At 59.4% G+C, this 56,677-nt stretch carries 54 protein-coding genes and 4 tRNA genes (2 of these 58 only partly in view); 27 read left to right on the forward strand and 31 right to left on the reverse strand.

Annotated elements, in window-relative coordinates; translation table 11 throughout:
- On the forward strand, nt 1-577 hold the final stretch of the coding sequence (locus tag EC915_RS12010; protein ID WP_133750757.1) for an HlyD family type I secretion periplasmic adaptor subunit. It extends 728 nt beyond the left edge of the window; the window shows 577 of its 1,305 coding nt (coding positions 729-1,305); the start codon falls outside the window, past its left edge; it ends in the stop codon at nt 575-577.
- Nucleotides 578-590: 13 nt separating this feature from the next.
- Nucleotides 591-1,937 carry a TolC family outer membrane protein gene (locus EC915_RS12015; protein WP_256658718.1) on the forward strand — a complete coding sequence of 449 codons (1,347 nt, stop codon included), beginning with the start codon at nt 591-593 and terminating at the stop codon, nt 1,935-1,937.
- Between the two features lie 266 nt (nt 1,938-2,203).
- Here EC915_RS12015 and EC915_RS12020 read toward each other — a convergent pair.
- From EC915_RS12020 to rluD, 7 genes are all read right to left on the reverse strand, one after another.
- Nucleotides 2,204-2,280 (reverse strand) — tRNA-Pro (locus tag EC915_RS12020).
- A 99-nt stretch (nt 2,281-2,379) separates the two neighbouring features.
- Nucleotides 2,380-2,455 (reverse strand) — tRNA-Lys (locus EC915_RS12025).
- A gap of 5 nt (nt 2,456-2,460) precedes the next feature.
- Nucleotides 2,461-2,537, reverse strand: a tRNA-Pro gene (locus tag EC915_RS12030).
- Nucleotides 2,538-2,557: 20 nt separating this feature from the next.
- Nucleotides 2,558-2,633: transfer RNA gene (locus EC915_RS12035), tRNA-Asn, on the reverse strand.
- 268 nt (nt 2,634-2,901) lie between these two features.
- Complete coding sequence (gene clpB / locus EC915_RS12040; protein ID WP_133750759.1) at nt 2,902-5,466, reverse strand: ATP-dependent chaperone ClpB; 2,565 nt, start codon at nt 5,464-5,466, stop codon at nt 2,902-2,904.
- A 286-nt stretch (nt 5,467-5,752) separates the two neighbouring features.
- Nucleotides 5,753-6,481: a peptidoglycan editing factor PgeF gene (gene pgeF, locus EC915_RS12050; protein ID WP_133751103.1), complete on the reverse strand. Its 729-nt coding sequence runs from the start codon at nt 6,479-6,481 to the stop codon at nt 5,753-5,755.
- Nucleotides 6,482-6,489: 8 nt separating this feature from the next.
- Entirely contained in the window at nt 6,490-7,452 is a 963-nt protein-coding gene (rluD, locus tag EC915_RS12055; protein ID WP_133750760.1) for a 23S rRNA pseudouridine(1911/1915/1917) synthase RluD, read from the reverse strand.
- A 151-nt stretch (nt 7,453-7,603) separates the two neighbouring features.
- Here rluD and EC915_RS12060 point away from each other — a divergent pair, with 151 nt between their 5' ends.
- The 4 genes from EC915_RS12060 to EC915_RS12075 all read left to right on the forward strand — a co-directional run bounded on the left by EC915_RS12060 (nt 7,604) and on the right by EC915_RS12075 (nt 11,933).
- Entirely contained in the window at nt 7,604-8,623 is a 1,020-nt protein-coding gene (locus EC915_RS12060) for an outer membrane protein assembly factor BamD (protein WP_133750761.1), read from the forward strand.
- 145 nt (nt 8,624-8,768) lie between these two features.
- A complete protein-coding gene (locus EC915_RS12065) occupies nt 8,769-9,008 on the forward strand; it encodes a PP0621 family protein (RefSeq protein WP_133750762.1) in 240 nt (79 codons plus the stop codon).
- Nucleotides 8,998-10,590, forward strand: coding sequence for a PAS domain-containing sensor histidine kinase (locus tag EC915_RS12070; protein ID WP_133750763.1), 1,593 nt, complete (start codon nt 8,998-9,000; stop codon nt 10,588-10,590). The genes EC915_RS12065 and EC915_RS12070 overlap by 11 nt, the downstream gene beginning before the upstream one ends.
- A gap of 2 nt (nt 10,591-10,592) precedes the next feature.
- Nucleotides 10,593-11,933, forward strand: coding sequence for a sigma-54 dependent transcriptional regulator (locus EC915_RS12075; RefSeq protein ID WP_133750764.1), 1,341 nt, complete (start codon nt 10,593-10,595; stop codon nt 11,931-11,933).
- 198 nt (nt 11,934-12,131) lie between these two features.
- Here EC915_RS12075 and thiO read toward each other — a convergent pair whose 3' ends face one another.
- Nucleotides 12,132-13,238 (reverse strand): glycine oxidase ThiO, encoded by a 1,107-nt coding sequence (gene thiO, locus EC915_RS12080; protein WP_133750765.1) that lies wholly within the window; start codon nt 13,236-13,238, stop codon nt 12,132-12,134.
- A gap of 189 nt (nt 13,239-13,427) precedes the next feature.
- Here thiO and EC915_RS12085 point away from each other — a divergent pair, with 189 nt between their 5' ends.
- From EC915_RS12085 to EC915_RS12110, 6 genes are read left to right on the forward strand one after another with little or no spacing between them, the layout of a single operon-like run.
- Nucleotides 13,428-13,961 (forward strand): GspH/FimT family pseudopilin, encoded by a 534-nt coding sequence (locus EC915_RS12085; RefSeq protein WP_166650974.1) that lies wholly within the window; start codon nt 13,428-13,430, stop codon nt 13,959-13,961.
- A complete protein-coding gene (pilV, locus tag EC915_RS12090; protein WP_133750767.1) occupies nt 13,961-14,530 on the forward strand; it encodes a type IV pilus modification protein PilV in 570 nt (189 codons plus the stop codon). Before EC915_RS12085 ends, pilV (EC915_RS12090) begins: the two co-directional genes overlap by 1 nt.
- The gene (locus EC915_RS12095; RefSeq protein ID WP_133750768.1) at nt 14,527-15,315 is read left to right on the forward strand and encodes a PilW family protein; all 789 of its coding nucleotides are present in this window, start codon (nt 14,527-14,529) and stop codon (nt 15,313-15,315) included. The genes pilV (EC915_RS12090) and EC915_RS12095 overlap by 4 nt, the downstream gene beginning before the upstream one ends.
- Complete coding sequence (locus EC915_RS12100) at nt 15,312-15,881, forward strand: PilX N-terminal domain-containing pilus assembly protein (protein ID WP_133750769.1); 570 nt, start codon at nt 15,312-15,314, stop codon at nt 15,879-15,881. Before EC915_RS12095 ends, EC915_RS12100 begins: the two co-directional genes overlap by 4 nt.
- On the forward strand, nt 15,881-20,413 hold the full coding sequence (locus EC915_RS12105) for a pilus assembly protein (protein WP_133750770.1): 4,533 nt from the start codon (nt 15,881-15,883) through the stop codon (nt 20,411-20,413). The genes EC915_RS12100 and EC915_RS12105 overlap by 1 nt, the downstream gene beginning before the upstream one ends.
- Entirely contained in the window at nt 20,410-20,859 is a 450-nt protein-coding gene (locus EC915_RS12110) for a type IV pilin protein (protein WP_305955397.1), read from the forward strand. Before EC915_RS12105 ends, EC915_RS12110 begins: the two co-directional genes overlap by 4 nt.
- Before the next feature lie 7 nt (nt 20,860-20,866).
- Here the strand turns inward: EC915_RS12110 and EC915_RS12115 are convergent, their stop codons facing one another.
- From EC915_RS12115 to pilV (EC915_RS12130), 4 genes are read right to left on the reverse strand one after another with little or no spacing between them, the layout of a single operon-like run.
- On the reverse strand, nt 20,867-21,283 hold the full coding sequence (locus tag EC915_RS12115) for a type IV pilin protein (RefSeq protein WP_133750771.1): 417 nt from the start codon (nt 21,281-21,283) through the stop codon (nt 20,867-20,869).
- A gap of 11 nt (nt 21,284-21,294) precedes the next feature.
- Nucleotides 21,295-21,783 (reverse strand): PilX N-terminal domain-containing pilus assembly protein, encoded by a 489-nt coding sequence (locus EC915_RS12120; RefSeq protein ID WP_133750772.1) that lies wholly within the window; start codon nt 21,781-21,783, stop codon nt 21,295-21,297.
- Between the two features lie 10 nt (nt 21,784-21,793).
- On the reverse strand, nt 21,794-22,498 hold the full coding sequence (locus EC915_RS12125; RefSeq protein ID WP_133750773.1) for a PilW family protein: 705 nt from the start codon (nt 22,496-22,498) through the stop codon (nt 21,794-21,796).
- Nucleotides 22,495-22,950: a type IV pilus modification protein PilV gene (gene pilV / locus EC915_RS12130; RefSeq protein WP_256658719.1), complete on the reverse strand. Its 456-nt coding sequence runs from the start codon at nt 22,948-22,950 to the stop codon at nt 22,495-22,497. The genes EC915_RS12125 and pilV (EC915_RS12130) overlap by 4 nt, the downstream gene beginning before the upstream one ends.
- A gap of 168 nt (nt 22,951-23,118) precedes the next feature.
- Between pilV (EC915_RS12130) and EC915_RS12135 the strand changes: the two genes are divergently transcribed.
- Complete coding sequence (locus EC915_RS12135; protein ID WP_133750775.1) at nt 23,119-23,622, forward strand: GspH/FimT family protein; 504 nt, start codon at nt 23,119-23,121, stop codon at nt 23,620-23,622.
- Nucleotides 23,623-23,642: 20 nt separating this feature from the next.
- Here EC915_RS12135 and ispH read toward each other — a convergent pair whose 3' ends face one another.
- The 6 genes from ispH to murJ all read right to left on the reverse strand — a co-directional run bounded on the left by ispH (nt 23,643) and on the right by murJ (nt 31,069).
- Nucleotides 23,643-24,590 (reverse strand): 4-hydroxy-3-methylbut-2-enyl diphosphate reductase, encoded by a 948-nt coding sequence (ispH, locus tag EC915_RS12140; protein ID WP_133750776.1) that lies wholly within the window; start codon nt 24,588-24,590, stop codon nt 23,643-23,645.
- A gap of 82 nt (nt 24,591-24,672) precedes the next feature.
- Nucleotides 24,673-25,125 (reverse strand): peptidylprolyl isomerase, encoded by a 453-nt coding sequence (locus EC915_RS12145; RefSeq protein ID WP_133750777.1) that lies wholly within the window; start codon nt 25,123-25,125, stop codon nt 24,673-24,675.
- The gene (gene lspA / locus EC915_RS12150; protein ID WP_133750778.1) at nt 25,118-25,633 is read right to left on the reverse strand and encodes a signal peptidase II; all 516 of its coding nucleotides are present in this window, start codon (nt 25,631-25,633) and stop codon (nt 25,118-25,120) included. Before lspA ends, EC915_RS12145 begins: the two co-directional genes overlap by 8 nt.
- Nucleotides 25,626-28,457 carry an isoleucine--tRNA ligase gene (ileS, locus tag EC915_RS12155; RefSeq protein WP_133750779.1) on the reverse strand — a complete coding sequence of 944 codons (2,832 nt, stop codon included), beginning with the start codon at nt 28,455-28,457 and terminating at the stop codon, nt 25,626-25,628. The genes lspA and ileS overlap by 8 nt, the downstream gene beginning before the upstream one ends.
- A 13-nt stretch (nt 28,458-28,470) precedes the next feature.
- The gene (ribF, locus tag EC915_RS12160) at nt 28,471-29,406 is read right to left on the reverse strand and encodes a bifunctional riboflavin kinase/FAD synthetase (RefSeq protein ID WP_133750780.1); all 936 of its coding nucleotides are present in this window, start codon (nt 29,404-29,406) and stop codon (nt 28,471-28,473) included.
- Between the two features lie 118 nt (nt 29,407-29,524).
- Entirely contained in the window at nt 29,525-31,069 is a 1,545-nt protein-coding gene (gene murJ, locus EC915_RS12165; RefSeq protein ID WP_133750781.1) for a murein biosynthesis integral membrane protein MurJ, read from the reverse strand.
- 248 nt (nt 31,070-31,317) lie between these two features.
- Here murJ and rpsT point away from each other — a divergent pair, with 248 nt between their 5' ends.
- Nucleotides 31,318-31,596, forward strand: coding sequence for a 30S ribosomal protein S20 (gene rpsT / locus EC915_RS12170; protein WP_110946958.1), 279 nt, complete (start codon nt 31,318-31,320; stop codon nt 31,594-31,596).
- 239 nt (nt 31,597-31,835) lie between these two features.
- On the opposite strand, the gene EC915_RS12175 is transcribed toward rpsT, so the two are convergent.
- From EC915_RS12175 to rplU, 5 genes are all read right to left on the reverse strand, one after another.
- Nucleotides 31,836-32,312 (reverse strand): CreA family protein, encoded by a 477-nt coding sequence (locus tag EC915_RS12175; protein ID WP_133750782.1) that lies wholly within the window; start codon nt 32,310-32,312, stop codon nt 31,836-31,838.
- 29 nt (nt 32,313-32,341) lie between these two features.
- Nucleotides 32,342-33,460: a glutamate 5-kinase gene (gene proB, locus EC915_RS12180; RefSeq protein WP_133750783.1), complete on the reverse strand. Its 1,119-nt coding sequence runs from the start codon at nt 33,458-33,460 to the stop codon at nt 32,342-32,344.
- 84 nt (nt 33,461-33,544) lie between these two features.
- Nucleotides 33,545-34,768 (reverse strand): Obg family GTPase CgtA, encoded by a 1,224-nt coding sequence (cgtA, locus tag EC915_RS12185; protein WP_133750784.1) that lies wholly within the window; start codon nt 34,766-34,768, stop codon nt 33,545-33,547.
- A 252-nt stretch (nt 34,769-35,020) separates the two neighbouring features.
- Nucleotides 35,021-35,293, reverse strand: a complete 273-nt coding sequence (gene rpmA / locus EC915_RS12190; RefSeq protein WP_133750785.1) for a 50S ribosomal protein L27 — start codon at nt 35,291-35,293, stop codon at nt 35,021-35,023.
- A gap of 35 nt (nt 35,294-35,328) precedes the next feature.
- A complete protein-coding gene (gene rplU / locus EC915_RS12195; RefSeq protein ID WP_003230856.1) occupies nt 35,329-35,643 on the reverse strand; it encodes a 50S ribosomal protein L21 in 315 nt (104 codons plus the stop codon).
- Nucleotides 35,644-35,884: 241 nt separating this feature from the next.
- On the opposite strand from rplU, the gene EC915_RS12200 reads away from it, so the two are divergent.
- Nucleotides 35,885-36,853, forward strand: a complete 969-nt coding sequence (locus tag EC915_RS12200; RefSeq protein WP_133750786.1) for a polyprenyl synthetase family protein — start codon at nt 35,885-35,887, stop codon at nt 36,851-36,853.
- A gap of 192 nt (nt 36,854-37,045) precedes the next feature.
- On the forward strand, nt 37,046-37,288 hold the full coding sequence (locus EC915_RS12205) for a hypothetical protein (protein WP_133750787.1): 243 nt from the start codon (nt 37,046-37,048) through the stop codon (nt 37,286-37,288).
- Nucleotides 37,289-37,390: 102 nt separating this feature from the next.
- On the opposite strand, the gene EC915_RS12210 is transcribed toward EC915_RS12205, so the two are convergent.
- From EC915_RS12210 to EC915_RS12225, 4 genes are all read right to left on the reverse strand, one after another.
- Nucleotides 37,391-38,008, reverse strand: coding sequence for an FKBP-type peptidyl-prolyl cis-trans isomerase (locus EC915_RS12210; protein WP_133750788.1), 618 nt, complete (start codon nt 38,006-38,008; stop codon nt 37,391-37,393).
- Nucleotides 38,009-38,189: 181 nt separating this feature from the next.
- Nucleotides 38,190-38,678 carry a TIGR00645 family protein gene (locus EC915_RS12215; RefSeq protein ID WP_133750789.1) on the reverse strand — a complete coding sequence of 163 codons (489 nt, stop codon included), beginning with the start codon at nt 38,676-38,678 and terminating at the stop codon, nt 38,190-38,192.
- Between the two features lie 181 nt (nt 38,679-38,859).
- Complete coding sequence (locus EC915_RS12220; protein ID WP_133750790.1) at nt 38,860-39,192, reverse strand: hypothetical protein; 333 nt, start codon at nt 39,190-39,192, stop codon at nt 38,860-38,862.
- Between the two features lie 185 nt (nt 39,193-39,377).
- Entirely contained in the window at nt 39,378-41,810 is a 2,433-nt protein-coding gene (locus EC915_RS12225) for a Lon protease family protein (protein WP_133750791.1), read from the reverse strand.
- 280 nt (nt 41,811-42,090) lie between these two features.
- Between EC915_RS12225 and EC915_RS12230 the strand changes: the two genes are divergently transcribed.
- Both EC915_RS12230 and EC915_RS12235 read left to right on the forward strand, forming a co-directional pair.
- Complete coding sequence (locus tag EC915_RS12230) at nt 42,091-42,579, forward strand: DUF3015 domain-containing protein (protein ID WP_133750792.1); 489 nt, start codon at nt 42,091-42,093, stop codon at nt 42,577-42,579.
- 91 nt (nt 42,580-42,670) lie between these two features.
- Entirely contained in the window at nt 42,671-44,530 is a 1,860-nt protein-coding gene (locus tag EC915_RS12235) for a DUF4105 domain-containing protein (protein WP_133750793.1), read from the forward strand.
- 164 nt (nt 44,531-44,694) lie between these two features.
- On the opposite strand, the gene EC915_RS12240 is transcribed toward EC915_RS12235, so the two are convergent.
- The gene (locus EC915_RS12240; RefSeq protein ID WP_133750794.1) at nt 44,695-44,892 is read right to left on the reverse strand and encodes a heavy-metal-associated domain-containing protein; all 198 of its coding nucleotides are present in this window, start codon (nt 44,890-44,892) and stop codon (nt 44,695-44,697) included.
- Between the two features lie 169 nt (nt 44,893-45,061).
- On the opposite strand from EC915_RS12240, the gene EC915_RS12245 reads away from it, so the two are divergent.
- The 3 genes from EC915_RS12245 (at nt 45,062) to cueR (ending at nt 48,333) form a co-directional block, all read left to right on the forward strand.
- Complete coding sequence (locus EC915_RS12245; RefSeq protein WP_133750795.1) at nt 45,062-45,442, forward strand: hypothetical protein; 381 nt, start codon at nt 45,062-45,064, stop codon at nt 45,440-45,442.
- 309 nt (nt 45,443-45,751) lie between these two features.
- Complete coding sequence (locus tag EC915_RS12250; RefSeq protein ID WP_133750796.1) at nt 45,752-47,950, forward strand: cation-translocating P-type ATPase; 2,199 nt, start codon at nt 45,752-45,754, stop codon at nt 47,948-47,950.
- Nucleotides 47,947-48,333, forward strand: coding sequence for a Cu(I)-responsive transcriptional regulator (cueR, locus tag EC915_RS12255; RefSeq protein ID WP_133750797.1), 387 nt, complete (start codon nt 47,947-47,949; stop codon nt 48,331-48,333). Before EC915_RS12250 ends, cueR begins: the two co-directional genes overlap by 4 nt.
- Nucleotides 48,334-48,506: 173 nt before the next feature.
- Here the strand turns inward: cueR and EC915_RS12260 are convergent, their stop codons facing one another.
- From EC915_RS12260 to EC915_RS12270, 3 genes are all read right to left on the reverse strand, one after another.
- On the reverse strand, nt 48,507-49,400 hold the full coding sequence (locus tag EC915_RS12260) for a PA4780 family RIO1-like protein kinase (RefSeq protein ID WP_133750798.1): 894 nt from the start codon (nt 49,398-49,400) through the stop codon (nt 48,507-48,509).
- 297 nt (nt 49,401-49,697) lie between these two features.
- The gene (locus tag EC915_RS12265) at nt 49,698-50,501 is read right to left on the reverse strand and encodes a helix-turn-helix transcriptional regulator (protein WP_133750799.1); all 804 of its coding nucleotides are present in this window, start codon (nt 50,499-50,501) and stop codon (nt 49,698-49,700) included.
- A 544-nt stretch (nt 50,502-51,045) separates the two neighbouring features.
- Nucleotides 51,046-52,323 (reverse strand): acetyl-CoA C-acetyltransferase, encoded by a 1,278-nt coding sequence (locus tag EC915_RS12270; RefSeq protein ID WP_133750800.1) that lies wholly within the window; start codon nt 52,321-52,323, stop codon nt 51,046-51,048.
- Between the two features lie 118 nt (nt 52,324-52,441).
- On the opposite strand from EC915_RS12270, the gene EC915_RS12275 reads away from it, so the two are divergent.
- The 6 genes from EC915_RS12275 to EC915_RS12300 form a co-directional block, all read left to right on the forward strand.
- Nucleotides 52,442-53,797, forward strand: a complete 1,356-nt coding sequence (locus EC915_RS12275) for a 3-oxoacyl-ACP reductase (RefSeq protein ID WP_133750801.1) — start codon at nt 52,442-52,444, stop codon at nt 53,795-53,797.
- Nucleotides 53,798-53,850: 53 nt separating this feature from the next.
- Nucleotides 53,851-54,708, forward strand: a complete 858-nt coding sequence (locus EC915_RS12280) for a MaoC family dehydratase (protein ID WP_133750802.1) — start codon at nt 53,851-53,853, stop codon at nt 54,706-54,708.
- A 77-nt stretch (nt 54,709-54,785) separates the two neighbouring features.
- Nucleotides 54,786-55,091 (forward strand): nucleotide pyrophosphohydrolase, encoded by a 306-nt coding sequence (locus EC915_RS12285; RefSeq protein ID WP_133750803.1) that lies wholly within the window; start codon nt 54,786-54,788, stop codon nt 55,089-55,091.
- Nucleotides 55,088-55,837, forward strand: a complete 750-nt coding sequence (locus tag EC915_RS12290) for a methyltransferase domain-containing protein (protein WP_133750804.1) — start codon at nt 55,088-55,090, stop codon at nt 55,835-55,837. Before EC915_RS12285 ends, EC915_RS12290 begins: the two co-directional genes overlap by 4 nt.
- 20 nt (nt 55,838-55,857) lie before the next feature.
- Complete coding sequence (locus tag EC915_RS12295) at nt 55,858-56,487, forward strand: DUF4136 domain-containing protein (RefSeq protein WP_133750805.1); 630 nt, start codon at nt 55,858-55,860, stop codon at nt 56,485-56,487.
- Nucleotides 56,488-56,518: 31 nt separating this feature from the next.
- Nucleotides 56,519-56,677: the 5' portion of a DUF4136 domain-containing protein gene (locus EC915_RS12300; protein ID WP_133750806.1), read on the forward strand. Its footprint extends 402 nt past the window's final position; the window shows 159 of its 561 coding nt (coding positions 1-159); it begins with the start codon at nt 56,519-56,521; its stop codon lies off the right edge, out of view.

Genomic DNA, 56,677 nt, shown 5'->3' on the forward strand with positions numbered 1-56,677 from the left:
GAGCCTGCAGCAAGGCGTCGAGGAGTATCAAAAGGAGGTGCGCGGACAACTGGCCGATGCCGAGCTGAAAAGCATCACGCTGAGCCAGCAATTGGCCTCGGCACAATTCAGCCTGACCCACAGCGAAATCAACGCACCGGCCGATGGCATCGCCGTGAACCTCTCGGTGCACACCGAAGGCGCGGTGGTGCATGCCGGTGAGTCACTGCTGGAAATCGTGCCCCAGGGCGAGGGCCTTGAAATCGAAGGTCACCTGCCGGTGCACATGGTCGACAAGGTCGCCGAACAGCTGCCTGTGGATGTGCTCTTCACCGCGTTCAATCAGAGCCGTACGCCACGTGTGAACGCCACGGTGAGCCTGATTTCCGCCGACCAGTTGCTCGACGAGCGCAGTGGCCAGCCGTATTACATCGTGCGCAGCAGCGTCACCGACCAGGCGCTGGCCAAGCTCAAGGGCCTGGTGATCAAGCCGGGCATGCCGGCGCAGATGTTCGTCCGCACGGGCGAGCGCTCTCTTCTCAATTACCTGTTCAAGCCTTTGATGGACCGCGCAGGAATGGCACTGACCGAGGAATAGGATGTTTCGGTACATGAAAATCTGGCTGGCAGCGCTGCTATGGATCAGCGCCAATATGCAGGCCCAGGCAATGGGTTTATTTGATGTTTATGAGCAAGCCTTGCGTAACGACCCGGTGTTCCTTGGCGCCATGAAGGAGCGCGACGCCGGGCTGGAAAATCGCAATATCGGCCGTGCCGGGCTGTTGCCTCACGTGGCCTGGAACTATAACAAGGGCCGCAACGACTCCAGGGCCACGTACAAAAGCGACGAGCGTCCCAACTCCCGCGAGGACCGTCACTACAACAGTTTCGGTTCGACGTTGAGCGTGCAGCAGCCCATTATCGACTACGAAGCCTACGCCAACTACCGCAAGGGTGTGGCGCAGGCCTTGTTTGCCGACCAGGCCTTTCGAGCTAAAAGTCAGGAATTGCTGGTGCGGGTGTTGTCCGCTTACAGCCAGGCGCTGTTCAGTCGCGACCAGATCGAAATTGCCGAGGCAAAGAAGAAAGCGTTCGAGCGGCAGTTCGATCAAAACCGGCAAATGTTCGATCGGGGCGAAGGCACCAATACCGACATCCTGGAAGCAGAATCACGTTACGAACTGGCCGGTGCCGAGGAAATCGAAGCGCAGAATGAACAAGACGCTGCGTTGAGTGAGTTAGGGGCCTTGATCGGCGTACCTGAGGTGCGAATCGACGACCTGGCGCCCCTGCGTACCCCGTTCGGTTTTCTGGCCCTGACGCCAACCACTTATGAGGCGTGGAATGCCATCGCCTTGAGTGAAAACGCCGACCTCGCCTCGCAGCGCCAATTGCTGGAAGTCGCGCACCAAGAGGTGAAACGCAACGTGGCCGGGCATCTGCCCAAGCTCAACGCCTACGCCACTGTACGCAGCATGGAATCCGACAGCGGCAATACCTACAACCAGCGTTACGACACCAACACCATTGGCCTGGAAATCAGCCTGCCGCTGTACGCCGGCGGTGGCGTCAGCGCCTCCAGCCGTCAAGCCAGCCGTAGCCTGGAGCAAGCGGAGTATGACCTTGAGGGCAAAACCCGTGAGACGCTGATCCAGTTGCGTCGCCAATTCAACGCCTGCGCCACGGGCATACAGAAAATCCGCGCTTATGACAAGGCATTGGCGTCAGCGCAGGCATTAGTGGTGTCCACGCAATACAGCATCAAGGGTGGAGAGCGGGTCAACCTGGACGAACTGAATGCGCAACAACAGCTTTACAGCACTCGTCAGGACCTGGCCAAGACTCGATATGAATACTTGATGGCCTGGATCAAGTTGCATTACTACGCAGGTACCTTGACTGGAGAGCAACTGGCGCGGGTCGATGAGGCATTTGGCGCGGGCCGGCCGTACCGCTAAACATCAGTGGCCGTAGTGGGAACGCCCCATCCAGGACGCGATGCAAATGATTCCAGCAGCGGTCGTGGTGGGGCACACACTCGAAGAGACGGCTATGCGCGGTGGAAGCAATCTTGGGGGCGTCGCGTGGGTAGCCCACTGAACAAGGTGGGAACAGGCACGAATTGTCGGCACGCTACCCGCCGCCGCCCCTCGATTCTGTGTTTCGATAGACGAAAAAATGCCCAGACTCAAAGACAACGTCTTCGATCCAGGCATATTCAAAATGGTCGGGGTAAGGGGATTCGAACTCCTGACATCCTGCTCCCAAAGCAGGCGCGCTACCGGACTGCGCTATACCCCGTTTTGAAACTAAAGGCACCTCAACCAGCTGCCTGCGACCTGATGCGAATGGCAACAAGTCTTTAAGATTCGGCTCCAAGGTTGCCCTTGAAGCCAAAAATGGTGGGTCGTGTGGGATTCGAACCTACGACCAATTGGTTAAAAGCCAACTGCTCTACCAACTGAGCTAACGACCCAAAAATGGTCGGGGTAAGGGGATTCGAACTCCTGACATCCTGCTCCCAAAGCAGGCGCGCTACCGGACTGCGCTATACCCCGACGGTATTACCTTCTGAAACTGGCTCCGTGACCAGGACTCGAACCTGGGACCCAATGATTAACAGTCATTTGCTCTACCGACTGAGCTATCACGGAACTGAATGACTTCACAATTTCAGCCTCTTTGACCTGTCTGCATCGCTGCGTTCACGTCTCTGAGGCGCGCTATTCTACATTCCCAGAAATAGCTGTCAACCCTCTAAATTGCTTTTAAGACAATGATTTGCAACTTTTTTTCGAGATAGTGTCCAGACCCCGAAAATCCGGTGCTCGACAGACAATCCCCGGTCTCACAAAAAAGGGCGCTCAGCCTGGAGCGCCCTTCTCTTGCTTTTATATTGCTTCTATATAAAGAAGCACTGGGTCAGGCGAAGGTGATTTCGTCGTTCTCTACAGTGCCCTTGATGCTGGTGCCGGGCATGAAGCCGCCGGACAGAATCAGCTGAGCCAATGGGTTCTCGATCCAGCGCTGGATCGCACGCTTTAGCGGACGCGCGCCATAGACCGGGTCGTAGCCAACGGCAATCAGTTTATCCATAGCCTCAGGCGTCAGCTCAAGGCTCAGGTCACGCTCGGCCAGACGTTGGCGCAGACGGCCCAGCTGGATCTGCGTGATACCGGCAATCTGCTCCCGTGCCAGCGGCTCGAAGATCACCACCTCGTCCACCCGGTTGATGAACTCAGGACGGAAGTGCGTGCTTACTGCATCCATCACCGCTGCACGCTGCGCTTCGCGATCACCCACCAGTTCCTGAATACGGGCAGACCCCAGGTTAGAAGTCATGACGATCACCGTGTTGCGAAAATCCACGGTACGCCCATGGCTGTCGGTCAGTCGGCCGTCTTCGAGCACCTGCAGCAGGATGTTGAAAACGTCCGGATGCGCTTTTTCCACCTCATCCAGCAGGATCACCGAGTACGGCTTACGCCGCACGGCTTCGGTCAGGTAACCGCCCTCTTCGTAGCCAACGTAGCCAGGGGGCGCACCAATCAGGCGAGCGACGGAATGTTTTTCCATGAACTCGGACATGTCGATGCGCACCATGGCCTCTTCGGTATCGAACAGGAACTCGGCCAGCGCCTTGCACAGTTCGGTCTTGCCCACACCGGTGGGGCCGAGAAACATGAACGAACCGCTCGGCCGATTCGGGTCGGACAACCCGGCGCGCGAACGACGTACCGCATTGGCTACAGCCACGACCGCTTCGTTCTGCCCGATCACGCGCTGATGTAACAGGCTTTCCATTTTCAGCAGCTTGTCGCGCTCGCCTTCGAGCATCTTCGACACCGGAATACCGGTCCACTTCGACACGACCTCGGCAATCTCTTCCTCGGTCACTTTGCTGCGCAGCAACTGGTTTTCCGGTTTGCCGTGCTGATCGACCATCTGCAAGCTGCGCTCCAGATCGGGAATGACTCCGTACTGCAATTCAGCCATGCGATTGAGGTCACCGCGACGACGGGCGGCCTCCAGTTCCTGACGTGATTGCTCGATCTTCTGCTGAATCTGCGCGGAACCGGTCACTTCGGCTTTTTCAGAGGTCCAGATTTCTTCAAGATCGGCGTATTCACGCTCCAGGCGCTGGATCTCTTCCTGAAGTTTGTCCAGACGTTTGATCGCAGCCTCGTCGTCCTCTTTCTTCAGCGCCTGGGCTTCGACCTTCAACTGAATCAGACGGCGCTCAAGACGATCAAGCACTTCGGGCTTGGAATCGATTTCCATGCGGATACGGCTGGCTGCTTCGTCGATCAGATCGATGGCCTTGTCCGGCAGTTGACGGTCGGTGATGTAACGATGGCTGAGTTTGGCTGCGGCTATGATTGCGCCGTCAGTGATCGCCACCTTGTGGTGAACCTCGTAGCGCTCCTTGAGGCCACGCAAGATCGCAATGGTGTCTTCTTCACTCGGCTCGTCCACCAGCACTTTCTGGAAGCGCCGCTCAAGCGCCGCATCCTTCTCTATATATTGGCGGTACTCGTTGAGGGTCGTGGCGCCGACGCAGTGCAATTCGCCTCGGGCCAACGCAGGCTTGAGCATGTTGCCTGCATCCATCGAGCCTTCTGCCTTGCCCGCGCCCACCATGGTGTGCAGTTCGTCGATGAACAGGATCACCTGGCCTTCCTGCTTGGAAAGCTCATTGAGCACGGCTTTGAGGCGCTCTTCGAACTCGCCGCGAAACTTCGCGCCGGCGATCAGCGAGCCCATGTCCAGCGACAGCAGCCGCTTGCCGCGCAGACCATCCGGCACTTCGCCATTGATGATGCGTTGCGCCAAACCTTCGGCAATCGCGGTTTTGCCCACCCCAGGCTCACCGATCAGCACCGGGTTGTTTTTGGTACGGCGTTGCAGCACCTGGATGGTCCGGCGAATTTCGTCGTCACGACCGATCACCGGATCAAGCTTGCCCTCTTCGGCACGCTTGGTCAGGTCGACGGTGTACTTGTCCAGCGCCTGACGCGACTCTTCGGCGTTCGGGTCGTTGACCGCATTGCCGCCGCGCAGGTTGCTGACGGCATTCTCCAACGCCTTCTTGCTGACGCCCTGGCCAAGCAGCAACTTGCCCAGCTTGCTGTTTTCGTCCATTGCAGCGAGCAAGACCAGCTCGCTGGAGATGAACTGATCACCCTTCTGTTGCGCCAGACGGTCGGCCTGATTAAGCAGGCGCGCCAGATCCTGCGACATGTTTACGTCGCCAGTCGGGTTCTGAATTTTCGGCAGTTGGTCAAGCTCCTTGCTCAACGCCTTGCGCAGGCTGTTGATGTCGAAGCCGACTTGCAGCAGCAGGGGTTTGATCGAACCACCCTGTTGCTCGAGCAGCGCCTGCATCAGGTGAGCAGGCTCGATGGCCGGATGGTCCAAGCCCACCGCCAGGGATTGGGAGTCTGATAAAGCGAGCTGTAACTTGCTGGTTAAACGGTCAATACGCATTGGTCACCTTCCTAATGGGCAGGCCGGAGCAATGAACACACCTTAATAACGAAAACCTGCCGGATAGCCCTTAGATGTGGCCGATTGCACAGGATTCAAGCGGTGTGGGCCTGACACAGGTCAACGTTAGCTTGCTTAAGGGAATTTGAGGCGGGAAATGAGCTTTAAACGAGCCGCTGGAACCTATGAGTGTGAGTTGCTCACGAACCCAGGCCCAGCCGCAGGATTGGAAAGGATGCACCGCCCTTTTCGTGAGCAGGCTCTCCCCACAGGGTTTGGGCCCGTGCTACTTACTGTCGATCCACACCAGCGAAGCGAACCGTCCGGTGCGTGCGCTGCGGCGATAGGAGAAGAATCGCTCGTCGCTGCAGGTCGACAAACCGCCGCCATACACCGCCGTCAGGCCACGGGCCGCAAGCCGCAGGCGCGCCAACTGGTAGATATCCGCCATGAACTTGCCGGGGTTGGCACTCGCCCGGAATGCTTTGGCCGTCTCGGGATGAGTCGCCATAAAGGCTTCCCGCACCTCTGGGCCGACTTCAAAGGCTTGCGGGCCGATAGCAGGCCCGAGCCAGACGAGAATCTCTGAAGGCGCCTCAATGAAACTCTCGACCGTCGCCTCCAACACACCTGCCGCCAGACCCCGCCAACCGGCATGAGCTGCTGCCACCTGAGTGCCCTGCCGATTGCAGAACAACGCCGGCAGGCAGTCAGCCGTCATGATGGTGCAGGCCACGCCCGGCGTGTTGCTCCAGCTGGCGTCGGCTTGCAGCACCTGCGCAGGTGAGGCTTCAACGACATCGATGCCATGCACCTGTTTCAACCACGCAGGCTTAATCGTCAGGCAGGACGTCAGTATCGATCGATTGTGCGCAACCGCCTGAGGGTCGTCATCGACATGATCGCCCAGATTGAAAGTGTCGAACGGGGCAACACTGATGCCGCCCGCGCGAGTGGTGACACACGCCTTGATCCCGACTGGCGCAGGCCAGTCGGGGATCAGCCAGTCCGCCACGTACTCGCTCATCCGATAAACGCCTCACGATCCTGCTTGAGCAACGACAGCAGCCAGACAAAGTCGTCCGGCAATGGCGATTCCCAGCTCATGCGCTGACCGGTCGTCGGATGGTCCAGCTCCAGAAAACGCGCGTGCAACGCCTGACGCGGGAAATGCTTGAGGGATTCGACCATCGTCACACTGGCTGCTGGCGGGATGCGGAAGCGGCCGCCATAGGCAGGATCTCCGACCAATGGAAAGTTGATGTGCGCCATGTGCACGCGAATCTGGTGAGTCCGACCGGTTTCCAGCTTGACCCGCACATGAGTATGCGAGCGGAAGCGCTCCAGCACACGGTAATGGCTGACCGCAGGCTTGCCGCCTTCCATCACGGCCATGCGCTGACGCTGCTGACCGTGACGACCGATGGGCGCGTTGATCTTGCCGCCTGCGGTAACGACACCGATCACGATGCATTCGTAGATCCGGCTGACGCTGCGATTCTGCAACTGAGTGACCAGTTGGGTCTGCGCCTGGATGGTCTTGGCCACCACCATCAAGCCCGTGGTGTCCTTGTCCAGACGATGCACAATGCCGGCGCGCGGGACATTGATGATGTCCGGCACATGGTGCAGCAAGGCGTTGAGCAGCGTGCCGTCGGCGTGACCTGCGGCGGGATGGACGACCAGACCGGCCGGTTTGTTGATGACCAGGATCTGCTCGTCTTCATAGACGATATCCAGCTCGATGTCCTGGGCGATCCACTCGCCCTGGGCTTCCTGCTCGGCTTTGAGGACCAGTTCGGCGCCGCCATGCACGATGTCACGTGGGCGCAGAACGCCTCCGTCCACAGTCAGGAGGCCGTCTTTGATCCAGGCGGAAAGGCGCGAGCGCGAGTGCTCGGCGAAGAGTTGGGCGGCGACCTGGTCGAGGCGTTGACCGCCCAATTCGGACGGCACCTCTGCGCGAAGTTCAATGATCTCAGACATGCTCAAACTAGGAGGTGGCACTGGCCTTTGGTTTCGGCTGTGCGCTTGTGGTTAAATACGGCGTCTTTTGTCCCGGGGGTTCCACGGGGCGCCCATCATAACAGGACGGTCCTGCGCAAGACAGCAGGCCGTTATAGGGACGCAAGCCGCCATGCAAGTGAAACACCTGCTGCTGATAGCCATCCTCGGACTTACTGTTGCCTGTTCTTCGAAGAAAGAAGTCATCGACGAAAACCTCAGTGAAGTTGAGCTGTACCAGCAGGCGCAGGCCGACCTGGACAACAACAGCTATAACAGCGCAACCGAGAAGCTCAAGGCGCTGGAATCACGCTATCCGTTCGGCCGCTACGCCGACCAGGCCCAGCTGGAGCTGATCTACGCCAACTACAAGAATGGTGAGCCGGAGGCTGCGAAGTCCGCTGCCGAGCGCTTCATTCGTCTGCACCCTCAGCATCCGAACGTCGACTACGCCTACTACCTCAAGGGCCTGACCTCGTTCGACCAGGACGTGGGCATCATTGCGCGCTTCCTGCCGCTGGATCAGACCAAGCGTGATCCGGGTGCCGCCCGTGACTCGTACAACGAGTTTGCCCAGCTGACCAGCCGCTACCCCAACAGCCGCTACGCGCCCGACGCCAAGCAGCGCATGATCTACCTGCGCAACCTGTTGGCGGCCTACGAAATCCACGTGGCCGACTACTACCTGACCCGTCAGGCGTATGTCGCGGCTGTTAACCGCGGTCGTTATGTGGTGGAAAACTTCCAGGAAACCCCATCCGTGGGTGACGGCCTGGCGGTCATGGTCGAAGGCTACCAGCGTCTGCATCTGGACGATCTGGCCGACACCAGCCTGCAGGTGTTGAAAACCAACTACCCGGATCACCCGCAGCTTGCTGATGGCAAGTTCGAATCACGTACGCCCGATCCAGACAACCGCTCGTGGCTGTCGAAAGCGACGCTGGGCCTGATCGAGAGCCGCCCGCCGCTGCCGCCGGGAGAGACTCGCGCCAACCAGGACGTGATCAAGCAATACCAGGACGCCAAGGAAGCCATTCCAGCCGAGCTGCTGCCTGAGAACCAGTCCGCCGAGGAACAGAAAAACCAGGACGACGACGGTACGCCGAAAAGCCGCTCCATCTTCAGCTACATGACCTTCGGCCTGTTCGACTGATTACAGTCACGGTCCGCGCGTCACCCAGAAAGAGGTCCTACGGGACCTCTTTTTCATTTCCGACGTCACTGGACGGTGCGCATCACTGTGCGCCCGCCAGCGCGTTGGCTACACTGCGACATCTTCAATCACTAAGCGGGTAGACATGATTCGCCTGATAATGTGGATCGCCCTGATCGTCGCGGCGATCTGGTTTTTCAAACGCCTGACCAAAGGCCCCGCCCCCAGGTCAAAGCCCGCCACGCCCGAAATCGATGCTGCGCCGATGGTGCGCTGTGTCCAATGCGGCGTTCACCTTCCCCGTGATCGGGCACTGAGTCAGGGTCAGCAGTGGTATTGCACTGAAGCACATCGCTTACTGGGCCCCGCAGCACGTGACCGCTGAGACCATTTTGCTGGCGACACCCCAAGCCCAGCGCATTCTGCGGCTGTATCACCTGTATCGCCTGAGCATCGGCATTCTGCTGGTGTTGCTGATTTCCAGCAGCCTGGACGCCGAGTTGCTGGAGCTGGCGGACATCGAGCTGTTTCGCACCGGGTGCTGGTTGTATCTGGTGTTCAACATTCTGGTAGTTGTGCTGCTGGAGCGGCCGGCTCGACAAGGCCAGCTATTCACCCTGGCCATGGCCGACGCGATCATGCTCTGCGCACTGTTCTACGCGGGCGGGGGCGCACCCAGCGGGATCGGCAACCTGATCGTTGCGTCTGTAGCGATCAGCAATGTGCTGCTGCGCAAACGCATTGGTCTATTGATTGCCGCCATTTCGGCCATCGGCATCATCTACCTGACGTTCTACATCAGTTACCACAAGCCCGCTGCCGCCAGTCATCTCGTCCAGGCCGGCTCCCTCGGCGCGTTGTGTTTCGCTGCTGCGCTGCTCGTTCAGGCACTGGCCCGACGCCTGCAGCTCAGCGAAGACATCGCTGAACAGCGCGCCGTCGATGTCGACAATCTTGAGGCGCTCAACGCGCTGATCCTGCAACGCATGCGCACCGCTATCCTGGTACTGGACGCCGACCATAAGGTGCTGCTTGCCAACCAAAGCGCGCTGACGCTGCTGGGACAGGAGCGGTTGCTCGGAGAGGCCATTGACCTTTATTCGCCGCAACTGGTGGAGCGGCTGAGGCAATGGCAACTCAACTCCTCGATGACGCCGCGCAGCATGACCGCCTCCGCCATCGGCCCTGTGCTGCGTCCGGGCTTCATTGCGCTGAACCGCGGTCTGGACCGGCACACACTGGTGTTCCTCGATGACCTTTCACAGATATCCCAGCAGGCCCAGCAACTCAAACTCGCCGCGCTGGGCCGGCTGACGGCAGGCATCGCCCACGAGATCCGCAACCCGTTGGGCGCAATCAGCCATGCCGCTCAGTTGCTGCAGGAGTCCGAGGCGTTAGCTGGGCCGGATCGACGCCTCAGTCAAATCATTCAGGATCAATCGCGACGGATGAATCTGGTCATCGAGAACGTCTTACAGCTGTCCCGTCGACGTCAGACCGAACCTCGTCTGCTCGACCTCAGGCAATGGCTCAAACTCTTCGTCAGTGACCTGCGCAGCCGGCTCTGCGCCGGGCAGTTCGTACACCTGAACATAGGCTTCGGCACGCTGACCACCCGCATGGATGCCGAACAACTGCAGCAAGTCATGACCAACCTGGTGCAAAACGGCCTACGCTACAGTGGTCAAGCAAACGAGCAGGCTCAGGTGTGGCTGCGGCTGTTCCATGATGCCCAGAGCGATCTGCCCAGCCTTGAAGTGCTGGACGACGGTCCGGGCGTTGCCAGTGAGCATCTGACTAAAATATTCGAGCCTTTTTTCACGACTGAAAGCAAAGGTACCGGCCTGGGTCTGTATCTTTCGCGTGAACTGTGCGAAAGCAATCAGGCGAACCTGAATTACATACCACGTGAAGAGGGTGGCAGCTGCATGCGCATCACCTTCGCCCATCCGTTCAAATTGAGCTGAACATGAGCCAACGGCAAAAGATCCTGATCGTCGACGATGAGCCAGACATCCGTGAGCTGCTGGAAATCACGCTGGGGCGGATGAAAGTGGACACGCGCAGCGCACGCAACGTCAAGGAAGCTCAGGACTGGCTGGCGCGCGAGCCTTTCGACCTGTGCCTGACCGACATGCGCCTGCCCGACGGCAATGGCCTGGAGCTGGTGCAGCACATCCAGAAGCGTCACAGTCAGGTACCCGTGGCGATGATCACCGCCTACGGCAGCCTCGACACGGCCATCCATGCCCTGAAAGCCGGCGCCTTCGACTTCCTCACCAAACCTGTGGACCTGGGCCGGCTGCGTGAGCTGGTGAGCAGCGCTTTGCGCCTGCACGCGTCACCGCCCACCGAGAACTCCATCGATCATCGGCTGCTGGGCAACTCCCCGCCGATGCAGGCCCTGCGCAAACAGATTGGCAAGCTGGCGCGAAGCCAGGCGCCGATTTACATCAGCGGTGAGTCCGGCAGTGGCAAGGAGCTGGTGGCCCGATTGATCCACGAACAAGGCCCGCGTATCGACAAGCCGTTCGTGCCGGTCAACTGTGGCGCGATTCCCTCTGAGCTGATGGAGAGCGAATTTTTCGGCCATCGCAAAGGCAGCTTCACGGGCGCCCATGAAGACAAGCCGGGGCTGTTTCAGGCCGCCAATGGCGGCACACTGTTTCTCGACGAAGTGGCCGACCTGCCGCTGGCCATGCAAGTGAAGCTGCTGCGCGCCATACAGGAGAAATCCGTGCGCGCCGTGGGTGGCCAGCAAGAACAGGTCGTGGACGTGCGTATCCTCTGCGCCACCCACAAGGACCTCAGCGTCGAAGTCGCTGCGCAACGCTTCCGTCAGGACCTCTACTATCGTCTCAACGTCATCGAACTGCGTGTCCCGCCACTGCGCGAACGCCGGGAGGACATCGAAGAGATTGCCAACAGCGTCCTGCATCGCCTGGCAAAAAACGCGGGCCAGCCTCCTGCTCGGCTCTCGCCCCAAGCTTGGGCAGCGTTAAAAGGCTACCGCTTCCCCGGCAACGTGCGAGAGCTGGAAAACATGCTCGAACGCGCCTACACCCTGTGTGAGAACGAGCAGATCAACGCCGATGACCTGCGCCTTGCCGAGCCGACAAGCACCCCGGACCTGGACGGCCCGAGTCTGGCGGGCATCGACAATCTGGAAAATTATCTGGAAAGCATCGAACGCAAGCTGATCCTCCAGGCTCTGGAAGAAACCCGCTGGAACCGCACGGCAGCGGCCCAACGGCTGAACCTGACGTTCCGCTCGATGCGTTATCGATTGAAGAAACTGGGATTGGAGTAGCGCTGAAAGCCCCGCAAGGGGAAGCACTGCCGGACCGTACACCGTTCGCCAGGGAGCCGCTCCTGGAGTAGAGCATAAGGATGCGCAAGATCCCGCGACGCCACAGGACTTGTGGGAGACGTCGCAGGTTACGACGGCAGCGAATGCAGTACGTCAGCGGCAGAGCCGTTTTTTCTGACACTCTGCACCTGCCAGCGCCTACGATTCTCCGACCCTGGCATCAGGGGCATACGGCGCAGGATCAATAATCGGCGCATCCCCCATCAGCAGATCCGCCAGAAGCTGACACGAGGCCGGGGCCAGCACCAGCCCGTTGCGGAAATGTCCGCAGTTCAACCACAACCCTTCATGCTTGAGCACCGGCCCAATGAACGGAATCCCGTCGGGCGAGCCCGGACGCAGTCCGGCCCAATGCCCCACCACTTCTGCACCTGCCAGCGCCGGAATCAATTCCTCCGCCGAGGCTTTCAGGCTTTCCAGCGCGTTCTCGGTCGGGGTCTTGTCGTAGCCCTCGTATTCAAGGGTGCTGCCCACCAGGATATGACCATCCCGGCGCGGAATCGCGTAGCGGCCTTTGGCGAGGATCATGCTCGGCAGAAAATCCGCCGCGCATTTGTACAGAATCATCTGCCCCTTTACAGGCTCCACCGGCAGTTCGATGCCCAGGTGGCGAAGCAGATCACCACTCCAGGCCCCGGCTGCGAGCACCACGCAGTCACCCAGAATGTCGCCTTCGGCCGTGGTCACACCGATCACCCGCTCCTGGTCACGCACGAAGTCGCTGACTTCACATTGCTCATGAATCGTGACATTCGGCATGGCCTGCAACGCTGCCTTGAGCGACTTGACCAGCCGCGGGTTACGCACGTTGGCGATATCGGCCATGTGCACGGCGCGCGTATACCCCCCGCCCATCACCGGGACGGCCTGATGCACCGCCGAAATGTCCACTGAACGCAAGGGGCGATTGAGCCGCGCAGCCCATTCCAGCGCTTGTACCTCGTCGTCCAGATCCAGCCAATACAAGCCGGTCTTATGGACTTGTGGATCTACTCCCGTGGCATCGAGCAGGCGCTCCGCCAACTGTGGATAAAAATCCTGCGACCAATGCGCGAGTGCCGTCACAGCAGGGCTATAGCGCCACGGATAAAGCGGCGAAACAATGCCCCCGCCCGCCCACGAGGACTCCTGCCCGACGCCTGAGCGATCGAGCAACACCACGCTCTGGACTCTTGCGGCGAGATTGAAAGCAGTCAGCAGCCCGATGACGCCACCGCCGACGATTACCACGTGTTGCCTGGACATGCAGATCCCGATTACCAATAGAAAAATCAACGCCGGCTCAAGCTCAACAAGGTGCAGACAAACCGACTTCATACCGTCGTAAACCTCGCCATGCCACTGGTCCGGCAAATATCCCCGAACATCCACTACATGGCGACTTCGAACCTGAGTAGTATCACCATATTTCAAACGAAAAACGGAATTTCCTCGATGGATTTCAGCTCTGGCGTTACGCGCCCGAATTCGCGTCGCAGCTGGCAGCGTGCTCTTGGGGGCAAGAGCGGCGGTTTTACCTTGATCGAACTGATCGTGGTGGTGGTGATCGTGGGGATTTTTGCGGCGATTGCAATGCCCAGCTTTTCCAGCATGCTGCACCGCAGCAGCGTTCGCGCCGCAGCCGATGAGTTCTACGACTTGCTGCAATACGCGCGGGCCGAGGCAGTGACCCGTGGCACCATCGTCAACATCAATGCCGCTGTGAACACCACCCAAATCGTCGTGGCACTCGGCGCAGGCGGCGGCGGAACCGTGCTGAGACAAGTTGGCAGTAACGGGCTGCAAACCGGCGTGACCATCAACGCCAATGTGAACAGCGTCGACTTCTCGCCCACCGGCACTGCCTCGGTAGGCGCCTGTTTCCAGGTTCTCTATCCAACCGATACCAGCATCGCTTCGCAATACCTTTCATTGCTCAGCAGTGGACGGGTGACCGCGCCCGCCACGACCAAGCCGAGCGGTTGCTGATGAAGACTTTCGCCCCCCGCCAGAATGCTGGTTTCAGCATGATTGAAGTGTTGGTCAGCCTGCTCATCACCGTGATCGGCGTCCTGGGTATGGTGGCCCTGCAAAGCAAGGCGATTCCATACACCCAGGATTCGGTGCAGCGCAATACCGCGATCATGCTGGCCGATGATCTGGTGGAGATCATTCGCACAGCCGGCAGTTGCACCACGGCCAATGGTTGCGTGACAGCCCCAAGCGCGAGCTTCCCAACCAAACCCGCTAGCTGCAACCCCACTCCGGCCACGTTGTCGACCCAGATTGGCTGCTGGGCAGACCAGGCGAGTCGCGCGTTGCCCGGTGCAGATGCTCTCCTCAACAAATCGTTTTACGTCTGCCGAAGCTTGGTGCCGGGCGACGTCACCGCCTCAGCGTGCGGCACATCCAGCACATCGAATACCGAAATAGAGATACAGGTGGCATGGACGGTGAAATCGGCCAGCGAATGCCTGGACAAAGGTCAGGCATCCAATCCGACAGCGAGCTCCACCACCTGCACTTATCGCATTAGAACCAGGGTAAGCGCGCAATGAAACGAATTGCCAAGATGACTACAGTTTGGAGCTCACAACGAGGGCTGTCGCTGATCGAACTGATGGTAGCGATGGTGATCGGCCTGGTGCTGATCCTTGGCGTCACGCAAATTCTTATCAACAATCAGAAGAGCTATCTGTTTCAGCAAGGGCAGGTGGGCAATCAGGAAAACAGCCGGTTTACTCTGGCGGTCTTGAGTCAGGAGCTTTCCAAGGCGGGGTACCGCAGCAAACCGACAACCGCACTGGCACTCGGTGCAGGACAGGGATGCACTTTTCCTGCCGGGACCTCTGTCATCGCCGTATCAGCCACATCGTTGTGCATTCGCTATCAGGCCGCGAACAAGGGTGATGTGAACTGCCAAGGTGGGGCATTGGCAAGTGGCGATCAGAACGCCATCCTCAATCCTTATGCCCAAAGCAACCCGATCGTCGTTGAAAAAATCTGGTTTGATTCAACCAGCAGTTCGATCAGTTGCACGACCGGCACAACGACTCAGCAACTGGTCACCGGAGTCGCCGCATTGAGTTTCGACTTCGGCTCCGGCTCGGCCGACCTGAAGACAGTGACAAGCTTCAGCACAAACCCCACAGGTGCCATTGGCGCGGTGCGCTACACGGTGCTAATGAAGAGTCCCGGCACGGCATCGATAAGGGACTCATCGACAAAGGCATCACCTGCCCTGACCGAGTGGAATAACCGGTTCGGTACTAGCCTGTCCGACAGTAATCAGATTTATCAGATTGTCCAGGGTACGACCATGATCAGGAACCAGATGCAATGAGCCTTTTCGTGGCGAGCCAATCCTTTGCAGCGCCCCGCCATCAGACGGGCGCAACGCTGCTGGTGGCAATCATGATGCTGTTGATCATCACCCTGCTGGCGCTGTCCAGCCTGCGTGGCGTATCACTGGAGTCGCGCATCACCGGTAATCTGAAGCAGCAGAAGACCCTATTCAATGCGGCGGAAGGTGCGTTGCGCATTGGTGAAAGCAGCATCAGCCTGACCAAAGCACCTTCGCTGGACAATGCATGCAATGCCGCATCCTGCTTACGCTGGAAGCTGTCAGACCTGACGGCCACCACCGGCAAAGACACAGTGACGCGCTTCGGGACGGCAGACAACGGCACCAACACTATGAAGCTGACGACCAACTACGACGTCAAGGTTCAGTGGTACGTCGTGGACTTGGGAAATCTGGTGGGTTCGAGCCAAGGCAACTGTGCGGTCATGGGCTGCGGCCCACATCACTACGAAATAAACGCCTGTGCATCGGCGACCAGCTACTGCACCGAGAGCACCGACGCTCAACGCGTCATCCTGCGCACTGTCATTGCACGGTATTACTAATGAACATTCGCCAGTACTGGACCGGCATCAACGCGTCCAATGCCGTCAAACTGGTTGCGGCCTTGCTAACCACATCAATCCTTGCGGTGCCATCTGCCCAGGCAGACGTCAGCCAGGTGCCTGCGCAGGTACCGTTGTTCGTCAACGATTCGGTGCCCCCGCTGAACATGCTGGTCGTAGGCCGCGACCACAAGCTGTTCTTCCCGGCCTACAACGATGCGTCGGACCTTGATAACGACGGGTCGATCGAGATTCGCTACAAGCCTTCGATCACCTACCTGGGCTATTTCGACTCCAACACTTGCTACAGCTACACGGGCTCCTACTTCACCCCGGCGGCTGTAGCAGACAGCAAGAAATGCACAAGCAAAGCTGGCCGCTGGAGTGGTGACTACCTCAACTACCTAACCACCTCTCGCGCCGATGCACTGCGCAAAGTGCTATATGGCGGCTATCGCAGCACAGACACCGCGACCCAGACCATTTTGGAACGGGCCTACATCCCGACTGACGCCCACACCTGGGGCAAGGAATACAACGGTTCAGCCGCCACTGCCGATGGTTATAACCTGTCGGACTACACACCGTTTGCCAACCCCACCGGCAGCAACCGGGCGCTCTTCGCCAACAACACCCAGACTACAGCGGGCGGGCCGTTACTGCGGGTTGTGCCCAGCATTGCCAATCTGCGCATCTATGGCTGGGTCTCTCGGGAGGTCACCCAAGGCGGTGCCAAGGCCAACGATACCTCCTTCAAGGAGGTCGACCTCACCAGCCAGATTCAGGACTTTATCGTTCGCGTGGAGGTCTGCAAGAAAAGCACGGTCATCCCGCTGGAGAGCAACTGCAAGACCTACCCTAACGGCAATAACAAACCTACCGGCATCCTTCACGACTACGGTGAAGGCAATCAGATGTACTTCGGTCTCATGACGGGTACGTATGCCAATAACCTCCAGGGTGGCGCGATTCGCAAGGCGATCAGCAGCTTCGCCAACGAGGTCGACACCTCGACCGGTATCTTCGGCACCGCGAAAACCAGCGGCAACACCACCACCTACACCAAAGGCGCGCTGATCAACACGCTCGACTCGTTGAAGATCGCCAAGACAGCCTGTAGCACCCAAGGCAACTCGATCGATAACGGGACTTGTCAGGACTGGGGCAACCCGCTGGCCGAAATGATGTTTGAGACGATGCGTTATTTCAGCGGGGTGGCCGACACCAAGCAAACCCAGGTGGCTCCTACCACGGCTTACCTTTCAGGCACCGGTGACAGCAACCTCGGGCTTACCGGCCTGACCAGCTGGAGCAACCCATATTCGGCCAGCCCAAATCCGGAGGGCACCACGCCAACCTTTCCAAGCTGCTCGAAGCCGTTCGAAACACTTTTCAGCGATATCAACCCGACCTACGATTCAGATCTGCCCGGTAGTGCCTACACCATTGTCAAAGGGCCAACCACCACTACTGCGTTGAACGACTTTGACGTGGCCACATTCGGCCAGAAGATTTGGACCAATGATGTTGGCTCCGGAGCCAAAAATATTAATATCGGGCAAACCCCAACCAGTGCTGGCAGGAGCACCGCCCCGATTGTCGCCTCGACCTATGATGACCTGGCCCCGACCGCCAAGAGCGCCTCAAGCTTCGGCAACATTCGCGGCCTTCCAGAAGAACCGGCCAAGCAAGGCACATTCAACGCAGGCGCCGTGGCTTACTTCGGTAACACCTACCCTATTACCTCACTGGGCAGTCAGAAGGTTCAGACGTTTTCCATCGCGTTGTCATCGACGTTGCCGCGCATCCAGATGCCCGTCGGCACCGGCACCATCACGCTGCTGCCCTACGGCAAAGTGGTCAATACCAACGGGGTGACCGAACAGATCACTGGCTTTTACATCGATTCGCTGTACAACATGCCCGGCCAGCAGGCCAACACCAACATCAACGGTGGCCGGGCCCAGGCAGTGTTCCGCGTGGTATTCGACGACAGTGGCCAAGGCGGCGACTATGACATGGACGCCATCGTGCTCTATACCGTGTCAGTGGTTAAAACCGGAACGGTAGATACCCTGGATGTCCGGCTGGAAACGGTTTACGCCCAAGCGGGCTATGAATCGCACATGGGCTACACCATTTCCGGTACGACGGCAGATGGCATTTACCTTGAAGTCACCGGTGGCGGCAACGGCAACCTGCACTATGCGCTTGATACGCCTGGTACCCAGATTCCCAACTCCTGTTCGGCAGGCTGCAGCGGCTCCGGCACGCTGCTTCCAGGTATGAAATCGGGCAGCACCGTGGTAAACGGCGCCACCTTCAAAACTCGTAATTTTACGCCGTCCTCTTCACGCTCGGTCACCAACCTGATGGACCCCTTGTGGTACGCCGCGAAATGGGGCGGGTTCGGCGACTCGAGCAACACGACCAGCAGCCTGCCGATAGCCGGGCAGTGGGACTCAAACGTGTCAGGTACGCCGGATAACTACTTTCTGGTGAGCAGCGCGTCTACGCTCAAGGCACAACTGCAGACTGCATTCAGCCAGATCCTGCAAAAGAACACTTCGGTGGCACCGCCTGCCGCCAGCCCGCCGCCACTGTCCTCAAGCACTGCAACGACGACCTACACGGACAGCTTCAACGTCGCGCTATGGAGTGGTGACCTGACCAAGGCCACCGAAAGCTACGACAGCACGACGGGCGTGAAGAGTGCCACGGTCAACTGGAGCGCAGCGGCCGCCATGCCTGCGGCGGGCAGCCGAAACATCAAGATCGCCAACGCTGCCGGCACCGCGCTGGTGGACTTCACTTACGCCAACCTCGCCGGGCGCAGCTACCCGGCAGGGTCTGCCTGGCAGACCACGGCCAGCTCCACGCCGTCCACCGGGCTGACCGCAGACCAGGTCGCGTTCGTGCGCGGAGACCGCTCGCTTGAGGGAAGCACCTTTCGCAGGCGACTTTCGACACTGGGCGATATCGTGAACTCACAACCTGTGGTCGTGGATTCTGCGACCTTCGTCACCTCGATGGCTGACACACTGTCAGGCGCGACAAAATATGCAGCGTTCCAGACCACGGCCAGTAACCGCCGCGCTCAAGTCTACGTCGGCGCCAACGATGGCATGCTTCACGCGTTTGACGTAGCCACGGGCGTCGAGAAGTTCGCTTTCATACCCACGGCGCTGGTTTCAAAGCTAAACGTGCTGACCTCCAAGACTTACAACAGCGACTCGACCCTGCACCGCTTCTTCGTCGATGGCACGCCGGTGGTCTCCGACGTGTACTTCGGCTCGGCATGGCATACGGTGTTGATCGGGACACTGGGAGGGGGCGGCAGCGAGGTCTTCGCACTGGATGTCACCGACCCCAACAATATTTCGCTGCTCTGGGAATTCACGTCAGTCACCGATCCCGACCTGGGCAACACGTTCTCAACGCCCTACATCTCCAAACTGCACTCAGGTGATTGGGGCGTTATTTTCGGCAACGGCTACAACAGTGGCAACGGCGGTACTGCCAGCCTGTTCATTCTCAACGTGGCCACGGGAGCGGTAATCAAGAAGCTCAACACCAGTACCACCGCCAGTTTGGCTGCAGGCGCGAACGGACTTTCGACACCGGTGATCCTTGATGCCGACTCCGACGGTATCGCTGACTATGTGTATGCCGGCGACTTGCAGGGCAACCTCTGGCGTTTCGACTTGATCAACCCAGGCTCATTGACGGCCACCGCAACTGCTGCCAACTATGCAGTGTCCTTCGCCGGCAAGCCGCTTTATACCGCCGCAGCGCCGACAGCTGGGGCTGCTGCCCAGTCGATTACCACGCCCCCGGTTGTTTTTCCACACCCCACGGGGACTGGCACCTTGGTGATTTTCGGCACGGGTCGATACTTTACCTCTGCTGATAAATCAAGCACCGACCTTCAATCCCTTTATGGCATCTGGGACCCACTAACCCAGGGGCAAACAGCTTCTACACCTGCTGGAACCACCCAGCTGACCTCCCTGGGCCGCGCCAATCTCCAGGCCCAGACGCTGTCTACAGTCGCCGGTACGCTTGGCACCAGTACGGGGCTTAGGACCGTCACCACCAATGCGGTTGACTGGGCGAGCAAATATGGCTGGTATCTGGACCTGAAAACCAGCGCCACGCTGACCGGTGAACGCATGGTCGATTTGCTGGACATCCAGGGCAGTGTGTTATTCGTGGCAACGCGTACGCCGATTACCGGTGTTTGCGAAGCCGGGATCCAGGGCAAGCGGCTGGGGCTTGATCCCAACACTGGCGGTGCTACGACCTTCTCGATCTTCGACTTCAGCCGCAACGGAGTCATTGGCAGCGAAGATACCTTGTCGGGTGCCATTGTCAGCGGCTTCGACTCTGCAGCAGGTGGATTTGCCGTGGTCGCAGGTAATGGGCCATCTGGACTCTCAACCATGTACAACAGCGACGGCACCAACAGCAGCATGAACGTATTTACCGGTTTCCAGTACAACGGCCGCCAGACCTGGCGAGTGATTCCATGACCTTGAGAGATCGGCAGAAGATGCGATATTTAAAAACAGACGAGCACGGCTTCACCCTGATAGAGCTGATGATCACCGTAGCGATCGTCGCGATTCTTGCAGCCATTGCTTATCCGTCCTACACCAAGTACGTGCAGCGTGGGTATCGCTCAGAAGGGATCGCGATGCTCAGTGATGCGGTGGCACGAATGGAGCGCTATTACGCGCAGAACAATACGTATGTGGGTGCTACGCTGTCGACACTCGGCCTTAGCACTGACAGCAAAGTCACAACGCTTAGCTCTGCTAACAGCAAATACACGTTGAGTTTTTCAGGGACACCCGGCGCCACCACCTACACGCTACAAGTCGTTCCGCAAGACAGTCAGGCCAAAGACACCTGCGGCACTATGACGATCAATCAGGCCGGCGCTAAAACGCCTACCACAGCGGAATGCTGGAGGTAAGGATCAATCAGCGCCCCCAACACCCCTGCACACTGGCATCGCCCGACATCCCTTGGTTGTCGCGCCTGCCAGTGTTCTCCAGCACGAACGCGCCGCACTTGTCCCCGCTCATCAACGTGCCGCCAATCGGCATTGCTTTAAGCACGAACATCTGCTCGGAACGCTTGGCCTCAATTACATAAAACCCGTTGCCCTCGGACACTGCGTGCTCGCGAGCAGGAGGCCCTGTCACGTCCGAATACTGCCCGGCACGGGAATGGAACCGCTCAAGCTTGTGCGCTTCTTCGACCAGGACGGCCGCGATTTGCGAGCGCCGGATCTTGCGGGTGTGTTCGGTGTAGGTCGGGTAAGCGACAGCGGCGAGGATCGCGATGATGGCGACCGCGATCAGCAATTCAATCAGCGTGAAACCTCGTTCTGTCATCCGCCCTGCCCTCACCGCCGTTGTCGCCACAAGATTCGGCGCTCGCCGGTGTGAATGCTCTCGAGCACGGTGCGCGACGTACCCTGAACACCGATGGCGGTCACCCGATACAGCTTTTGTGGCTGGGGTTGGTCCGGTGCGGCGGCAGGGTCTTCGGTTTCGCCAAGGTACTGAATACCGAAGAACCCACCGTTGCTCGCCAGCCAGTTCACCCCGGATGCCCGCCCCCTGCCGCCAGCGGTGAGGCTCAGGGCTTCTGGCGGCGGAAGGCACGTGACGGGCGTCGAGCACCGGGAATGTGAAAAGCCTGGCATGAGCACTTCGGTTTCTGCGGTTCGCAGCACGGTCTCGGCCAGTTGAAAGGAGGCATCGCGCAGTACCAGGCCGCCTGCCGCTTTCTCCTGAAGCGTCGCGTTCTGCATGGACGAGGTCGCCAGCAGCGTCAGAAGCATGAGAAACACCAGGCTGACAATCAGTACCGCTCCACGCTGGGTCTTCATTCGCCACTCCTCAACCTACCCGATTACGCAGGCTGCCCACGACGCTGAAGGACCGCTCCCGCGTACGGTCTGCGGGATCGAACAGCGTCAATGTCACACGTAAGCTTCGAATCAGTTGTGGCTCCGGTTGGGCGGTATAGCGCGCAATACTCGGGGCTTGGATTGAGTCAGCCACGCCAAACAGCACACCGAATGCGCGCACATTGCTGAGCAACGGCTGGCCGTCGAGGGTCAGCTCGCCTCGCTGTTCGTTGAATCGATAGACCTGCCGCTGAACAGCAATCGCAAATTCGCCAGGCCCCAATGACGGCGCGCGCCCGCGAGACCACGCCGTGGCCGATTTCGCGCAATCGGTATGGATGACCCAGTTGTGCCAGGACTTGTCCGTGCCAACGGCAGCGGTCGTCAGGATCAGGCTTTTCTGACGGGCATCCCACTGCACCGGCGCTTGGGATGCGGAGGAAAAACCTGCGTCAAGACTGACGTCACGCACGCTGCCCAGGCAACCGAACATACCCACCAGACGCACTTCCTGAATCATCTTGGTCAGTACAAACCGCGCATCTTCCTGCAGGCTGGCGGATGACGTCTGACTCAGCCAGGTGCTTTTGGCGGTGATGAAAATCTGCGTCAGCGCCAGGGACATCACCAGACCGAGAACCAGCGCCAGTAAGGTCTCAACCAGGGCGAAGCCTCTGTTGTGCCGAGTTGTCATGGGTGGGCACCTCGCTCGGGCGTGGTCACACTGGTCAAGGTCATGGTCTGTCTCGCAGCGCCCTGGCCTTGTGCCCGCGAGTCATTCCAGTCCAGCGTGACCGTCACCCTGGCCCCACTTATCGCGATGGACGCCTTGGCATCGTCGCCCACCGTGCGCCGCAGTTGATCGGCAAAATCGAAAAGGTCTTGATCGCGGGGAATCTCAGGGTTGCCGGAGGTGGGGGCATGACTCAGCTCAACCAGGGCGTAGTTCGCTTGGGGGTTGGCGCGGATCCGTTCGAGCAGGTCATGAACGATGAAACTGACCTGAGTGCTGCGCATCGCGCTGTCGGTGTGCTTCAGCGCATTGAGCTGCAACGTCGCCACGCCCAGCACGCCGACGGATAACACCAGCAGCGCCACCAGCACCTCGATCAGTGTCACCCCTGCCTGTGCTGATCCCGTCGCCATCGAACACCTCTGCCAAGTCATGTGCAGAGACATTGAAGCCGATACTTCGTGGCCTGCCTGACAGGTGTGTAACGGCTGCTTGCGGACACATCGACTGACAATCCTCGGCCTTGTCAGTGGCCTTGGATGAGCGTTTGCTTGAGCAGGGTGTGGTGTGGGAGAGACAAGGTGAAGCAGACAGGGCTAACACTGCTGGAGCTGCTGATCGTGCTGGTATTGATCGCCGTTACTGCCACGCTGGCCGCCCCCGCCTTTGGGACGCTGATCGAATCGCAACGGCGTCAGGACACCGCCCAACAACTGGTCAGCGGTTTGCGGCTGGCCCGCGTCGAGGCGATTCTACGCAGCCAACCCGTCATCGTGCAGGCGCAGGAAGGCGACTGGAGTCAGGGCTGGCACGTATTCGTCGATATCAATCGCAATCAGTTCCGGGACGAAGATGAACCGATACTGGCCGAACGCAGTGGCCACCAGAACGTGAGGGTGGTCGGCAATAGACGGGTGGCGATGCGCATTGGCTTCGATAACACCGGCAGGCTGCTCAACAATGCCAATGGCACACTGGCGGTCTGCCTGAAAGACTCACCCGTCAGTCGCTACCAGATTGCGATTGCCGTAACGGGTCGGGTGACGCTTCGCAGCAGCGGTTTCACAACCGAGCCTTGTTCATGAAGCAGACGTCAGAAAACGGCTTACAGGATCGACTTGACCCGCAGCTCCTTGGGCATCGAGAAGGTGATGTTTTCCTCGCGACCCGCCAGCTCGTCTGCGCCGGTTGCGCCCCAGGCCTGCAACTGTTCAATGACGCCACGCACCAGCACTTCGGGAGCCGATGCGCCTGCGGTGATGCCGATACGCTGCACGCCGTCGAACCAGTTGCGCTGCATGTCTTCTGCGCCATCGATCAGATACGCCGGAGTGGCCATGCGCTCGGCCAGCTCGCGCAGACGATTGGAGTTGGAGCTGTTCGGGCTGCCGACCACCAGCACCACGTCGCACTCATCGGCCAGTTGCTTGACCGCATCCTGACGGTTTTGCGTGGCGTAGCAGATGTCGTCCTTGCGCGGGCCGCCGATGGATGGAAAACGCGTGCGCAGCGCGTCGATCACACGACTGGTGTCGTCCATGGACAGCGTCGTCTGCGTCACGAAAGCCAGCTTTTCAGGATTGCGCACCAACAGGTTGGCGACGTCATCTTCATCTTCTACCAGATAGATGGCACCGCCATTGCTGGCATCGTACTGCCCCATCGTGCCTTCGACTTCCGGGTGCCCCTCGTGACCGATGAGGATGCACTCGCGTCCATCGCGGCTGTAGCGGGCGACTTCGATGTGGACCTTGGTCACCAGCGGGCAGGTCGCGTCGAACACTTTCAGGCCGCGACCGGCCGCCTCGGTACGCACGGCTTGAGAGACGCCATGAGCACTGAAGATGACGATGACGTCGTCGGGCACCTGATCCAGTTCTTCGACGAAGATCGCACCCCGGCTGCGCAGGTCTTCGACGACGAATTTGTTATGAACCACTTCATGGCGCACGTAGATCGGCGGGCCAAACACTTCCAGCGCGCGATTGACGATTTCGATCGCACGGTCCACCCCGGCGCAGAAGCCACGTGGGTTGGCGAGTTTGATTTGCATGATGGGCCTCGTGTCTACGCGCAATGAAACATAAAAACGAAAAGGCCCCGAGCCATGTCGGGGCCACAGGCGGTCTGATTGCTCAGAGCGCCTTGACCTCGAAGATTTCCACTTCGAAGGTCAACGTTTTACCGGACAGCGGATGGTTGAAGTCGACGGTCACCTGTTCCTCGTCGAACGCCTTGACCACACCCGGAAGCTCGGTATTGGCCGCATCGTTGAAGATCACCAGCAGCCCCTCGGCCAGTTCCATGTTCTGAAACTGCGAGCGCGGCATGATCTGCAAATTTTGCGGATTGGGCTGACCAAAGGCGTTTTCCGGCGGCACTTCAACCCTGCGCTTATCGCCGGCCTTGAAGCCGAAAATCAGCGCCTCGAAACCTGGTAACAGACTGCCATCACCGACCTTGAACGTGGCCGGAGCCTTGTCGAAGGTGCTGTCGACGGTGTCGCCATTTTCCAGATACAGGGCGAAATGCAGGGTGACTTCCGTGTTCTGACCGATGCGTGTTTCTTGGGCAGCGTGTTCAGTCATGAACGGGCTCTCCGGTTTTCTTGCTCTTGAACATGTCCAGAGCCAGCATGATCGCGCCTACAGTGATTGCACTGTCGGCAAAGTTGAAGGCCGGGAAGTACCAGCGAGTGTCCCAGTGCACCAGAACAAAGTCGATTACGTGGCCAATGGCGATGCGGTCGTAAAGGTTACCAAGCGCGCCGCCCAGCACCAAAGCCAGCGCGACGGCCAGCCAGGTTTCGTCACGCCCCAGACGCTTGAGCCAGATCACCAGCACCGCACTGACCACTACAGCAATCAATGCGAACAGCCAGCGCTGCCACCCGGAACCATCAGCAAGAAAGCTGAAAGCAGCTCCGGTGTTATAGGCCAATACCCAGCTAAAGTAGTCGGGGATCACCACTATCTGCTCATACAGGTCAAGACGGTGCTCGAAGTAGAACTTGCTGGCCTGGTCAATGACCAGGACCAGCACGCTCAACCACAGCCAGCTTAAACGGCCCATACGGCCAGCCGACGCATTACGCATAGTGACGAACCTCGCCAGCGCCGCTGATGTTGTCCACACAGCGACCGCAGATTTCCGGATGCTCGGCGTGAACCCCAACGTCCTCGCGGAAATGCCAGCAACGGGCACACTTGGTGTAACCGGACTTGACCACCTTGAGCTTCAAGCCCGCCACTTCAGTGACAACGGCATCGGCAGGGGCGCTGACGAACGGCGCAACGCTGGCCTTGGAGGTAATCAGCACGAAGCGCAGTTCATCACCCAGCTTGTTCAGATCAATGGTCAGATCGTCTTCGGCGTAAAGCGTCACTTCGGCCTGCAGGTTACCGCCGATGGCTTTCGCCGCACGCTGGTTCTCCAGCTCCTTGTTGACCGCCGTCTTGACCGCCATGACCCGTTCCCAATAAGCACGGTCCAGCTCGAAGCCTTCAGGCAACTCGCTCAGGCCTTCATACCAGGTGTTGAGCATGACCGACTCGTTACGCTCGCCCGGCATGTACTGCCACAGCTCGTCGGCGGTGAATGCCAGGATTGGAGCGATCCAGCGCACCAGCGCTTCGCAGATGTGGAACAGCGCGGTCTGGCAGGAGCGGCGAGCCTTGCTGTTGGCCCCGGTGGTGTACTGGCGGTCCTTGATGATGTCCAGATAGAAACCGCCCAGCTCCTGCACGCAGAAGTTGTGCACTTTCGAATAGACGTTCCAGAAACGGTATTCGCCGTAGTGCTCTTCCAGCTCGCGCTGTAGCAGCAGCGCACGGTCAACGGCCCAACGGTCCAGTGCCAGCATTTCATCGGCAGGCAGGATATCGGTGGCCGGGTTAAAGCCGGTCAGGTTGGAAAGCAAAAAGCGCGCGGTATTACGGATCCGACGGTATGCATCGGCACTGCGCTGCAGGATGGTTTCCGAAACCGCCATCTCGCCCGAGTAGTCCGTGGCGGAAACCCACAAACGCATGATGTCCGCGCCCAGGGTGTCGTTGACCTTCTGCGGCGCAATCACGTTGCCCAGCGACTTGGACATCTTGCGGCCGTTCTCGTCCACGGTAAAACCGTGAGTCAGCAGTTGGCGATACGGCGCGTGATTGTCGATGGCGCAACCGGTCAGCAGCGATGAGTGGAACCAGCCACGGTGTTGGTCCGAACCTTCCAGGTACAGGTCGGCGCGTGGCCCGGTTTCGTGGCCCATCGGGTGCGAACCGCGCAAGACGTGCCAGTGAGTGGTGCCCGAGTCGAACCAGACGTCCAACGTGTCGGAAATCTTGTCGTATTGCGACGCTTCATCGCCCAGCAACTCGGCAGCGTCCATCTCGAACCAGGCCTCGATGCCTGCATTCTCGACGCGCTTGGCGACCGCCTCCATCAGCTCGACAGTGCGTGGGTGCAGTTCGCCGGTTTCCTTGTTCAGGAAGAACGGGATCGGCACGCCCCAGTTACGCTGACGGGAAATGCACCAGTCAGGACGGGTAGCGATCATCGAATGCAGACGCGCCTGCCCCCAGGCCGGTACGAATCGGGTCTGTTCGATGGCGTTGATTGCGCGGGTACGCAAGGTGTCGCCCGACACCGGCTGCTTGTCCATGCCGACGAACCACTGCGCGGTGGCGCGGTAGATCAGCGGCGTCTTGTGACGCCAGCAATGCATGTAGCTGTGGGTGATGACTTCGGTGTGCAGCAGCGCGCCGACTTCGGTCAGCTTGTCGATGATGGGCTGGTTGACCTTGAAGATGAACTGGCCACCAAAGAACTCCAGCGACGGCACGTACACGCCGTTACTTTGCACCGGGCTAATGATGTCGTCGTTGGCCAGGCCATAGCTTTTGCAGATCACGAAGTCATCGACGCCATAGGCTGGCGAGCAATGGACAACACCGGTACCCGCGCCCAGCTCGACATAGTCAGCCAGATAAATCGGCGACGGGCGATCATAGAACGGATGACGGAAGTTGATCAGTTCCAGTGCCGCACCGGGCGCGGTCGCCAACACCGAACCTTCGAGGTTCCAGCGCTTGAGGCAGCCTTCGACCAGCTCTTCAGCCAGTACCAACAATTTTTCGCCTGTGTCGACCAGCGCGTAGTTGAATTCCGGGTGAACGTTGAGCGCCTGGTTGGCCGGGATGGTCCACGGGGTGGTGGTCCAGATCACGATGGCAGCAGGTTTGCTCAGGCTCGGCAGGCCGAAGGCAGCGGCGAGCTTGTCGGCATCGGCAACCGGGAAGGCCACATCGATGGTCGACGACTTCTTGTCCTGATATTCGACTTCTGCCTCAGCAAGTGCCGAGCCGCAATCGAAACACCAGTTGACCGGCTTGAGGCCTTTGAATACGAAACCGTTCTTGACCAGTTCCGCCAGCGCACGGATTTCTCCGGCTTCGTTGGCGAAATCCATGGTGCGATACGGATTGTCCCAGTCGCCGAGTACGCCCAGACGAATGAACTCGGCCTTCTGGCCCTCGATCTGCTCGGCGGCATAGGCACGGCACAGCTCGCGGGTCTTGTCTGCGGGCAGGTTCTTGCCGTGGGTCACCTCGACCTTGTGCTCGATCGGCAGGCCGTGGCAGTCCCAACCCGGAACATAAGGCGCGTCGAAACCCGACAGGGTTTTCGACCGGACTATCATGTCCTTGAGAATCTTGTTGAGCGCATGACCGATGTGAATAGTGCCGTTGGCATAGGGAGGACCGTCGTGCAGAACGAACTTCGGACGATCCTTGCCAATTTCCCGCAGCTTCTGGTACAGGCCAATGCTGTCCCAGCGCTGCAGAGTTTGCGGCTCGCGCTGGGGCAGGCCGGCCTTCATAGGGAAGGCGGTGTCCGGAAGATTAAGCGTGGCTTTGTAATCGGTCATTTCAGGCTCTAGGTTAGCGGTTGACCATGCCCCAATGGGCACGGGCGGCAGCGACATCCGCATCGATCGCCGTCTTAAGCGCCTCAAGTGAGGCAAAACGCTGCTCATCGCGCAGCTTTTGGTGGAAGACCACCGTCAAACGCCGGCCATAGATATCACCGGCAAAATCCAGAAGATGTATTTCAAGGTGAGGACGTCCATCCCCCGCCACGGTCGGTCGCACACCAATATTGGCGACACCCGGCCAGACCTTGCCATCGAGCTGGGCACTGACCAGATAAACCCCGGTCAACGGCACGCGACGACGCTTGAGCTGCACGTTGGCAGTGGGCGTACCCAGCTGACGCGCCAGCTTCTGGCCATGCAGGACACGGCCGCAGATTTCGAAGGGCCTGCCCAGCAGGTCTTCGGCAAGCGCAAAGTCAGCTGCTGCCAAGGCGTTTCTGACCTTGGTGCTGCTGACGCGTACGCCGTCGATTTGTACGGTCTGCGCGGCTTCGACGGTGAAGCCTTTTTCGGCGCCGACCTTTTGCAGGAAGTCGAAATCCCCGATCCGGTCACAACCGAAACGGAAGTCGTCACCGACCTCCAGATGCTTCACGCCAAGCCCATCGATCAAAACAGTGTCGACAAATTCGGTCGCACGCAGCTTGCTCAAGCGTTGATTAAACGTCAGGCAAAGCACCAGATCGACACCCTCGGCAGCCAGCAGATCGACCTTGTCACGCAGACGGGCCAGGCGCGCAGGCGCTGTTTTCGGTGCGAAAAACTCGCGCGGCTGCGGCTCGAAAATCACCACGCAGCTGGGCAGGCCCAACTCCACGGCACGCTCGCGCAGTCGCTTCAGGATAGCCTGGTGACCACGATGAACGCCGTCGAAATTGCCAATGGTGGCGACGCAGCCCCAATGCTGGGGGCGTAGGTTGTGAAGGCCTCGAACCAGCTGCATAACGCGCTTCTTGCTCATAAAGTGGCCGATTATAACCACACACCGCCTTCAACGACAGGCGACACATCCAGGCAAACTGCAACAATCGGCATTAACCGGCAAAAACCGACGATTGATCCTACATGATCGCTTTGCGGGCGAAATGCTTGAGACGGAACCCCAGCAGCAGCAACATGCCGAAATAGGCCACCACCCCCGCCGCCACCAGCCCACCGAGCCGGATGAAACGTTCGAACATCTGTCCGTCGGACCAAGCCGGCATGAAGTGCATCAGCGCCAACAGCACAGCGCACATGACCGAAACGGCTAAGACAAGTTTGGTCAGGAATACCGGCCAGCCAGGTTGCGGCTGGTAGAGATCCTGACGCCGCAATTGCCAGAACAACAGCAAAGCATTCAGACATGCGCCCATGCTGATCGCCAACGCCAGCCCCGCATGCGCCAGCTGCACGCCATAAACGAACAGCACGTTGAACAGTTGAGTCACTATGAGGGTGAAGATGGCGATTTTCACCGGGGTACGAATATTTTGTTGAGCGTAGAAGCCCGGTGCCAGCACCTTGATCACGATGATCCCCAACAGTCCAACCGAATAGCCGATCAACGCGCGTTGGGTCATCGCCGCGTCTGTGCCATCGAACTTGCCGTACTGGAACAGTGAAACAGTCAACGGCTCGGCCAGCAGTCCGAGGGCCAGCGTACACGGCAGGACCAGTACGAAACACAACCGCAGGCCCCAATCAAGAATCCGCGAATACTCCTGGCGATCCTTGCTGGCGTAGGTCTTGGAGAGAATCGGCAGCAGAATCGTCCCCAGCGCGACGCCCAGCACACCTGAAGGCAACTCCATCAGGCGGTCGGCGTAGTACATCCACGACACCGAACCTGCCACCAGAAACGAGGCGAAAATGGTGTTGATGATCAGGGAAATCTGACTGACCGAGACGCCGAGTATCGCTGGCAGCATCTGTTTCATCACCCGCCAGACACCGGTGTCGCGCAGATTCAGGCGTGGCAAAACCAGCATGCCGATTTTCTTCAGGTGCGGCAGTTGGTACAGCAATTGCAGCAAACCGCCCGCCAGCACCGCCCAGCCCAGCGCCATCACGGGTGGGTGAAAATACGGCGTCAGGAACAGAGCGAAGAAAATCATCGCCAGATTGAGCAACGTCGGCACGAACGCCGGCACGGAAAAACGGTTCCAGGTATTGAGGATGGCGCCGGCCAGGGAGGACAGGGAGATCAGCAATATATAAGGAAAGGTCACACGCAATAGATCGGAAGTCAGCTGGAATTTTTCCGGTGTATCGGCGAACCCCGGCGCGGTGGCCCAGATCACCCAGGGCGCGAAAATGATGCCCAATACCGTGACCAGCGCCAGCGCCAGGGTCAGCAGGCCGGTGACATAAGCGACAAACGTGCGGGTCGCCTCCTCGCCCTGCTGACTTTTATATTCGGCAAGGATCGGCACGAACGCCTGAGAGAACGCGCCCTCGGCAAAAATCCGACGCAGCAGGTTCGGCAATTTGAAGGCGATGAAGAAGGCATCCGTTGCCATTCCTGCCCCGAATGCGCGGGCAATGATGGTATCGCGGATAAAGCCCAGAACCCGCGAAAGCATCGTGATAGAGCTGACGGCGGCAAGCGATTTGAGGAGATTCATCTAAAGGTTACGCACCCGAGCAAAGGAAGCGCCAAAGCGTCTTCCATTTATGCGATACTCCGCGCCGCAAAACAGCACTGAGCCAAAGCCCGCGAGTTTACAGGTCGTACGCCGGAAAGAAATCCTCGGCATCACATGCGGACCACTCAGCGGAACGCATCAACCGCCCTTGACAAGTATCAAAGTCATCGGCATGATTCGCGGCCTATTTTGTTAGCTATTTCCCAAGTCTTTCGAGGAGCTCGACGGTGGCCAACTCACCTTCCGCCAAAAAACGTGCAAAACAGGCTGAGAAGCGTCGCAGCCACAACGCCAGCATGCGTTCCATGGTTCGTACCTACATCAAGAACGTAGTGAAAGCCATCGACGCTAAAGACGCTGAAAAAGCGCAAGCTGCTTATGTTCTGGCTGTGCCAGTTATCGACCGTATGGCCGATAAAGGCATCATCCACAAGAACAAAGCTGCTCGCCATAAAGGCCGCCTGAATGGCCACATCAAGGCTCTGAACCTTGCTGCTGCTGCCTAAGCGATCTGCTTGTTGAAAAACCGACCTCAGGGTCGGTTTTTTATTGCCAGCGATTTGGCTACCACACAGCTCGTTACGATGATCGCTCCCATGCGCTCCGCAGCCGACTCAAGGTACGCGGAGCGTCCGAGAATGCGTTATCACGCGGAGCGTGGGAACGATCAGATCTGTGGGCGCTTACTCAACCCCCACAGGACACCGCACCCGTCACCAGACAGGGACACCCGCACTACCAGTAATCACGGACCAGGAGCAGGCGCTGGCGCCCACGGCAAAATCGGAATTGCCGTCACAGCATTCTGAGGACTGCCCTCGATGACCCGGTCGCTATAGACCAGATACACCAGCGCATTGCGCTTGGTGTCGAGAAAACGCACGACCTGCATGGTCTTGAATACCAGCGATGTGCGCTCCTTGAACACCACATCACCGTCCTTGAGCTGCTCCTTGAAGTGGATCGGCCCTACCTGGCGACAGGCAATGGACGCCTCTGCGCGATCCTCAGCCAGCCCCAACCCACCCTTCACTCCGCCCGTTTTGGCACGAGACAGATAGCAGGTCACGCCATCGACCTTCGGATCGTCGAACGCCTCGACCACGATCCGGTCGTTGGGGCCGACGAATTTGAATACCGTCGAAACCTGACCTATCTCTTCAGCTGAAGCCAGAAATGGCAGCAACAGCAGCGCACCCAGCATCCCCTTCAACACTCGCATTGCGGCTTCCTCATAAAAGAAAACCCGACTCAGACCAGAATCAGGTTGTCACGATGAACCAGCTCAGGCTCAGCCATATAACCCAACGCATTGACGATGGTATCGGATGGCTGGCCAATGATCTTTTGCGCCTCAAGCGCACTGTAGTTACTGAGGCCACGCGCGATCTCACGACCATCTGCGGCGACACATACCACCATTTCGCCACGGCGAAAACTACCCTGAACCAGCTTCACACCCACCGGCAGCAGGCTCTTGTGACTCTCGGCAAGCGCCTTGACCGCACCATCATCCAGCACCAGCGTGCCGCGAGTCTGCAGATGACCGGCCAACCACTGTTTACGAGCCGCCAACATGCCGCGCTCGGGCGATAGCAGCGTTCCCAACTGCTCGCCAGCCTTGAGACGCGCCAGCACGCGCTCGATGCGCCCGCCGACAATGACCGTGTGCGCACCCGAGCGCGCAGCCAGACGCGCCGCTCGCAGCTTGGTCTGCATGCCGCCACGGCCCAACGCCCCGCCTGTGCCACCTGCCACTGCATCCAGCGCCGGATCGTCAGCGCGGGCCTCGTGAATCAGCTGCGCATCAGGGTTATTGCGCGGATCGGCATCGAACATACCGTCGCGGTCAGTGAGGATGACCAACAGATCGGCTTCGACCAGGTTCGCCACCAACGCGGCCAGCGTGTCGTTGTCGCCAAAACGGATCTCATCGGTGACAACGGTATCGTTTTCGTTGATCACCGGCACGACGCCCAGGTCGACCAGCGTACGCAGGGTACTGCGGGCATTGAGGTAGCGCTTGCGATCAGACAGGTCGTCATGGGTCAACAGAATCTGCGCAGTATGGCGGTCGTGCTCGGCAAAGCTGGATTCCCAGGCCTGTACCAACCCCATCTGCCCAATGGCCGCCGCGGCTTGAAGCTCATGCATGGCACTCGGTCGTGCAGTCCAGCCCAGGCGACTCATACCGGCGGCTACTGCGCCGGAGGAAACCAGAACCAGCTCGACGCCCGCCTCACGCAGCGCCACCATCTGCTCGACCCAAACACCCATCGCGTTACGATCAAGACCCTTGCCATCCGCGGTCAGCAGCGCACTTCCGATCTTCACAACCCAACGCCGGGCACCTGTCACCTTGCTGCGCATGATCTTTCAACCTTCAGCCAGAGAGTACGAATTCGACACACTAAAACGCCGCTTTCAAGCGGCGTTGTAGTTTACTTCAGTGAATCAGTCACGGACGTAAATGATTTCCGGACCATCTTCATCATCCACATCTTCTTCGTCCCAGTCATCGTCGCCGATATCGTGCACGCTCTTCACGCCGCTACGGCGCAGCGCACGCTGATCATCCAGCGCCTGCAACTGAGCGCGGGCCTCGTCTTCGATACGCTGATCCAGCTCGGCCAACTCCTCAGCATAAGCCGGGTCATTGGCCAGACGATCGGCACGATCTTCAAGGTAGCGCATGATGTCGTGACTCAGACGATCGGTGCCCTCTTTGGCAATCGCCGAGATCACGTAGACAGGACCGGTCCAGCCCAAGCGATCAACGATCTCCTGCTTGCGCTCTTCGTGCTCTTCTTCGAGGATCTGGTCGCACTTGTTCAGCACCAGCCAGCGATCCCGATCTGCCAGCGCAGGGCTGAACTTGACCAACTCGTTGACAATGACCTCAGCCGCGTCCGGCGCACTGGTTTCATCCAGCGGCGCCATGTCGACGAGATGCAGCAACAGCCGGGTACGCGCCAGGTGCTTGAGGAAGCGAATGCCAAGACCAGCGCCGTCCGATGCACCCTCGATCAAACCCGGGATGTCGGCAATGACGAAGCTCTTCCAGCGATCGACACTGACCACACCCAGATTCGGCACGAGGGTCGTGAACGGATAGTCGGCGACCTTCGGTTTGGCAGCCGATACAGAGCGAATGAAGGTGCTTTTGCCTGCGTTCGGCAAGCCCAGCAGACCGACATCTGCCAGCACTTTGAGCTCAAGCTTCAGATCACGCTGCTCGCCCGGCTTGCCCGGGGTGGTTTGGCGCGGCGCGCGGTTGGTACTGGATTTAAAACGGGTATTACCCAGGCCGTGCCAGCCGCCTTGAACCACCATCAAGCGCTGACCGGCCTTGGTCAGGTCACCGATGATTTCCTGGGTGCTGGCATCGATCACGGTAGTGCCGACCGGCACGCGCAGGACCAGCTCCTCACCTTTGCGACCGGTGCAATCGGTACTTCCGCCATTGGAGCCACGTTCGGCGTCAAAGTGACGGGTGTAGCGGTAGTCGACCAGGGTATTGAGGTTTTCGTCGGCGACCATGTAGATCGAGCCGCCATCACCACCATCCCCCCCATTGGGACCACCGTTCTCGATGAATTTCTCGCGACGGAAGCTCATGCAACCGTTGCCGCCGTCACCGGCCTTCACTCGAATGGATACTTCATCAACAAATTTCATAACGCACGCCTCCCGTCACAAAGACGAGCAAACAACATAAATTCATAAGGCTCTTGCAAAGATGAGCGTTGCGATACCGATCAAAAACCAGCGACTTCACACCACAACGGCCCACACAAACAGCTTTGCAAGAGGCTCACCAAAACCAGACCTGCTACAAACGAAAAAGCCCTGTCGTCGACAGGGCTTTTCTGCTCAGGCAGCGCGGCGGTCGTCGCAACAGCTACGCCTTCACGCTGCCTGAACGCAAGATCACGCCGCGACTGCTGCTTTCGGCACGATGCTTACATAACGACGACCGAAGGCGCCTTTAACCTGGAACTTGATCACGCCTTCGACTTTAGCGAACAGGGTGTGATCCTTACCCATGCCAACGCCGTAGCCAGCGTGGAACTGGGTGCCGCGCTGACGCACGATGATGTTGCCCGGGACGATGACCTGGCCGCCATACATCTTGACGCCAAGGCGCTTGGCTTCTGAGTCGCGACCGTTACGGGTACTACCACCAGCTTTTTTGTGTGCCATGAGTTCAATTCTCCTAGTGAGGAATTAGGCTGAAATTAAGCCTGAATACCGGTGATTTTGATCTCGGTGTACCACTGGCGGTGGCCCATACGCTTCATGTGGTGCTTACGGCGACGGAACTTGATGATGCGGATTTTATCGTGACGACCTTGGGAGATCACTTCAGCCACAACGGTTGCGCCAGCAACGACAGGAGCACCGATATTCACGTCGTCGCCATTGGCAACCAACAGAACACGATCAAAGGTAACGGATTCGCCAGTAGCGATTTCCAGTTTTTCGATCTTCAGGTATTCACCTGGGGCGACCTTGTATTGCTTGCCGCCAGTAACGATTACTGCATAAGACATGGTATTTCTCCGAAAATCCTGCTCACCCAGCTCTTTATAGGAAGAGGTATTGGCTGGCATGGCTGCATGTGGCTGGAAAGGCACGCATGCAATTGCGTAAGGCAGGTGCTGCCCAGGAAAGTTAGGGTGCGCGATTGTACGCAAGGCGCGGCCACCTTGCAAGCGGCCTTACGTCACGCCTTGACAGGCCCGGGCCTGCAACCTAGCATGCCGCGCAACCCTTCTGGAGCACGTCTCGCTGATGCAACCCCAAGCCTTCTACCGCGCTGTGGCGGACGACTTTACAGCCGTCGACCACATTATCAAGAAGCAGCTGACATCGCGCGTGCCGCTGGTCTCGAAAATCGGCGACTACATTACTTCCGCTGGCGGCAAACGCCTGCGTCCATTACTGGTGCTTCTGTGCGGCAAGGCACTGGGCAGTGGCGGCGACAGCCTGCGACTGCTGGCGGCCACCATCGAATTCCTGCACACCGCCACCCTGCTGCACGACGACGTCGTCGACATGTCCGGCATGCGCCGTGGCCGCTCGACCGCCAACGCCATGTGGGGCAATGCGCCGAGCGTTCTGGTTGGGGATTTCCTCTATTCGCGCTCATTCGAAATGATGGTCGAGCTAGGCTCGATGCCGGTGATGCAGATTCTCTCCAAAGCGACCCGCGTGATCGCCGAGGGTGAAGTGCTGCAGTTGTCGAAGGTTCGCGACGCCAGCACCACCGAAGAAACCTACATGGAAGTGATTCGCGGCAAAACAGCCATGCTGTTCGAAGCCTCGACTCACAGCGCCGCCGCCCTAGCCAACGCAAGCGCTGACGAGAGCGAAGCGTTGCGTACATTCGGTGACCATCTGGGCATTGCATTCCAGCTGGTTGACGATCTGCTCGACTATCGCGGCGATGCCGAGACCATGGGCAAGAACATCGGTGACGACCTGGCGGAAGGCAAACCGACCCTGCCGCTGATCTACACCATGCGCGAAGGCACGTCTGAACAGGCGGCACTGGTACGCAAGGCCATTCAGAAAGGCGGCCTGGAGGACCTCGACAGCATCCGTGAAGCGGTCGAAAACTCAGGTTCGCTGGATTACACCGCCAGGCTGGCTCGCGATTATGTCGCTCGCGCCATCGCATGCCTGGACGTCCTGCCTGCCAGCGAGTATCGCGATGCACTGATCGAGCTGAGCGAATTTGCGGTAGCCCGTACGCACTGATCCACGCCCTGCTCCACCGAAGCCCGTCCATGTGACGGGTTTTTTGTGCCTGGCGATTTAGGCCATTGCAGGAGCCCCCCCCCCCATGACCCAAATCAAACCAACCACCGAAATGCGAATAAATCTCAAATGGATCCTTGCTATTCCTAAGATAGGAATTATTCTCATTGGAATCTTTCAAGGAGTACGAACATGACTTATCTGATTGACGCCTGGCTGGACCGGCCACACCCTTACCTGCGAATTTTGCATCGCGAGACCGGCCAGGTCTGTGCCGTGCTTGAGGAAGACGCGCTGGACGAACTGCGGGATCAGGGGGACCTGGACGTAAATAGCCTCAGTTCATGCGAACCGGGGATTCAAAAGGAAATGGTGCGCAGCCTGTTTCTGTTCTGCTACGCCCGGGCGTTGCGCCCGGCGTGTGAATTACATTGAATGACTGTCAGCAAATGCACATTGCCGAGTGAACGCTTAGCGTCCACCCGGCAATGATCTGCCTGAAGCTTAGAGCTCACCGCTCGCAGCGGCTATCAAGCTTTACAAGACGTCGAGCAGCTCGACATCGAACACCAGAACGCTGTGCGGCGGGATGCTGCCCACGCCTTGAGCGCCATAGGCCAGTTCGCTTGGAACGTGCAAGCGCCATTTGCTGCCGGCCTTCATCAACTGCAGAGCTTCGGTCCAGCCAGCGATGACGCCGCCTACCGGAAATTCCGCGGGTTCGCCACGCTCGTAGGAACTGTCGAATACAGTGCCGTCGATCAACATGCCGTGGTAGTGAGTACGCACGTTGCTTTCGCGGGTTGGCTGAGTGCCTTCACCGGTGGTGATGACTTCGAATTGCAGGCCAGATTCCAGCGTGGTCACGCCTTCGCGCTTGGCGTTTTCAGCCAGGTATTGCGTGCCGGCGCCAGCAGCGGCTTCGGCTTTGGAAGCGGCCTCTGCCTGCATGATTTCGCGGATGACCTTAAAGCTGGCAGCCATTTCTTCCTGGCTGACACGGCTTGGCGTGCCACCGAAGGCATCGGTCAAACCGGCCAGGATGGCGTCCAGGCTGACACCCGGTGGCGGGTTGTCACGCAGTTGGTCGCCCAGCTGACGGCCAATGCCGTAGCTGACGCGGGTTTCGTCGGTGGACAGGTTGACTTCGGACATGATGCTGCTCCGCTTATAGAGCGCCCGAGGGCGCCCTGAACCAAAAGGCCGAGCAGCCTAGCACATTCGGTCAATCTGCCCTAAGCGGGGCAGCCGCTCTGATCCTGAGAGCGATTACACACGCGTGGGCGCGAACTCATTGGCAAGGAAGCGGATCAACCCGCGAAACGTGCCGCGCTCATCAGTGCTTGGTCAGCTTGTCCAGATAACCCATTGCAAACGCCGACACCACGAAGGTCATGTGAATGATCACGTACCACATCAGGTATTGGGGTTCGGTGTTCTTGGCATCCATGAACACGCGCAACAGATGGATGGACGAGATGGCAACGATGGAAGCTGCCACTTTCATCTTCAGCGACGAGGAGTCCATCTTGCCCAGCCAGTTGAGCTTTTCCTTGTCTTCGTCGATGTCCAGTTGCGAAACGAAGTTCTCGTAACCCGAGATCATCACCATCACCAGCAAACCACCCACCAAAGCCATGTCGATCAGCGACAGCAGGACCAGAATCAGATCGGACTCGGCCAGCGAAAACACATTGGGGATGACGTGAAAGATCTCCTGGAAGAACTTCATCGCCAGCGCCAGCAACCCCAGAGACAAGCCAAAGTAGATCGGCGCTAGCAACCAGCGCGACGTGTACATGGCATTTTCGATAAACCGTTCCATTGAAGCTCACAGATAATTGAAAGCCGCCGAGTATAGGGCGAAGGCCCATGGGCACAAGCTGCTGCGACAATATTTGAAACAATTGGGCGACCCGGAATATTGATTCGGCATGCGACGAAACCACGTTACAACCCTGATGACAGGAACAACCACGCGGCGTGCATCGATGGGGTCTTGCGCGTCAGTTGACGGGAGAAGGGCGCTGAACGCCAGAGGCGTCACTGTTGATCCTTCGCAGCTCACCTTGCAGATGAAGGCTCCAGATCGGTATTTCTTCGGCCGCTTGATAGCCGTGAAGGACCAGACTCTCGGCAATCGCGTCTAGAACGGACTCGGCGGCGACCGGACCTTGAAACGGCCCCTGAGCCTTTAAAGCAGAAGGTTGTTCTCCAGACATCCCGGCAGCAAACAGCAAGGTCCACATACCGTTATCGCCGGACAGCGGGCGAACCACACATTCGATACGGGTCAACAGACCCAGGCATTGGCGAGTAAGACAGAGACTGCGCGGCATGGCGAGCTCCTCATTGGTTGCAGTATTCATTCCCTTGAAACGGCGAAGGAAACGCGTCAGTCCCTTTGACAACTGCTGCCACCGGACAATATCGAAGAAGGACCCTGTAAGAAAAGCATGAAAACCAACAGGGCGCCGAATGGTCATTTAGCCATCAGGCGCCCTGTTGCATTGACGTCAAACGGTCAGCTTTTCAGTTCCGGCTGTAATTGTGGCGCCTCTTTTTCAAGCTCCTTGAGCTCCTCTTCGCTGAGCATTTCTGCGATATCGCGCAGGCGTTCCACCACTCGGCCGTTCACCGAGTTTTCCGGGAATTGCCCGTCTTCATCAGCCTCGCCCACGGCTTCACCCACCAGCAGACTCAGCGCCTCATCCACCTGACGTACCGCATACACGTGGAACTGCCCGGCGCGCACGGCCTGCAACACCCGCTCATCGAGCATCAGCGTCGCAACGTTGGCCTGCGGAATGATCGCCCCCTGATCACCGGTAAGCCCCCGCGCCTCGCAGAGTCGGAAGAAGCCCTCGATCTTCTCGTTGACCCCGCCCACAGCCTGCACTTCACCGAACTGGTTGATCGAGCCGGTGATGGCGAAGCATTGCTTGAGCGGGGTCTTCGACAGGGCGGAAATCAGCGTGCAGACCTCACCCAGCGAAGCGCTGTCGCCGTCTACATAACCGTAGGACTGCTCCAGCGCGATGCTTGCGGAAATCGCCAGCGGGAATTCCTGCGCGTAACGGCTGCCCAGATAACCGGTAAGAATCATCACGCCTTTGGAGTGGATCGGCTGACCCAGGTTGACCTCACGCTCGATGTCGACGATGCCGCTGCCGCCCGGATACACCGTGGCGGAAATCCGCGCGGGCACGCCAAACGCCGAATCGCCGACTTCCAGCACGGTAAGGCCATTGCACTTGCCAACCGCCGCGCCCGTGGTGTCGATCAGGATGATGCCGGCGAGCATGTCATCGAGAATCCGCGCCGACACCCGCCCGGTGCGGGTGGCCTTGGCTTTGAGCGCACGCTCGATATGACCGGCATCGGTACGCTCATCGTTGGCAAGGCTGCGAATGAAATCCGCCTCGCTGACCAACTGGAACAGGTCGCCAATGCGCGCCGACAAACGCCCCTGATGTTCGGCCAGACGCGCACTGTAAGTCGCCAGGCGCGCCACCGCATCGGCGGTCAACGGGGCCATGCCCTCCTCCGAAGTACGGGTCTTGAGCAACTGGGCGAACTGCTCCAGGCTCTCGTCGACCATGGGAATGTCTTCGTCGAAATCTACCAGCACCCGGAACATCTCCTGGAAATCCGGATCCAGGTCCTGCAGCGTGTAATACAGCGAGCGGGCCCCTATGATGATGACCTTGACCTGCAACGCAATGGTCTGCGGCGTCAGGGTCACTGTAGCGATGCGGCCCAGCTCGCCCAGCGGCGCTTCCATTTTCAGCTTGCGCGACTGCAGCGAGCGTTTCAGCGCGTCCCACACGAACGGCTCGCTGAGCATCTTCTCGGCTTCCAGAATCAGGAAGCCGCCATTGGCCCGATGAAAGGCACCCGGACGCAGCTGACGATACGTGGTGTAAAGCGCGCCCTGGTCGGTGCTGTACTCGATGCGTCCAAACAGGTTGTCGTAGGTCGGATGCGGCTCGAAGACCACAGGCGCACCGCCACTGGTGGGGTGACCGACCACCAGACTCGGGCAGTACTGCTCTTCCAGCAGCTTGCGCGCCTGAGCATCGGTTTTGCTGTCGTCGACCAATTGCTCGACCACGGTCTTGAGCAGGTTGACCTGCACTGCCTGCAGGTAGGCACAGACAGCAGCGTTTTCGGCGTACTGCTCGGACAAAGGCGCCAGCAACGGCTGCAAAGCCAGAATGATCGTTTCTTCATTGAGCTGGCGCATCTGGTTGTTGGATTCACGTTTCCACTGCGGCAGACTGGCGAGTTCTTCGTTGAGGCGCTCCTCCAGTGCCGAAATATCCGTGTGGAAGCGCTCACGACCGGCTTCCGGCAGTTGCGAAAACTCGGCTTCGTCCAGCGCCTTGCCTTCCAGCATCGGCGTGAACGCAATGTTGGTGCTGTCGCGATAAAGGGCGATGCCCTTTTCCAGCGCCAGACGCTCGATCACATCCAGCGCGCGGTCGTAGCGCTGATTGAAGGCGCGATCGATGGCGCTTTTCTTTTGCTGGTAGGACGGATGCTCGAACACCGCGGGAAATGTCGCCAGCAGGTTGTCGATCAACCCGCCGATGTCCGCAATGAACGAACTGGCGCTGCCCGGTGACAATTCAACCGCGCGCGGCTCGCGGGGGTCATCGAAATTATTGACGTAGACCCAGTCCGACGGGGTCTGCATGCGCTTGCCCTCGGCCTTGAGGTAGCGCTTGACGAAGGAGAAGCGGCCAGTACCAGGCTCGCCCATGACGAATACGTTGTAACCGGGGCGCGGCATGGCGACCCCGAACTGCAAGGCTTCGACCGCTCGCTCCTGGCCGAGCACGCCGCGAAAGGGTTCCAGATCGTTGGTTGTCGTGAAGCTGAACTGTTCAGCGGAAAAGGGACGGGTAAGCGCTTCAGGCGCAAGTCGCAAGCTGGCAGCAACAGGATCGGGCATCGGACATCCTTACATCACGCGGGGCAGATGAGGGCATTCTGGCGCTCGCCGCACCAGACTGGCAAGGCAAGAACCACCGGAATTTTCTTACGCCTGACGAGGCCGCCGACCTGCCAATACGTAAGCTTTGACTGCAACAAACAGTAATTACACACGGAACATTCGGAACGTGCCTAAACTCCAACCTGCGCGGCTGGTAACAATTTAAATAACCGGCCCCGCCTGACGCCCTTATTGGTCAGGCATCCGACCCTTGGTTGAAACAACAGAGACTAACGCTATGAAACGGATTCTTCTTGGTACTCTCCTCGCCGCTGCATCCCTGAACGCCATGGCCCAAGCCCCTGGCGGCCCGGATTGCGGCTGGGGCAACATGCTGTTCGAAGGTCAACGTGGCACACCAGCTCACTTTCTGGCCTCCACTACCAACGGCACCTCGGGCAACGCCACTTTCGGCATGACCTCGGGCACCAACGGTTGCTCCACCAACAGCGCGCTGACATACGGCGGCAAGTCCTGGATTGCCATGAACGGCATGATGGACGAGCTTTCCAAAGACATGGCCATGGGCCAGGGCGAAGCACTGACCACCTACGCGGTCGTGCTGGGCGTTGCACCGCAAGACCGTGCGCATTTCGCCGCAGTCACCCACGAGCACTATCAGCAGATCTTCAACAAGGCCGACGCTACGGCTGACGACGTGCACAGCAACACCATCGACGTCCTGAAGAACGATCCGACTCTGGCTAAATACGCAGCTCAAGCCTAAAGTCGCACCACCTGCCTCCCTCCCGGGAGGCAGGCTCATTGCTTATCGTGCAGATAAAGACCTCCGTTTACTTTTGATTAGTTGCCTTTTTATGCTCAAACGCATTGCCTGGCTGGCGCTCTGTGTCTGCGCCCCGCTTTATGCCGCGCCTCACGTCGACCCCGGTCGTTTGCAGCAACTGGCCGATTCCAGATTCTGGATTGCCATCGGCCACTATGAGTCCGGCAAGCTGGGCGGCTGGCGCAGCTATGTCGACGACCCCAAATTCTTCCTTGCCGTCAATGGCGCCCATGACCCGGAAGCCGAACTCGCCGCGACCCTCGACGCGATCTATCGGCCTGTGGTCCACGGCAAGGAAAACCTGCATCCGCAATGCGTCTATCCCTCGCGCACCCGTTTTCTGCGCGACGAGCTGAAGCTTACAGACCTGCCCGCCGTGGACTGTCAGGAATTCAACAAATGGTTTTCCGACGTGGCCCCGGACAGCACCGTATTGATCTTCCCCGCCGCGTACCTCAATAGCCCATCTTCGATGTTCGGCCACACGCTGCTGCGCATTGATCAGGCTGACGTACAGGCCAACAAGACCGCCCTGCTCAGCTACGCCATCAACTTCGGCGCCTACATCGAAGGCGCCGACAACAGCATTCTCTATGCCTGGAAAGGCCTGATGGGCGGCTATCCCGGCCTGTTCGCATTAGTGCCGTATCAGGAAAAACTCTCCGAATACCGCAGCCTGGAGAACCGCGACCTGTGGGAATACCGCCTCAACCTGACCCCGGAAGAAACCCGGCGCATGGTCGAGCATGTGTGGGAACTCAAACAGATTCGCTTCGGCTATTTCTTTTTCGACGAAAACTGCTCCTACCGCTTGCTGGAGTTGCTGCAAGTCGCGCGTCCGAGCCTGAACCTGACGCCGCAGTTTCGTCTGACCGCGATTCCGACCGATACCGTGCGCGCGGTCAAGGAGGCGGGGCTGGTGGAAAACATCGACTATCGCCCGTCCAGGGAGCGCGAGCTGCTCAGTCGCGCCGAGCCGCTCAGTCACGATGAGAAGCAATGGGTGCTCAAGGTCAGCGCCGATCAGCAATTGATGCAGAGCCCCGAATACCTCGCCGTACCGAAGGACCGTCGGGCGTTGATTCAGGACGCCGCCTACCGGCTCGAACGCTATCGCGCCAATGGCGAGGAACGCGACCCCGCCCGCTCGCAGCGCAGTTACGACCTGCTGCGGGCCATCAGCACCAATCCGCCGCCAGCCCTGGACATCGAGCGCCCAGGGCTGCCCGAAGACGGCCATGAATCACGCACCTGGCAACTGGGCGCCGGCGTCCGTGATGACAAGGCGTTCGCTGAATACGGCTTGCGCATGGCGTATCACGATCTCAACGACAACGCTTACGGCTTCCCGCTGGGCGCGCAGATAGAGATTCTGCAACTCAAGCTGCGCCAATACGAGAACAATAAGTGGCAGGTGCAGCGTCTGGACCTGGCCACCATCCGCTCTCTGACCCCGCGCAATGAATTGCTGCAACCCTGGTCATGGCAAGTGACAGGTGGCCTGGAGCGGGTATTGGGCAAACATGGCGACGAGAATCTGGTCAGCCACGTCAATGGCGGCGCCGGCGGCACCTGGAAACTGGGCGATGACGTGCTGGGGTTCGCCTTGGGCACGGTGCGCATTGAACACAACAACGATTTCGACGCGCTGATCTCACCCGCCGCCGGGTTCGATTCCGGGATTTTATGGCGCAACCCGCTGGGTAATCTGAGTGTTGAGACCAAGGGCGATTACTTCACCAACGGCGAAGTGCGGCGCACTATCAGCCTGAATCAACAGTGGGAATTGTCGCGCAATCTTGGACTGAGGCTCAGCGCACAGCGTGAGTTCAGCCAACTGACCTCGCCGGTCAATGAAGTGATGCTGGAGTTGAAGTGGTATCACTATTGAAGTGATCTGCTTTGCGCAGGGGCCAGGCGATGGCAGTGTTTTGCTACAGGCGCGTGATCACTGCGGGAGCGAATTCATTGGCCGGATGTTGGCATGCGCTACAGATTCATGTCGGCTGTGCCCGCCTCTCGCGAATGAATTCGCTGCCACAGGTCACGCGCGGCTCACGCGACTTTTGCGCTATAACCCTCTCCCTCGATCAACCCGATCACCTGCTCGGTAGCCAGCTGGCTTTGCACCTTCACCTCCCCTTTACCCAGATCAATCTGCACATCCGCAGCCGGGTCCTGAGCCTTGATCGCGTTGGTGACCGCTTTGACGCAATGCCCGCAGGTCATGCCTTGAACGTTGAATACTTGCATGGCGTGTCTCCTCGGTTGAAGGTTGTACATTCAGGTGAATACAGCCGGACGTCGACATCTTTGACCTTCCCACCGTGACAAGGTCAAGTTTGTGCTGAACCTGCCGGGCTGGTATTCGACGGTGTGCTGAGCCAAAGTGTGACATCAACGAACATCAGGAGCATCGGCCATGCGCTGGTCAGCCTTTCGCATTGCAGGTTTTATCGGTCTGTTGGCGTCCGCGTCCTGGGCTCAGGCCGGTCAGGATTATGGCGTGCTTATTATTTCGCGTGAGCGGCTCGAAATCCCTACGCCGTGCGAGATTGGCATTTTCCTTCAGGACCAGTTGATCGGTCGGCTGTTTCAGGAGGATTCCGCCTCATTCAACCTCCCGCCTGGCGATCAGTCGATCCGCCTGCGTGTGCTGGCTTCGCAGGTGCCCGGGTGCTCACCGGGTATAGAGGCGCAGAACAACACCCGCGTGCACATCAATGCTGGCGACATCCTGAAATACCGCATCGCCTCCGGGCCAAACGGGATGTATCTGAAAAAGGCTGACCTGAATTACTGATCGACCCGACACCGAGCCATTTGAACGACCGCATTCACTAGCTCGTTCTCCCGCGCCCCGGTCTGCTAACCCGTGTCAAAGCCGCCACCCTATTTCGTTTAGCAGCGAGGTCGTGGGTGGTTCCGCGCCGGATCAACTGGAAGCTCACTGACCGACGTCTGCCGCCACTGCGCGGCAGACTGCCTGTACGCGTCCAGGACTCATCCTCCCCGCTCCGTGCATAAGCAATGATTTTTTAAACTGGCTGTTGACCTTGTCCGCGTGGCAAGGTTGATTCTTGTTGGCAACCGCTTCCAAGGAGTGCCCGGAATGCCCAGTCCCGATACATTCGATCTGCCGATCACCGGCATGACCTGCGCCAGTTGCGCGGGACGCGTGGAGCGCGCATTGCGCAAGGTCCCTGGCGTAAAAAATGCCACCGTCAACCTCGCCAACGAACGCGCCCACGTAGAAGTGATCGAGCAGATAGACCCGGCCAGCCTGATCGCCGCAGTCGATAAAGCCGGCTACGGCGCCAGCCTGGAGCAGGACCCCGCCGTTCAGCAAGCCGATCAACTCAAACGCCACGACAGCGAGCGCTGGCACCTTATCCTCGCCATCGTGCTCGCCTTACCACTTGTCTTGCCGATGCTGTTGCATCCCCTGGGCGTGCACTGGATATTGCCTGCGTGGGTGCAGTTTCTTCTGGCGACACCGGTGCAGTTCTTCCTGGGTGCGCGCTTCTATGTCGCAGCCTTCAAGGCCGTGCGTGCCGGGGCAGGCAACATGGACCTGCTGGTGGCGCTGGGCACCAGTGCAGGTTACGGCTTGAGCCTGTATCAATGGCTCGCCGCCAGCCCCGGCAGCATGCCGCACCTTTATTTCGAAGCGTCCGCCGTGGTCATCGCTCTAGTGTTGTTGGGCAAATACCTTGAAAGCAGCGCCAAACGCCAGACCGCCAGCGCGATTCGGGCGCTCGAAGCGTTGCGTCCGGAACGGGCTATTCAAGTCATCGATGGTGAGGAACGGGAGGTCGCGATCAGCGCGCTGAAAGTGGGTGATCAGGTGCTGGTCAAACCCGGCGAGCGCTTTGCGGTGGACGGCGAAGTCATCGAAGGCCAGAGCCATGCCGATGAGGCATTGATCAGCGGCGAAAGCCTGCCGGTCGCCAAGCAGCCAGGCGACAAGGTCACGGGTGGGGCCATCAATGGCGAGGGTCGGTTACTGGTGCGCACGCAGGCGCTAGGTGCAGAGACAGTACTGGCGCGCATCATCCGCTTGGTCGAGGACGCACAGTCAGCCAAGGCACCGATTCAAAAGCTGGTTGATAAGGTCAGTCAGGTATTCGTCCCCGTCGTCCTGCTCGTGGCGATCGTCACGCTGGTGGGCTGGCTGATGGCAGGGGCTTCGTGGGAGGCCGCATTGATCAACGCCGTGGCGGTGCTGGTTATTGCCTGCCCCTGCGCTCTGGGGCTGGCGACACCGACGGCGATCATGGCCGGCACCGGCGTGGCAGCGCGTTACGGCATTCTGATCAAGGACGCCGAAGCCCTGGAGCGTGCCCATGAAGTCACGGCAGTGGTGTTCGACAAAACCGGCACGCTGACCTCCGGCACGCCTCAAATTGCGCACTTCAGCGCGGTCGATGGCGACGAGAATGCCTTGGTGCAACGGGCTGGCGCGCTGCAACGGGGTAGCGAACATTCGTTAGCCAAAGCGGTGCTGGACATGGCCGATGAGCGTGGTCTTACACTGGAAAATGTGAGCAACAGCCGCTCCCTGGCTGGCCGCGGCATCGCCGGTACATTGCACGGCCGCGAACTGGCGCTGGGCAATCGTCGCCTGCTGGAGGAAAGCGAACTGTCTCCCGACGCGCTTGCTGGCAGCGCTCAACAATGGGAAGCAGAAGGCCGTACGCTGTCCTGGCTGATCGAGTTGACCCCCCAACGGCAAGTGCTCGGCCTGTTCGCCTTTGGCGACACACTCAAACCGGGCGCCGCGCAAGCTATCGAACAGCTGACCGCGCGCCACATCAGTACCCACCTGCTGACCGGCGACAATCGCGGCAGCGCCAACGTCGTGGCACAGGCGCTGGGCATCAACGACGTACACGCCGAGGTCCTTCCTGCCGACAAGGCAGCGACGATTATCACGCTGAAGAAAACCGACGTGGTCGCGATGGTCGGCGATGGCATCAACGACGCGCCTGCCCTGGCTGCCGCCGACATCGGCATCACCATGGGCGGCGGCACCGATGTCGCCATGCACGCCTCGGGCATCACCCTCATGCGCGGCGACCCTCGTTTGATCCCTGCCGCGCTGGACATCAGCCGCAAGACCTACGCAAAAATCCGCCAGAACCTGTTCTGGGCCTTCGTCTACAACCTGATCGGTATTCCCCTTGCCGCCTTCGGCCTTCTCAATCCGGTGCTGGCGGGCGCAGCCATGGCGTTGTCCAGCGTCAGCGTCGTGAGCAATGCCTTGTTGCTCAAGACCTGGAAGCCGGACGACACGGGAGATAAGCCATGAACATCGGCCAAGCCGCCAAAAGCAGTGGCCTGAGTGCCAAGATGATTCGCTATTACGAGTCCATTGGCTTGCTTCCCGCCGCGACCCGCACCGACAGTGGCTATCGGTTATATGGGAAGGACGAGTTGCACACGCTCGCCTTTATCAAACGCTCCCGAGACCTGGGGTTTTCGCTGGAGGAAGTCGGCAAACTGCTGACCCTCTGGCAGGACCGCCAGCGGGCCAGCGCCGATGTGAAGGCTCTCGCTTGTCAGCACATTGCCGAACTGAATCGAAAGATCAGCGAATTGGCAGGACTGCGGGATACCTTGCTGGATCTGGTAGCGCATTGTCAGGGAGATGATCGGCCGGAGTGTCCGATATTGAGGAATTTGGAGTCGTAACTGCTCTAGATGTGCGAATAACGTCAATTGCGAAACAGTCTGCTGAACGCAATGAACATCAACACTCACAATAATTATGAAAACATCCGCCAAGCATTAACATCTTGATCCGATGCTCGCTGCGCACCGAGGGACAAAGCGCTGGCATCGGCCAGCGCCGTGTTCATCGCCCCTTACTGCATCCAGGGCGGAGGCGGTTCTTCAGCCTTGCCCGGTGGCGCCTCATCCTCTGCCTTTACAGCCTGACGCCGCGCCTCGTCGCGCTGCGCGGCTTCGATCTCGCGCAACACGCTACCAACGTCCGCGGCCTCATCGGTGTCCGCAAACTCGCCGGTGAGCACGGTCGTAGGCGACAAGGTGCCGGCTTCGTAATAGGCCCACATCTCCTTGGCGAAGCGGGTCTGCTTCAGTTCAGGGGCAAAGCGGCCGAAGTACGAAGCCATGTTGCCGACGTCGCGCTCAAGCATGCTGAACGCGTGGTTGTTGCCCGCAGCGTCCACCGCCTGCGGCAGGTCGATGATCACCGGGCCATCGGGCGACAGCAGCACATTGAACTCGGACAGGTCACCGTGCACCAGTCCGGTACATAACATCAGCACGATCTGTTGAATCAGGAAGGCGTGATACTCACGCGCTTGATCCGGATCGAGCGTGACGTCGTTCAAGCGTGGTGCTGCGTCGCCGTACTCATCGGACACCATTTCCATCAGCAGCACGCCCTCGAGGAAGTCGTACGGCTTGGGCACCCTGACGCCTGCGCTGGCAAGACGGAACAAGGCCGCCACTTCGGCGTTCTGCCACGCATCTTCGGTTTCCTTGCGCCCGAACTTGGACCCTTTGGCCATGGCCCGGGCCTGGCGGCTGTTGCGCACCTTGCGGCCTTCCTGATACTCGGCAGCCTGACGGAAACTGCGTTTATTCGCCTCCTTGTAAACCTTCGCGCAGCGCAGCTCTTTGCCACAGCGCACCACATAAACAGCCGCCTCTTTGCCGCTCATGAGCGGGCGCAGCACCTCGTCTACCAGACCGTCTTCGATCAGGGGTTCAATGCGTTTTGGAGTCTTCATCAGCTTTTATTGGGGGTCCTTCGTTGCCAAACACGCGATTGTTGCTCGTTATACGGCAATCTTCCGCTAGCGAGTAGGGGCATATGTATTGAGTCATGGATTCAATTTCAAACCAGACGTTCCCAGGATCGAGCCAAGCACCTTTCATGCCGGGCGCAGGATAGTCCAATCCTGGTGATGACAGGTGCGCCAGCTGTGAGCGGATATATCGCCCCGATCCCGCCAATCGGACGATGCCGGGTGCCGCGCGGGCATAAAAAGGGGTTTGGCAGGCGCTGGAGCGGCGGTCATTCGTGATCACCTGAACAACTCCCCCGGAGTGAATCCGAATAAACCCTTGAATGCCGCGATGAACGCTGACGTTGAGTCGTAACCACAATCAAGGGCCGTGCGGGTCACGCTGTCGCCCTCCTCCAATGCGTTGAGCGAAGCCAGCAGTCTTGCTCTCTGCCGCCAGCCTCTGAAACTCAAGCCCGTCTCGCGCTGGAACAAGCGCATCAGGGTCTTTTCCGACATGTTCAGGCGTGCTGCCCAGTAGGTAAGGGTGATGTTCTGGCTGGGCTCTTCGATCAGTTCGTTACACAGCGAAAGCAAGCGGGTATGACGTGGAAGCGGCAACGAAAAGCCGACTTCCGGCAGGGTCACCAGTTGGTCGAGCAGTACCTGGACCAGTCGCGCTTCAGGGCTGTCGTGCTCAGGATAATCGGCGGGGAGCAGACAGAAGCTTTTGATCAGTTCGCGGACCAGGGGCGTGACCTCCAGCACGCGGCAGCGCTCAGGGGCCCCGCATGAATCCTGGGTGCGGATGTACAAACTGCGCATCTCGGCGCGGGTCGAAGTGACGACTTCGTGATCGAGCCCTGCAGGAATCCAGACGCCCCATTGGGGTGGGGCAAAAAAGCTGCCCTGCTCGGTCTGTACGCCAAGCACACCGCTGATGGCATAGGAAAATTGCACCCAGTTGTGACGATGGGTGGGCGTCCAGGAGCCGGCGCTCAGGCTTTCGGCCCTCGCGTACAACGGACGCGGCAGATCCGCGAGCGCCGGGATAGAACGTTCGGTGTGCGGGCTGCGCGCGGGCAAGTGTCCTTTGGTCGGCATGAGCGGGCCTGATGTCGTGAAGCGGTAGTGTAGGGCCGGGCCTGTCTGATAATCCACTCACTGCGCCATGCTGCGACCCTTACATCTGCCGCCTTAGGCACATGCTGATCCAATTGAATCTGTCATCACGGTGTGTGCCATTTTCATCTGGCAGTGCTGAGAGCCTCACGCTGAGGAAAAACGCGCCAGGCTGCGCCCTGTATGGCCTGCGTGGCCGGTCTGTTACGTTGCGTCACAACATCCGCCTGCGAAAGCGCCGAGAACCACATTGGCGTCAAACGCGACCTCGCCTTCTCCGTCGTCCATCTGATCGACATGGCCCGCGACTCACTTATCCATTCCTGTTGAAATCGCTGCTACCGCAGGATGCGGTGTATCGGCCAGCACGGTGGCGGTTGATAGACCGCTTTCGTCGGAGCAGCTGGGCCCTATGGACGAGGTCCACAGTATGCGTGTGCCCAAATGGTGTGGAGGAGCTGCTGTGGCGGTACACCTTGCATGCGATCCCGTGGGAACCGGCAGCAGCACCAGCCTGTGTGTTATCTCACCGTTCCAGAATCGCCGTAACGCCCTGCCCGCCCGCCGCGCAAATCGAGACAAGCCCACGGCCCTGCCCAGCCACGCTCAGCAGCTTGGCCAGGTTGGCAACGATACGCCCGCCAGTTGCCGCAAACGGGTGGCCGGCCGCCAGTGAGCTGCCTTTGACGTTGAGCTTGCTGCAATCAATCGAACCCAGCGGCGTATTGAGTCCCAAGCGGGTTTTGCAGTATTCGGGGTCTTCCCAAGCCTTGAGCGTACACAGCACTTGCGCGGCAAACGCTTCGTGAATCTCGTAGTAATCGAAATCCTGCAAGGTCAGGCCATTGCGGGCCAGCAAGCGCGGTACGGCGTACACCGGCGCCATCAGCAACCCTTCTTCGCCGCGCACAAAATTCACGGCGGCGGCTTCGCCATCGCGCCAGTAAGCCAGGATAGGTAAGCCACGCTTTTGAGCCCATTCCTCGCTGGCCAGCAGCACCAGTGACGCGCCGTCGGTCAGTGGCGTGGAGTTACCCGCCGTCAGCGTTCCTTTCGCGCTGCGCTCGTACGCAGGCTTGAGCGAGGCGAGCTTTTCCAGAGTCGCATCAACGCGCAGGTTGTTATCCCGGGTCAGGCCGTTGAAGGGCGTGAGCAAATCGTCCTGCCAGCCCGCTGCGTAGGCCGCAGCCATTTTTTGATGGCTCTCCAGCGCCAATTGGTCTTGCGCTTCCCGAGGGATCTGCCAGGTCTGCGCCATCAGCTCGCAATGCTCGCCCATCGACAATCCTGTTCGTGGCTCGCCATTGCGCGGCAGCTCAGGCTTGAGGTTATGCGGACGCAACTGGGTCAGTGCCTTGAGTTTGTCACCGGTGCTCTTGCTGCGATTGACCTGCAACAGGATCCGCCGCAGGTCCTCATTCACACCAATCGGCGCATCGGAGGTGGTATCCACGCCACCGGCAATGCCGCATTCGATCTGCCCCAGCGCAATCTTGTTGGCCACCAGCAACGCGGCTTCCAGCCCGGTGCCGCAGGCTTGCTGAATGTCGTAAGCCGGGGTCTCGGCCGACAGCCGCGAACCGAGCACACATTCGCGGGTCAGGTTGAAATCCCGCGAATGCTTTAGCACCGCGCCCGCCACCACTTCACCCAAGCGCTGCCCATGCAGGTTGAAGCGCTCGATCAAGCCTTCCAGCGCGGCGGTCAGCATGGCCTGATTACTGGCGGTGGCGTACGCGCCGTTGGAACGGGCGAACGGAATCCGATTGCCTCCGACGATGGCCACGCGGCGTATCTGACTCATTGAAATCTCCCTTTCTGGTGTGAGCTGATCAGCTCAAGAGCGTAGGACTTATTACCCTAGGACTTATTACCCGATAGTGCGGTCCACTCTTTGAACCCCGACTCAAGGAGAGTGTTCCATGGCATCTGATCGCTACATCGACTTCGCCAATTCGGACATCGGTCGCCGACTGATTGGGGCCGTGGGGCTGCCTGCGCCCGCTCGACTGGAACGCTGGCAGGCTGGCCGCCTGCGCCCGGTGGAAGGCGCGTTGCTCTTGAGCGCAGGCCCATTGGCGGAATTGGTCAACGGCTTTGCGCCACGCATGACCGATCTGCTGTTCGGGTTTAGCGCCGAGGTGAGCGATGCGCACCCGTGGACAGCCGATCAGGGCTCGAAGATCAAAGCCGTGGTATTTGATGCCAGCCCCCTCATGCACACCTCGCAGCTGGGTCAGTTGCACGATTTTTTCCATCCGGTGCTGCGCCATCTGGAGCACAGCGCGCATATCGTAATTCTCGCCCGCGCGCCCGACACGCTGAGCGACCCGCTGGCGGCCAGCACCCAGCAGGCTATCGAAGGCTTCAGCCGTTCGCTGGCCAAGGAAATGCGCAATGGCGGTACGGTTCAGTTGCTGCAAGTGGAAGAAGGCGCCGAGGATCAACTCGAAGGTGCGTTGCGATTCTTCCTGTCGCCGAAAAGCGCGTTCATTTCCGGGCAAGTGATTCGTCTGAGCGCTTGCGCCGTCAAAGTGCAGGACTGGAGTCGTCCGTTGGCCGGACGCAAGGCGCTGGTCACAGGCGCTGCGCGAGGAATCGGTGCGGCGATTGCCGAGACCCTGGCCCGCGATGGCGCCGAGGTGGTGCTGCTCGATGTGCCGCAGGCCAAGTCCGATCTCGAAGCACTGGCTGCACGTCTTGGCGGTCAGCCCCTGGTGCTGGACATCTGCGCACCGGACGCCGCTGCCCAACTGATCGAACACATTCCAGGCGGTCTCGACATCGTGGTGCACAACGCAGGGATCACCCGCGACAAGACCCTGGCCAATATGACGGAGGAATTCTGGAATTCGGTGCTCAACGTCAACCTCAATGCCCCACAAGGGCTGACCCAGGCGCTGATCGATGCCGGTGCCCTGCACGATAACGGCAGCGTGATCCTGATGGCATCCATCAGCGGGCTGGCGGGTAACCGCGGGCAAACCAACTACGCCACCAGCAAGGCCGGGCTGATCGGGCTGGCCAGAGCCCTGGCGCCTTCGCTCAAGGAGCGCGGCATCAGCATCAATGCGGTTGCCCCCGGTTTTATTGAGACCAGCATGACCGCTCACATGCCATTCGCGCTGCGTGAAGGCGGTCGGCGCATGAGTTCATTGGGCCAGGGCGGGCTGCCGCAGGATGTGGCAGAGGCGGTGGCGTGGCTGGGTCAGCCAGGCACTGGGTCAGTCAGCGGACAGGTTTTGAGAGTCTGTGGACAAAGTTTGATCGGCGCTTGAGTCTGCCGCCAAACGTCGCACGCAGAACATGAAGATGTGAACGGAGAAAGTCGATGAGTGGACACTGGCGCTATCTGGACAGCCCACCCGCGCTGCCCGGCCTGTTCCTGCAGGCGGCGCTGCGGCGCAAGGTCAGCGGCACGCAACTGCCCGACCACGGCCTGCGCTGCTGGGTGTCAATCGAGCCTGAGAAGGTCAATGCCTTCGCCAAGGTCTGTGGATTCATTCCCGGCAGTCTGCTGCCACCGACTTATCCCCATGTTCTGGCCTTTGCATTGCAGATGAAACTGCTCACCGACAAGGACTTTCCATTTCCGTTGCTGGGGCTTGTGCATGTGCATAACCGGATCAGCATTCGGCGGCCACTGGGCGGCGTGATCAAAGCGCAGGTCAGTGTGCGGGTGGCCGATCTGCGGCCCCATGCCAAAGGCGCTACGTTCAACCTGATCACCCAGTTCGAGGATGCATTGGGTCTGCTCTGGGAAGAGCGCAGCACCATGCTTTGTCGTGGTGCGAACGCCGAGGGTGAAGTTGAAGGCGCTTTCGAGCCTGCGCCGCTGCCGATGACCGAGCTGGCGACCTGGTATGCCCCAGCGGACATTGGTCGGCAATACGCCAGGGCCAGCGGTGATTACAATCCGATCCACTTGAGCGCCCCCAGCGCCAAACTGTTCGGTTTTCCCACCGCCATCGCCCACGGCCTGTGGATAAAAAGCCGCGCCTTGGCCGCGCTGGAAGACCATCTGCCCGCCTCGAATGTGGAGATATCGGTGGAATTTCAGAAACCCGTGCGCCTGCCCAGCGAGGTGACTATGTTTGCGAGTGTTGCGGGGTCTCACGGGCAATTGAGGGTCGAAGGCCGGGAAGGGATCGTGCACATGATCGGGACGTGGCAGCCGATTTCGGAATAGCCACGCAGCGCCCTGCATATGCAACTTGACCCTCCCGCGTAACCCCCTGAAGCTACGCACCTTCAGGAGACCTGCGCATGAACCTCGACGAACTCACCCAACGCCTGCATCGCATCCGCGATAGCAATGACTGGCGGCAATTCCACAGTCCAAAGAACCTGGCGATGGCTGCCAGTGTGGAAATGGCCGAGCTGGTGGAAATCTTCCAGTGGAAAACCGAGGATCAGTCGCGCCAGCTACCTGCCGACGAATTGGCCCACGCCGGTCAGGAAGTGGGTGACATCGTGCTCTATCTGTTACTGATGTGCAGCGAACTGGGGCTGGACATGAATGACGTGGTCCGCGCCAAGCTGGCTGACAGCGAACGGCGGTTCGCTAAATGAGCGATCGTCATTTCGACCTCTTGGCCACCCGCTTCGCCGAGAAAATCTACGGCGGCGCCAAAGGCGCGATTCGCCTGGCGGTCCTGCAGGCCGACCTCAAGGAATCCCTGCCGAACCGCCCCCTGCGCGTGCTGGATATCGGCGCGGGCTTGGGCCATATGTCGCTGTGGCTGGCCGAACAGGGTCACGAGGTGACGCTGGCCGAACCTGCCGAACCGATGCTGGAGGGAGCCCGTCAGCGTTTTGCCGAGGCCGGGCAGTCGGCGACTTTCATTCAGGCCCCCTTTCAGGCGTTGCCGGGCCTGCTCACCGAGCCTTACGATCTGGTGCTGTGCCACGCAGTGCTGGAATGGCTGGCCGAGCCCTACGCCATCCTTGCGGTGCTGCATGGTTTGACCAAAGCCGATGGCTGGCTGTCGCTGGCGTTTTATAACCGCGACGCACTCATTTATCGCAATCTGCTCAAGGGTCACTTCCGCAAGATGCGCCGAAATACCCTGGCCGGTGAAAAACAGAGCCTGACCCCGCAACAACCGCTTGATCCGCGTGAATTAGCGGCGCAACTTGAAAGTCTGTGGCGAGTCGAAACCCAAAGTGGCGTCCGGGTTTTCCACGACTACATGCCGATCGAGTTTCAGGCCAGGGCTGAACTCGCGGACCTGCTGGAAATGGAACTGGCGCATCGACGCCACCCCGGCTTCGCCGGCCTGGGACGTTATCTGCACTGGATGTGCCGACCTGTTTGACGCTATTTGCGGAGACCCTCATGAAACGCCGTCTCGCTGTGCTCTCTCTTTGCCTGGGCCTTGCCGCCTGCCAGAGTCCTAATCCTTACACCGCCGTTTCGGCCGCAGTCCCGCCTGCGCCGCCGCAAGCTGCCAATACCCTCGACATGAGTGCCTACCCGGCGGCACCTCGCGACTATGGACGCTATCGCAACTGGACCTGGCTTAACGGTCAACTGCCGCCGGGCACGCAATGGGCTGATTCGGGCCAAGTCGCTGAAGCCGTGAGTAACGGGCTTGACCAGCGCGGCTTGCGACCCTCGCGCAACCCTCAGGCGGCTGATTTGCAGGTAGCCGCCGATACGCGCATGGAGACCCGTCTGCGTCAGGTGCGCGACGATTATTACGACCCGTACTATGGCGGCGCGGGTGCCGGCTACTACGGTGGCAACGGTTATCGCAATGGCTACGGCGGATACGCCAGCGTGCCGGTGATGCGCACCTATCAAGAGCAGGTGGTCGTGGTGCGCATCAGCCTGTTCGATGCCCGCAGCGGCCAGCCGGTGTGGAGCGCCAGCGCCGAAACCGGCAGCGGCGGCGATCAGGCAGATCGCGCCAAAGCATTGCGGCAGGCTGTGCAGCGTGCCTTGACCGCCTATCCGCCGTCATAGCACGGCCCTACATCCTTGCTGGAGAACCATCATGTTGCGCTGTATCGCTGTCGTGTGTGTTGCCCTGCTGCTCGCCGCGTGCCAGACCGATCGGGTCAATCGTGACTTCGATGCCCAACGCGACTTCGGCGGGTATGGAACCTGGGCGTGGAAAGAACCGGGCCTGCAATATCAGCCCAATGACCCGCGC

The organism is Pseudomonas sp. LP_7_YM, assembly GCF_004364435.1.
Classification (GTDB): Bacteria; Pseudomonadota; Gammaproteobacteria; order Pseudomonadales; family Pseudomonadaceae; genus Aquipseudomonas.

Bases quoted from the DNA above. Each gene is read 5' to 3' on its own strand.
- proB (WP_133750783.1), bottom strand. From the start codon at position 33,460: ATGCGCAGCAAGGTGACAGGTGCCCGGCGTTGGGTTGTGAAGATCGGA.
- EC915_RS12220 (WP_133750790.1), bottom strand. From the start codon at position 39,192: ATGCCGCGCAGTCTCTGTCTTACTCGCCAATGCCTGGGTCTGTTGACC.
- EC915_RS12215 (WP_133750789.1), bottom strand. From the start codon at position 38,678: ATGGAACGGTTTATCGAAAATGCCATGTACACGTCGCGCTGGTTGCTA.
- EC915_RS12245 (WP_133750795.1), top strand. From the start codon at position 45,062: ATGCGCTGGTCAGCCTTTCGCATTGCAGGTTTTATCGGTCTGTTGGCG.
- EC915_RS12230 (WP_133750792.1), top strand. From the start codon at position 42,091: ATGAAACGGATTCTTCTTGGTACTCTCCTCGCCGCTGCATCCCTGAAC.
- murJ (WP_133750781.1), bottom strand. From the start codon at position 31,069: ATGAATCTCCTCAAATCGCTTGCCGCCGTCAGCTCTATCACGATGCTT.
- EC915_RS12260 (WP_133750798.1), bottom strand. From the start codon at position 49,400: ATGAAGACTCCAAAACGCATTGAACCCCTGATCGAAGACGGTCTGGTA.
- pilV (WP_256658719.1), bottom strand. From the start codon at position 22,950: ATGGCGACGGGATCAGCACAGGCAGGGGTGACACTGATCGAGGTGCTG.
- EC915_RS12295 (WP_133750805.1), top strand. From the start codon at position 55,858: ATGAAACGCCGTCTCGCTGTGCTCTCTCTTTGCCTGGGCCTTGCCGCC.
- EC915_RS12265 (WP_133750799.1), bottom strand. From the start codon at position 50,501: ATGCCGACCAAAGGACACTTGCCCGCGCGCAGCCCGCACACCGAACGT.
- EC915_RS12235 (WP_133750793.1), top strand. From the start codon at position 42,671: ATGCTCAAACGCATTGCCTGGCTGGCGCTCTGTGTCTGCGCCCCGCTT.
- EC915_RS12105 (WP_133750770.1), top strand. From the start codon at position 15,881: ATGAACATTCGCCAGTACTGGACCGGCATCAACGCGTCCAATGCCGTC.
- EC915_RS12095 (WP_133750768.1), top strand. From the start codon at position 14,527: ATGAAACGAATTGCCAAGATGACTACAGTTTGGAGCTCACAACGAGGG.
- EC915_RS12060 (WP_133750761.1), top strand. From the start codon at position 7,604: ATGCAAGTGAAACACCTGCTGCTGATAGCCATCCTCGGACTTACTGTT.
- EC915_RS12270 (WP_133750800.1), bottom strand. From the start codon at position 52,323: ATGAGTCAGATACGCCGCGTGGCCATCGTCGGAGGCAATCGGATTCCG.
- EC915_RS12275 (WP_133750801.1), top strand. From the start codon at position 52,442: ATGGCATCTGATCGCTACATCGACTTCGCCAATTCGGACATCGGTCGC.
- rplU (WP_003230856.1), bottom strand. From the start codon at position 35,643: ATGTCTTATGCAGTAATCGTTACTGGCGGCAAGCAATACAAGGTCGCC.
- EC915_RS12120 (WP_133750772.1), bottom strand. From the start codon at position 21,783: ATGAAGACCCAGCGTGGAGCGGTACTGATTGTCAGCCTGGTGTTTCTC.
- EC915_RS12290 (WP_133750804.1), top strand. From the start codon at position 55,088: ATGAGCGATCGTCATTTCGACCTCTTGGCCACCCGCTTCGCCGAGAAA.
- EC915_RS12075 (WP_133750764.1), top strand. From the start codon at position 10,593: ATGAGCCAACGGCAAAAGATCCTGATCGTCGACGATGAGCCAGACATC.
- ribF (WP_133750780.1), bottom strand. From the start codon at position 29,406: ATGCAGCTGGTTCGAGGCCTTCACAACCTACGCCCCCAGCATTGGGGC.
- EC915_RS12200 (WP_133750786.1), top strand. From the start codon at position 35,885: ATGCAACCCCAAGCCTTCTACCGCGCTGTGGCGGACGACTTTACAGCC.
- EC915_RS12145 (WP_133750777.1), bottom strand. From the start codon at position 25,125: ATGACTGAACACGCTGCCCAAGAAACACGCATCGGTCAGAACACGGAA.
- EC915_RS12240 (WP_133750794.1), bottom strand. From the start codon at position 44,892: ATGCAAGTATTCAACGTTCAAGGCATGACCTGCGGGCATTGCGTCAAA.
- EC915_RS12065 (WP_133750762.1), top strand. From the start codon at position 8,769: ATGATTCGCCTGATAATGTGGATCGCCCTGATCGTCGCGGCGATCTGG.
- ileS (WP_133750779.1), bottom strand. From the start codon at position 28,457: ATGACCGATTACAAAGCCACGCTTAATCTTCCGGACACCGCCTTCCCT.
- lspA (WP_133750778.1), bottom strand. From the start codon at position 25,633: ATGCGTAATGCGTCGGCTGGCCGTATGGGCCGTTTAAGCTGGCTGTGG.
- cueR (WP_133750797.1), top strand. From the start codon at position 47,947: ATGAACATCGGCCAAGCCGCCAAAAGCAGTGGCCTGAGTGCCAAGATG.
- EC915_RS12280 (WP_133750802.1), top strand. From the start codon at position 53,851: ATGAGTGGACACTGGCGCTATCTGGACAGCCCACCCGCGCTGCCCGGC.
- rluD (WP_133750760.1), bottom strand. From the start codon at position 7,452: ATGTCTGAGATCATTGAACTTCGCGCAGAGGTGCCGTCCGAATTGGGC.
- thiO (WP_133750765.1), bottom strand. From the start codon at position 13,238: ATGTCCAGGCAACACGTGGTAATCGTCGGCGGTGGCGTCATCGGGCTG.
- cgtA (WP_133750784.1), bottom strand. From the start codon at position 34,768: ATGAAATTTGTTGATGAAGTATCCATTCGAGTGAAGGCCGGTGACGGC.
- EC915_RS12015 (WP_256658718.1), top strand. From the start codon at position 591: ATGAAAATCTGGCTGGCAGCGCTGCTATGGATCAGCGCCAATATGCAG.
- EC915_RS12085 (WP_166650974.1), top strand. From the start codon at position 13,428: ATGGATTTCAGCTCTGGCGTTACGCGCCCGAATTCGCGTCGCAGCTGG.
- EC915_RS12100 (WP_133750769.1), top strand. From the start codon at position 15,312: ATGAGCCTTTTCGTGGCGAGCCAATCCTTTGCAGCGCCCCGCCATCAG.
- EC915_RS12250 (WP_133750796.1), top strand. From the start codon at position 45,752: ATGCCCAGTCCCGATACATTCGATCTGCCGATCACCGGCATGACCTGC.
- EC915_RS12125 (WP_133750773.1), bottom strand. From the start codon at position 22,498: ATGACAACTCGGCACAACAGAGGCTTCGCCCTGGTTGAGACCTTACTG.
- EC915_RS12225 (WP_133750791.1), bottom strand. From the start codon at position 41,810: ATGCCCGATCCTGTTGCTGCCAGCTTGCGACTTGCGCCTGAAGCGCTT.
- EC915_RS12115 (WP_133750771.1), bottom strand. From the start codon at position 21,283: ATGACAGAACGAGGTTTCACGCTGATTGAATTGCTGATCGCGGTCGCC.
- clpB (WP_133750759.1), bottom strand. From the start codon at position 5,466: ATGCGTATTGACCGTTTAACCAGCAAGTTACAGCTCGCTTTATCAGAC.
- EC915_RS12205 (WP_133750787.1), top strand. From the start codon at position 37,046: ATGACTTATCTGATTGACGCCTGGCTGGACCGGCCACACCCTTACCTG.
- rpmA (WP_133750785.1), bottom strand. From the start codon at position 35,293: ATGGCACACAAAAAAGCTGGTGGTAGTACCCGTAACGGTCGCGACTCA.
- pilV (WP_133750767.1), top strand. From the start codon at position 13,961: ATGAAGACTTTCGCCCCCCGCCAGAATGCTGGTTTCAGCATGATTGAA.
- EC915_RS12285 (WP_133750803.1), top strand. From the start codon at position 54,786: ATGAACCTCGACGAACTCACCCAACGCCTGCATCGCATCCGCGATAGC.
- EC915_RS12210 (WP_133750788.1), bottom strand. From the start codon at position 38,008: ATGTCCGAAGTCAACCTGTCCACCGACGAAACCCGCGTCAGCTACGGC.
- EC915_RS12175 (WP_133750782.1), bottom strand. From the start codon at position 32,312: ATGCGAGTGTTGAAGGGGATGCTGGGTGCGCTGCTGTTGCTGCCATTT.
- EC915_RS12110 (WP_305955397.1), top strand. From the start codon at position 20,410: ATGACCTTGAGAGATCGGCAGAAGATGCGATATTTAAAAACAGACGAG.
- ispH (WP_133750776.1), bottom strand. From the start codon at position 24,590: ATGCAAATCAAACTCGCCAACCCACGTGGCTTCTGCGCCGGGGTGGAC.